Below are 54,052 nucleotides of genomic sequence, written 5' to 3' on the forward strand. Positions count from 1 at the left end.
AAGCGGATGAGGCCCGCGGGGATGTCCAGGACGGCGGAGACGGGGGTGGCGGTGGCGAACTTCTGCATCGTTCTTCTCTTTCTCCAGTGGCGGGCGCTCTGTCGGCCCGCCGTTTCTGATGAACGAAAAGCTACGTTGCATTCACAGATCTGGCAACGAGTCCGTTGCGTGCGAATGTCATTTACGCAGCTCACAGCAGGTATTTCATTGCAATGGTTTTGATTTCAATGCAACAGCCCACACGCGTCACGTTGCAATGAATGAAGAGTGAACGCTATGCTGGAGCGACGCCGCACCACGAAGGAGACCGCGATGCCGGGAGGCAGACTCACCCAGCAGGAACGCCAGCAGATCGCGCTGGGACTGGCCGACGACCTCGCCTACGCGGAGATCGCCAGACGCCTCGACCGCCCCACCTCGACGGTCACCCGCGAGGTGATGCGCAACGGCGGCCCCGCCGCCTACCGCGCGGAGCTGGCCCACCGCGCCACCGAACGCCGCGCCCACCGGCGCAGGCAGCCCGCCCCCCGGGGGGCGCAGGCGCCCGAGCAGGCACACGGACGCGACGCGGAGGCCGTGCGCGCGTACGAGGAGACGTTCACCACCCTCTTCACCGCGCAGGGCCTGCCCACGATGACGGCCCGGGTGCTGGCGTCCCTCTACACGACCGACGCGGGCAGCCTCACCGCGTCCGAACTCGTCCAGCGCCTCGAGGTCAGCCCGGCGTCCATCTCCAAGGCGATCGCGTTCCTCGAAAGCCAGGGCCTCATCCGCCGGGAACGCGACGAACGCCGCCGCGAGCGCTACGTCGTCGACGACGACGTCATGTACCAGTCGACGATCGCAGGCGCCCGCGCCAACGCCCTGCTCGCCGAGACCGCGCGCCAGGGCGTCGGCGTCCTCGGCCCCGGCACCCCGGCCGCCGCCCGCCTGGAGAACATCGCCCGCTTCGTCGACTTCATCGCCGAGAGCATCGCCCGCGCCGCGGACCAGGCCCGCGAGATCCTCCACACGAAACCCGAACCGCCCTCGACCGGCACCGGCTGAGCCGGGTCCCGGGCCCGGAACCCGTCCGCCGATCCCGCGCCCCCCGGGTACTGACAGACGGCGTTCCGGCAGGTAGCGTCGGGCGGAGTCCGGTGCTACTGGACTAGACCCATTCTTCCTTCCACTCGGATCGTCCGGCACGTTCCTGCCGGTAGAAGGGATTCATCACCATGGCTTCTGTCACTTTCGACAAGGCGACCCGGCTGTACCCCGGCGGCGACAAGCCCGCCGTCGACCAGCTGGAGCTGGAGATCGAGGACGGCGAGTTCCTCGTCCTCGTCGGTCCTTCCGGCTGCGGCAAGTCCACCTCGCTGCGCATGCTCGCCGGCCTGGAGGACGTCAACGGCGGCTCCATCCGCATCGGTGACCGCGACGTCACGCACCTGCCGCCCAAGGACCGGGACATCGCGATGGTGTTCCAGAACTACGCGCTCTACCCGCACATGTCCGTCGCCGACAACATGGGCTTCGCGCTCAAGATCGCCGGCGTGGACAAGGCCACCATCCGCAAGAAGGTGGAGGAGGCGGCCGACATCCTCGACCTGCGCCCCTACCTCGACCGCAAGCCCAAGGCGCTCTCCGGCGGCCAGCGCCAGCGCGTCGCGATGGGCCGTGCGATCGTGCGCCAGCCGCAGGTGTTCCTGATGGACGAGCCGCTGTCGAACCTCGACGCCAAGCTCCGCGTGTCCACCCGTACGCAGATCGCGGGCCTGCAGCGCCGCCTCGGCATCACCACCGTCTACGTCACCCACGACCAGGTCGAGGCCATGACGATGGGCGACCGCGTGGCCGTCCTGAAGGACGGGCTGCTCCAGCAGGTCGACACCCCGCGCAACATGTACGACCGCCCCGCGAACCTCTTCGTGGCCGGCTTCATCGGCTCCCCGGCCATGAACCTGGTCGAGGTCCCGATCACCGACGGCGGCGTGAAGTTCGGCGACAGCGTCGTCCCGGTGTCGCGCGAGGCGCTGTCCGCCGCGGCCGACGCGGGCGACCGCACCGTCACGGTCGGCGTGCGCCCCGAGCACTTCGACCTCGCCGAGACCGGCGGCCTGACCATCGACGTGAACGTCGTCGAGGAACTCGGCGCCGACGGCTACGTCTACGGCTCCACCCCGGGCGAGAAGGGTGCGCAGGACCTCGTGGTCCGCGTCAACGGCCGCCAGGTGCCCGAGAAGGGCTCCAGCCTGCACGTGGTGCCGCGGGCCGACGAGATCCACGTGTTCTCGACCTCCTCCGGCGAGCGGCTCTCCGGCTGACTCCGCAACACGGCTAGAGCGAGGGGCGTTCCGTCAAGGGGCGCCCCTCCGCCGTGCGTTGCCCAACTCCGGCAGACCGGGCCATTCAGCCCTCTCCGTCAACCCGCAATTCGAAAAGCCACGTCGAACCGTCCCTCGACAGGGTGACTAAATGTCGCCAAATCTTCACCGAGCGCTACTCTCGCCCTCGTGACCCACACTGCCCGCCGTATCGGCCGATCCCTCGCCCTGGTCCTGCCCGTCGTCCTCGTCCTGTCCGGGACCCTCGCGGTCACCATGGTCCCCTGGGCGGACACGTCCTCCTCCCAGATCCTGACCGCCTCCGCCGAGGGCGTCTCCGCCCCGGCGAAGCCGCGCGCCGCGCACGAGGTGCTGCGCGAGCAGCTCGTCGGCGATCTGCAGCAGGGCCAGGCGCCGGACGACGTCCTCACGCACCTCCAGCAGGAGGTGAACCGGCGGCCGTCGCTCGCCGAGCACTGCGTGGGGATCGCCCGGGCACTGGGACGGGCCGCCGTGGACGCGTACGGCCCCACGAAGGCCCAGTCCTACGCCCGACCCGTGTGCGACACCTCGTACGCCACCGGCGTCGCCTCCATGGGCTGACGCACCTCTCGTCCCTACGCTGGCCGGCATGACCGACGACCACCGATCCGCTCCATCCGCTTCCTCCGCAGCCGCGTTCCCCGCCGCCCCCACCCAGGCAGTCGTCCTGGCGGGCGGCCAGGGTTCGCGGCTGCGTCCGTACACGGACGACCGCCCCAAGCCGATGGTCGAGATCCCGGGGACGGGGGTGCCGATCATCGGGCACCAGCTGGCCTGGCTGGCCGCCGAGGGCGTCACGGACGCGGTGATCTCCTGCGGGCACCTCGCAGGGGTGCTCCAGGAGTGGCTGGCCGGGGCGCGGTTGCCGCTGCGCGTGACCACGGTGGTCGAGGAGGAGCCGCTGGGCCGGGGCGGTGGCCTCAAGTACGCCGCACGCCACCTCCCGCACCCGGACCGGGCCTGGTACGCGACGAACGGCGACATCTGGACCCGGTTCTCGCTGCGCGAGATGGCGGCCTTCCACGCCGAACGCGGCGCCGTGGCGACGCTGGCCCTGGCCCGGCCGCGGATCCCGTGGGGGGTGGTGGAGACCAACGAGTTCGGGCACGTACTGGACTTCATCGAGGCACCGTTGTCGCCGTATCCGGTCAATGCCGGCGTGTACGTCTTCGGACCCGAATTCGCCGCGCTGCTCCCGGACTTCGGGGACCACGAGCGGACCACCTTCCCGCGCCTGGCGCGCGAGCGGCGGCTGGCGGGCTTCCCGCTGCCCCAGGGGGCCTACTGGCGGGCCATCGACACCGCGAAGGACCTGACCGAGGCCGCAAGGGAGTTGGCGGCTCAGGCACGCTCCTGAGCCCGCTCAGGAGCCCGCGGCCCCCACCCCCGACCCCGACCCGCCTCCGCCTCCGTACGGGGCTTCGCGCCTCGCCCGGCGCACGCGAAGGGCCCGGCACGCTCGCGCGCGCCGGGCCCCGTACCGGTCCCCGTCGGTGGGGCTCAGCCGATGAGACCGCCGATCAGGCCGGGCTGCTTCGTCGGAGTCCCGCCCCCGCCGTTCGAGCTGCCCGAGGAGGACGGCTGCCTGGGCGAGGTGGACTGGCGGGGGGTGCTGCGCGGGGTCTGCTGCTTGCCGGTGGTGCCCCGCGTCGCGGTGGGCGACTGGGATCCCGTTCCGGCGGTCTCCCGGCTGGGGGCGCCCGAGGCGCTCTTGCCGGACTTCGCGGCGGGCTCGGTGGGAGTGGCGGAGGCCGAGGGGGTGGCCGCCTTGGTCGTCGGCTGCGCGGCGGGCTGCTGCCTGGCCGGGGTCTGCGGCAGCGGCCGGCCCGGCAGGTAGTTGGTCGGGGCCTGCCCGGGGCCGGGAACGGTGACGACGGTGGTGGAGCGGACGGCGCCGCCGAGGAGCGAGCCGACGAGCAGGGTGAGTCCGCAGACGACGGTGGCCATGATGGTTCCGCGGCGCAGGACCCGCCGCCGCAGCCGCCAGATCTCGGAGCGCGGCCCGAGGGTGCGCCAGGCCTCGCCGGCGAGGCGCCCGTCGAGGGAGTAGACCGGGGCGCCCGCGATGATCAGCGGGCTCCAGGCGGCGAGGTAGATGATGTCGGGCGCGTCGTAGGCGGGGACGGTCTTCCAGCTCACCGTCATCAGCAGCGCGGCGGACAGGAGCGCCCCGAAGCAGGCGGCGAACCGCTGCCACAGGCCGAACACCGTCAGCACGCCCACGATGACCTGGAGGAAGGCCACGCTCAGGCCCGCGCCGACGGGGTGCGCGAGGGCGAAGTCGCGCAGCGGCTCGGCGAGGGCCCACGGGGTGAGCGTGTGCAGCCAGGTCACCATGGAGCCGCGCTCGCCGCCGTCGAAGTAGACGGGGTCGCACAGCTTGCCCATGCCGGCGTAGATGGAGATGAAGCCGAGGAAGACGCGCAGCGGGAGCAGCACGACGCCGAGGTTCATCCGGCGGCCCGGGTAGTACGAGGCCTGTCCCCGGTTGTCGGCGGCCTGCCGCCGCGGGTCCGGCCCGGGTCCGGAGCCGGGCGGCTCCTGGTGGGGCAGGTCCCGTACGGCGGCCAGCGGGCGCGTCTCGGCGGGGTCCCCGTAGGTGCGCTGGCCGATGACGGTCGGCGTGGCGAGGGTGTCCTCGGCGAGGTCGTGGGCGAGGTCGATGCGCGGGATGACCTGGGTGGCTCCGCCGTCGTACTCGCCGCCGTCGTACCCGTCGTGGCCGCGCCCGGCCTCGCGCACGGCCTGGAGCAGTCCGCCCATGGCCGCGGCGTCGCCCGCGTCGGACTTCCCGCTCCACACCACGGGGGCGCGGCGGCGGGTGGCCCCGGCGGCCGCCACCACGGCACCGCCCAGGACGGGCGCGCGGCCGGGGGCCTTGGCGGGCTTGGAACGCGCGCTCGGGCTCGGTGCGAGCCGCACGCGGAAGCTGGCGTGGTTGACGATGACCTGTGCGGGATCGCACGGCACCTTGACCATGCTCAGCGCGGGCTGGTCGTCGAACCCTGACGTTCTGGTGTCCACACTCATCTAACCGAGTGATCAGTGTTTAGGACACTGCCTTGACGACAGGGATGTGTCCGAGACCCGTCAAGATCAAGCCACCCCGCCCGAAACGGGCGGGGTGACACGCTCACGGGTCACTTTCCGTGAGCCAAGTGGATCAAGGGATCCGCGGATCAGGCGCGGCCGGGGACCGGAAACGGCCGCGGATCGGACCCGGCTGCCGATCAGATGCGGCCGCGGTCCGCGCGGCGGCGGGCCGCCTCGTAGAGCACGACGCCCGCGGCGACACCGGCGTTGAGGGACTCGGCGCCACCCGGCATCGGGATGCGCACGAGGTAGTCGCAGTTCTCGCCGACGAGGCGGCCGAGGCCCTTGCCCTCGGAGCCGACGACGATGACGACCGGGCCGCCGAGCGCCTCCAGGTCGGTGACCGTGTGCTCGCCCTCGGCCGCGAGGCCGACGATGGTGATGCCGGCCTTCTTGTAGTCCTGGAGGGCGCGGGTCAGGTTGGTGACGCGGGAGACCGGGGTGCGGGCGGCGGTGCCGGCGGAGGTCTTCCAGGCACCGGCGGTCATGCCGGCGGCGCGGCGCTCGGGGATGACCACGCCGTGGCCGCCGAAGGCGGAGACGGAGCGGACGATCGCGCCGAGGTTGCGCGGGTCGGTGACGCCGTCGAGGGCCACGATCAGCGGGTCGTCGCCGTCGTCGTAGGCGGCCGCGGTGAGGTCCTCGGGGTGCGCGTACTCGTACGGCGGGACCTGGAGCACCATGCCCTGGTGGTTGAGCCCGTTGGTCATGCGGTCGAGCTCGGGGCGCGGGGCTTCCATCAGGTTGATGTTGCCGCGCTCGGCGGCGAGCTGGAGGGCCTCGCGGACGCGCTCGTCGTTGTCGATGAACTGCTGGACGTAGAGCGTCGTGGCGGGCACGCCGTCGCGCAGCGCCTCGAAGACCGGGTTGCGGCCGACGACCATCTCGCTGGTGCCCTTGGGGCCGCCGCGGCGGGGGGCGGGGCGGCGCTTGGCGGCCTGGCGGGCCATGGCGTTGCTGATGCGGTTGGCCTTGTGCTTCTTGCGGTCCTCGGCCTTGGGCGTGGGGCCCTTGCCTTCCAGTCCCTTGCGCCGCTGGCCACCGCTGCCGACCGTCGCGCCCTTCTTGTTGGACGTGCGGCGGTTCCTGCGCTGGCTGTTCCCGGCCATGACTTCTACCTGTTTTCGTTGGTGCTGCGGTATGTACGTATGAAGAGTGTGCCGCCCGGAGCGCCGGGCGGCACACCAAGCTCAGCCGGCCGACCGGCCTCGGGCCGGGCTCAGCGGGGGCCGAGCGTCCAGCGCGGGCCGGTGGGGCTGTCCTCGATGACCAGGCCGGACTGCTGGAGCTGGTCGCGGATGGCGTCGGCGGTCGCCCAGTCCTTGCGGGACCGGGCGGACTCGCGCTGTTCGAGGACGAGGCGCACGAGGGTGTCGACGGCGCCGTGGAGGTCTTCCCCGCGGTCGGCCTCGCCGGCCCAGTGCGGGTCGAGCGGGTCCAGACCGAGGACGGCCAGCATGGCCCGCACCTCGGACAGGCGCGCGATGGCCGCGTCCTTGTCGTCGGCGGCGAGCGCGCTGTTGCCCTGACGGACGGTGGTGTGGACGATGGCCAGCGCCTGCGGGACGCCCAGGTCGTCGTCCATGGCCTCGGCGAAGGCGGGCGGGACCTCGCCCGCGGCCTCGACGGGGCCGCCGGCCTTCTCGATGACCCGCTGGTAGAAGCCCTCGATCCGGGCGAAGGCCGACTCGGCCTCGCGCAGTGCCTCCTCGCTGTACTCGATCATCGACCGGTAGTGCGGGGTGCCGAGGTAGTAGCGCAGGACGATCGGGCGCCACTGCTTGACCATCTCGGAGACGAGGACCGAGTTCCCGAGGGACTTGGACATCTTCTCGCCGGACATGGTGACCCAGGCGTTGTGGACCCAGTAGTTCGCGAACTCGTCGCCGAAGGCCTTGGCCTGGGCGATCTCGTTCTCGTGGTGCGGGAAGATCAGGTCGAGCCCGCCGCCGTGGATGTCGAAGGCCTCGCCGAGGTACTTGTGCGCCATGGCGGAGCACTCCAGGTGCCAGCCCGGGCGGCCGCGGCCCCACGGGGTCTCCCAGGAGGGCTCGCCGGGCTTGACGGACTTCCACATGGCGAAGTCGCGGGCGTCGCGCTTGCCGGTCTCGCCGGTGCTCTCCGGCTGGCGGATGTTGTCGAGCTCCTGGCGGGAGAGCGCGAGGTAGCCGGGGTACGACTTCACGTCGAAGTAGACGTTGCCCTCGGACTCGTAGGCGTGACCGCGCTCGATGAGGCCGCGCATCATCTCGACCATCTCGGTGACGTGGCCGGTGGCGCGGGGCTCGTAGGTGGGCGGGAGGCAGCCGAGGGCGCCGTAGCCGTCGTTGAAGGCGCGCTCGTTCTCGTAGCCGATGGACCACCACGGGCGGCGCTGCTCGGCGGACTTCGCGATGATCTTGTCGTCGATGTCCGTGACGTTGCGGATGAAGGTGACCTCGTAGCCCCGGTACTCGAACCAGCGGCGCATCATGTCGAAGTTGAGGCCCGACCGGATGTGCCCGATGTGCGGGGCGGCCTGCACCGTGGCGCCACAGAGGTAGATCGAGACACAGCCCGCGGTGAGCGGGGTGAAGTCGCGGATCTGCCGGGCGCTGGTGTCGTACAGGCGAATAGTCACGGCATCCAGGGTAGTGCGCCTGTAGCAGTGCCCCGCGCCCTTTGGGGACGCGGGGCACCTTTGTTGCGGAAGAAGTGCCGTTGCTACGGGTGTTCAGGCCCGGTTCGTCCGGTACACGAGGGCGGTCGCGATGGCGGCGAGCCCTTCGGCCCGGCCGGTGAGGCCCAGTCCGTCGGTGGTGGTGCCGGATACGGAGACGGGGGCGCCGGCCGCTGCGGCGAGCGCCTTCTGCGCCTCTTCGCGCCGCTTGCCGATCTTCGGGCGCACGCCGATCACCTGGATGGCGATGTTGCCGATCTCGAAGCCCTCGGCGCGGACGATGCGGGCGGCCTCCGCCAGGAGGGTGACGCCGGCGGCGCCGGACCACTCGGGGCGGGAGGTGCCGAAGTGGGCGCCGAGGTCGCCGACACCGGCGGCGGAGAAGAGGGCGTCGCAGGCGGCGTGCGCGGCGACGTCGCCGTCGGAGTGGCCGGCGAGGCCGTCCTCGCCCTCCCAGAGCAGGCCGGCGCACCACAGCTCGCGGCCGGTCTCGAAGGCGTGCACGTCGGTGCCGATGCCGACGAGCGGGATCAGCGGGGCCTGCGGCGCTTGCGGGGCCTGCGGGCTCTGCGGACTAGAAAGCATCGGTGGCCCTCCTGCGGGCGAGTACGGCCTCTGCGAGGACCAGGTCGAGCGGGCGGGTGACCTTGAAGGCCTCCTCGTGGCCGGGGATCACCACGACGGTGACGCCGAGCCGTTCCACCATGCCGGCGTCGTCGGTGGCGCCCTCGCCGTCGACGGCGATCGCGGCGTGCGCCCGCAGGAGGGTGGCGAGGTCGAAGCCCTGCGGGGTCTGCACGGCGCGCAGCCGGGCCCGCTCGGGCGTGGCGAGCACCGGCTCGGCCTCGCCGGGCTTGCCGGGCTCGACCTCCTTGACGGTGTCGGCCAGGGGCAGCGCGGGCACCACGGCGGGGGCTCCGTCGCGTACGGCCTCGACGACGGCGTCCACGGTGTCCACGGGGACGAGCGGGCGGGCCGCGTCGTGGATGAGTACGGAGGTGACGTCCTGCGGCAGCGCGTCCAGGCCGGCGCGTACCGACTCCTGGCGGGTCTCGCCGCCGGGGACGACGAGGACCTCGGTCCTCTCGGGCAGCGCGTGCTCGTCCAGGAGGAGGCGCACCTCGGCGGCCTCGGCGGGCGGGGCGACGACCACGACCAGGGAGACCGCGCGGGAGCGGGCCATGGCGCGGACGGCGTGGACGAGCATCGGGGTGCCGCCGAGGGCCCGCAGGGCCTTGGGGGCACCGGGGCCGAGGCGTACCCCGCGGCCGGCGGCCGGGATCACCGCGGCGGTGCGGTGGGGGCGCGTTACGTCAGACATCAGTAGCTCCGAGCCAGGTTTGTGACTTCGGCCGACATGGGTATGGCCTGAAGGGTGCCGGGTGCGACGCCCCTCGCCCCTTCCGTGACGACCGGTCGAGCAGGCTGCCCGGGCCCGGCACGCCATCGAGTCGGTGGCAGTGAGGTAGTGCAGAAGAGTACGTATCCGTACGGACGCGTACGGATACAGACATGCCGCAGCGCCCGGCAACAGGTCTCTCGTGGAGGAGAGACGTTGTCATCGGGCACCGCGGCAGACTGTGCACAGAGGCTGTGCACGGGGTGCCTCGCGTCAGGACGCGAGCACCTCGTCGAGGAGGGCCTCGGCCTTGTCCTCGTTCGTGTTCTCAGCGAGCGCGAGCTCGCTCACCAGGATCTGGCGTGCCTTCGCGAGCATGCGCTTCTCACCCGCGGACAGCCCGCGCTCACGCTCACGACGCCACAGGTCACGCACCACTTCGGCGACCTTGATGACATCGCCAGAAGCGAGCTTCTCCAGATTTGCCTTGTAGCGCCGGGACCAGTTCGTCGGCTCTTCTGCATACGGTGCGCGGAGCACCTCGAAGACCCGGTCCAGCCCGTCCTGGCCGACTACGTCGCGAACGCCGACGAACTCCGCATTGTCCGCAGGCACACGAACCGTCAGGTCGCCCTGGGCGACCTTGAGCACCAAGTAGGTCTTGTCCACGCCTTTGATCTGACGAGTCTCAATGGCCTCGATCAGCGCGGCCCCGTGATGGGGATAGACCACGGTGTCGCCAACCTTGAACGTCATGTGACAGGTACCCCTTCCGTGGCTATCCAGGGTAACACGAGAACTGACTGTTATGAATGGCGTTTTCGCAGGTCAGGGCACATCTCGGGGCTTGACAACAGCGACAGGAACGTGCTGCGAAGGGCTTGCGGAAGGGGGTATTCGCAGGTCGGGGGCGCTGCGCGGACCAGGCGAAAGGGCCACGCTACACCCGTCCCACTCCCCCATCCGTGTGATGTACGTCCCGTTTTGCCGGTTTCGGAGTCGGGAAACCGAACTACTCCGTTCGACTGGCGGCCGCCCCCGCGGAGCGGGTTCCGGCCCAATCCCGAATTGATCACGAAGTGGTGTTCGGGGGAATCCCGGAAATTGATCACCGGACGCCCGGCGCACGATATGCGAGCGGCACATGATCGGCGCGGCGAAGAGCACCCGGAAGGGCGGGCGGAATGCAAGATCGCGGGGCGCCCGCAGGGTGGCGGCTGCGCTGCGGAGGGTCGGGTGCGGGGGCGGGGCGGCGGCTCGGTAACCTAAGCGCGCTGACACACCCTTAGAGCGGCTTTACCTCGGCCGTTCCGAGCGCCCACCCGCCCCTTCCGTTCGTCCAAGGAGTTGCCGCCGCCGTGAGCCGCAGCCTTCGACGCGGCGCCCTCGCCGCCACCGCCGTCGTGTTCTCGATCGCCTCGCTGGCCGCATGCGGTGCGGGCCAGGACGCGCAGACCCTCCAGATCAAGCCCGACAACGCCGCCGCCACCAAGGGTGAGATCGAGGTCCAGAACGCGCTGGTGATCACCCAGGGCCAGAAGGGCGAGAAGGGCCCGGCGGTCGTCTCGGCGACGCTCTTCAACAACGGCACCACGGCCCAGACCCTTGACGGCATCACCCTCCCGAGTGGCAAGGGCAAGGTCGTGCTGAAGCCCGCCGAAGGCTCCGGCAAGGTCACCGTGCCGGCCCTCGGCTCCGTGGTGATCGGCGGCAAGGGCAACGCCTCCGCCGTGATCGAGAACGGCGCCGCGGCCGTCCGCGACGGCGAAGTGCAGAAGGTCGTCTTCCAGCTGAGCAGCACGGGCGGCGTCGAGCTGGAGGCCTTCGTGGTCCCGGCCACCGGCATGTACGCGCCCTACGGCCCGACGGTGGCCCCGGCCGCCAGCCCGGCCGCCGGCGCCACCCCGTCCGGCACCCCCTCCGGCTCTCCGTCGGGCGCGGCCACCGGTGCCGCCTCGGGCAGCCCGTCCGGCTCCCCCTCGGGCAGCGCCGCCGGCACCCCGTCGGGTTCCCCGTCGCACAGCGCGGGCCACTGAGCCCGAGGGCGGCGTAGCGCCGTACACGTACGCATACGGGAAGGGCCCCCATCCGCACCAGCGGCTGGGGGCCCTTCCCGTACTGCTTCCCGTACTGCCTTCCCGAACTGCCGGGACGCCTTCGGTTTACGGCTCGAACTTGTAGCCCAGGCCGCGGACCGTCACCAGGTAGCGCGGCGCGCCCGGGTCCGGCTCGATCTTGGCGCGCAGGCGCTTGACGTGGACGTCGAGGGTCTTGGTGTCACCGACGTAGTCGGCGCCCCAGACCCGGTCGATCAGCTGCATGCGGGTCAGGACGCGGCCCGCGTTGCGCAGCAGCATCTCCAGCAGGTCGAACTCCTTCAGCGGGAGGTCCACCTTGCCGCCGGCGACGGTGACCACGTGGCGGTCGACGTCCATGCGTACGGGCCCGGCCTCCAGGGCCGCCGGGGTGACCTCCTCCGGCTCGCCGCGGCGGCGCAGGACCGCGCGGATGCGGGCGACCAGCTCCCGCGAGGAGAAGGGCTTGGTGACGTAGTCGTCTGCTCCTATCTCCAGCCCGACGACCTTGTCGATCTCGCTGTCCTTGGCGGTCACCATGATCACGGGAACGTTGGAGCGGCCGCGCAGCTGCCGGCAGACCTCCGTGCCGGGCAGGCCGGGAAGCATCAGGTCGAGGAGGACGAGGTCGGCGCCGTTGCGCTCGAACTCGTCCAGCCCGTCGGGCCCGGTCGCGGCGATGGCGACCTCGAAGCCCTCCTTGCGGAGCATGTACGACAGGGCGTCGCTGAAGGATTCCTCATCCTCGACGACGAGCACTCGGGTCACGGAAGGACCTCCGGGGCAGGAATGGCTGGTGCGGTTCTGGTTCAGGCAGGGGTGGAGTGGGTGTGGGGGGTCGGCGCCGGGGCCGGCGCGGCCGCTTCGGGGAGTCGCAGGGTGAACGTGGAGCCCTGGCCCTCCGAACTCCATACCGACACCTCCCCGCCGTGCGAGGCCGCCACGTGCTTCACGATCGCAAGGCCGAGGCCCGTTCCTCCCGTGGCACGGGAGCGGGCCGGGTCCACGCGGTAGAAGCGCTCGAAGATGCGCTCGCGGTCCTTTTCCGGGATGCCGATGCCCTGGTCGGTCACGGCGATCTCGATCAAGTCTCCCCCAGGTGCCGCCACCCTGCGGCCGGCTATGCCGACGCGGGTGCGGGCGGGGCTGTAGTTGACGGCGTTCTCGACCAGGTTTCCGAGGGCGGCCGCGAGCTGTCCGCGGTTGCCCCATACCCGCAGGTCGGCGGTGCCGCCCGCGGCCATGGTGATCTGCTTGGAGGACGCCGTGTGGCGGCAGCGGTCGATGGCCTCGGCCACGAGCGTGTCCACGCGTACGGGCTCGGCGTCCTCCAGCGGGTCGTCGTTCTGTACCCGGGAGAGGTCGATGAGCTCCTGCACGAGGTTGATCAGCCGGGTGGCCTCGATCTGCATGCGGCCGGCGAAGCGGCTGACCGCCTCGGGGTCGTCCGAGGCGTCCATGACGGCCTCGGACAGCAGGGAGATCGCGCCGACCGGGGTCTTCAGCTCGTGCGACACGTTGGCCACGAAGTCGCGGCGTACGGCTTCGATGCGGCGGGCCTCGGTGAGGTCCTCGACCAGGAGGAGCACCAGGCGGGAGCCGAGCGGGGCCACGCGCGCCGAGACGGCGAGGGCCTCGCCGCGGCCGGTGCCGCGCCGGGGCAGGTCCAGCTCCACCTGGCGTATCTCCCCGTCGCGCCGGGTGTCACGGGCCATGTGGAGCATGGGCTCGACGGCGAGCTTGCCGCCGCGGACCAGGCCGAGGGCGTACGCCGCCGAGCTGGCCTTGACCACCGCGTCGCCCTCGTCCAGTACGACTGCGGAGGAGCGGAGCACGGAGAGGACGGTGTCCACGCCGGGCGGGAGCACCGCATTGATGTCGGGGCGCATGGAGCTCCGGGTGGGGCGGGCCTGGTCGCGCTCGCTCCAGCGGAACGCCAGCATCGCGATCACACCGGTGCAAAGACCGGCGATCGCTGCAGCTGCGGCGACCGCCGCGTTCACGTCCATGGATCCAGGTTAAGCAGGCCCGACGACACTTCCACAGCCGTTCGGGTGGCAGCTCGAACAGTCGTCGCCCAGAGTTCACCCTGGCGACGGGGTTGATTCACTTGTGATGCCGGAGTCGGACGCGTTTGCGGCTCACCGTGTCAACGTGGGGCCAAAGGCCGCCCCGGCCCGCCCCGGGCAGTACCGCAGTAGTAGGTCGAGAGAGGGACACGAGACATGCGCGACGCGTACCACGAGGAACTGGACTCGATCGGAGAAGGCCTGGTCGAGATGGCCCGGCTCGTCGGTTCCGCGATCGGGCGGGCCACGACGTCCATGCTCGACGCCGACCTGAAGCTCGCCGAGAGCGTCATCGCCGCCGACCAGAAGGTCGACGACCTCCAGCACGACCTGGAGGCCCGCGCCATCGCCCTGCTGGCCCGCCAGCAGCCGGTCGCCACCGACCTGCGCATCGTCGTGACCTCGCTGCGCATGAGCGCCGACCTGGAGCGCAGCGGTGACCTGGCCCAGCACGTGGCGAAGCTCGCCCGGCTGCGCTTCCCGGACACGGCGGTCCCGCGGGACCTGCACGCCACCATCCTGGAGATGGGGCAGCTGGCGCAGCGCCTGATGGCGAAGGCCGCCGAGGTGATCATCACGAAGGACGTCGACCTCGCCCTCCAGCTGGAGCAGGACGACGACGAGATGGACCAGCTGCACCGCACGCTGTTCCAGCACCTGATGGACGACCGCTGGAAGCACGGCATCGAGACGGCGGTGGACGTGACGCTGCTGGGCCGCTACTACGAGCGCTTCGCGGACCACGCGGTGTCGGTGGCCAAGCGCGTCGTCTACCTGGTGACGGGTGAGCACGCGGACGACCTCCAGCAGCCCACGCAGGTCGAGGGCGTCTGACAGCGGGGGCACGGCGAGCACGGTCAGCGGGGCGCGCGGACGCGCGGCGAACGCGGTCGGCACGGCGAGCCCCAATGCGCCGTTGACGCGCCGGTGGCACTGGGCATGAATGAGGCGAAGGCCGTACGACTCCCTGTACACCGCCTGCGAGGAGGAACCATGCCCGATTCCCCCGTCCCCATCACCCCGGAGCAGGAGCAGCCGCCGAGGCCGGAGCCCCTGCGCCTCCCGCTGCTCGCAGCATGCGGCTGCGGCTCGGGCTGCGGCTGCGGCTGCCAGTCCGGCGCCCCCTGCCAGTGCGGCGGCTGACCGCCGCCGTCGCCGGCTCCACGCACGCGAAGGCCCCGTCCGAGTTCCCTCGGCCGGGGCCTTTCGCGTGGGCGCGGGCAACGGTTGCGCGCGGGGAACCGGCATGCGCACCTCCACGTCCTAGATCCTGAACACGTTCGAATCGATCTTGGGAGTGGCGCATGCCGCGGCGGACGAAATGGATGATCGCCGGGGCAGTCCTCTTCGTGGTCGCGGTGGAGCTACCCGTACTGGTCTGGTTCTGCGGCTTGCTCTACGCGCTCAAGCACGCCGGCGAGACGGAGGAGGTCCCCGCGGGCTGCGGAAAGGCGATGACGGCGATCGGCTGGAAGCTGCCGCCGCACGCGGACCGCGAGGACTGCTTCGAGCTCGACGACCCGGCCTTCGGCAGCCAGTGGACGGGGACGTTCCGCATGCCGCGCTCGGAGGTCCGGGGCTGGCTCGACTCCCACCCCGAGGAGCGGAGCCCCACCTCACGGGCCTCGCGCGGGGCGGTCGAGGGCCAGAGCGGATACCACCTCAACCTCCACTACCCGAAGGCGCCCAACTTCGGTGACGGCGGGATCGATTTCGTGGAGGTCGACGTCGCCTGGGAGGGCGAGGAGGCCGCCGTCGTCACCTTCAGGACCTACCCCGACTAGCCCGTGCCCGGACGCGGCTGACCGGACACGGCTGACCGGACGCGGCTCACCGGGCCGCGTGCTCGGGGCGCGACTACGCTCCTCGGGTGAACGACTTCCCGTGTTTCTGCCTCATCTGCGCCCCGACCGAGTTCGGCGGACCCCCGTCGGAGGAGCGGGATGCCCGCACCACGAAGAACGTCGCGGACTACGGCTGGCACGTCATGGGCGTGGCGGGCGGCGACTCCCCCGGCGACTGGGCCTACTCCATCGGCCTCTGGCACACACTGCGCAGCCCCGAGGTGAGCGTGTTCGGCCTGCCCTCCCAGACCGCCATGCGCGTGGCGAACGCGGCCGGGGCGGCGGTCCGGGGCGGCAACCCGCTCGGGCCGGACCAGCGCCGGGACGACGTTCTCGACGGCTGCGACGTGATCGTCCGGCCCGTGCACCCCAGCTGGTACTACGACTTCTTCGGTGCGGGCATCGACTTCTACCAGACCCCGCCCCTGCCCATCACCCAGCTGTTCTGGCCGGACAAGGAGGGGCTCTTCCCCTGGGAAGACGGAGCGGGCGAGCACTGCCGCACGAGCCAGCCCCTGCTCTGGATCCCGAAGGAGGAGAGCTCCGGTCCGTGGACCGAGGTCGCCTGAGACCGCCGGTGCACCCGGCCTGCGGGTGCCGATCGGCTCAGGGCCGGGGGTGGAGCGGCACGGGCAGCCGGTCGAGCACGATGCCGAACTCGGCGCGGTAGGCGGCCCGTACCTCCTCGTCGGTTGCCAGCTCCTCCTCCGTACGGTCGCCGTCCGCCGAGGTGGCGATGAGCGTGTGGTCCCGCAGGGTGATCCGGCCGCCGTCCGCGGTGAGCCGGGAGCAGACCGGGCCCTTGGTGAAGCCGGACTCCGGGCTGGTGCAGTGCCACCAGGCACCGGTCAGGAAGTCGGCGAGCGCGCGCGGGCGGGTCTCCAGCCGGTACACGGGCGCGCCGTCGTGCAGCACCTCGAGGTCCCCGTCCGGGGCCGGCCGGACCAGGAACGCCCCGGCCGGATCCTTCTGTTCGCCCGGCTCGTCCAGGTCCAGCGGGTACGCCGTGTGGTCGCCGAAACCCACGTCCGCGAGCCAGCGCCCGTCGACGCGCAGCGCCAGGTGGTCGTACGGGACGCCCAGCGCGCCGTCCTTTCCGTACACCCGGGCCTGGAGGAGCTCCACCCGGTGACCGAGGGCGCCCAGCAACGCGGCGAACCCGGCGTTCAGTTCGTAGCAGATCCCGCCCCGCCCGGCGGTCACGATCTTGTCGAAGACGGCGTCCCGGGTGAGCACGAGGTCCTCGCCGAGGTGGATCGACAGGTTCTCGAACGGCACGGCACGCAGGTGGCCCAGGTGCAGCTCGCGCAGCGAGCCGGCCGTGGCCCGAGGGGGCCGCGCCACCCCCAGGCGCCGCAGGTAGGCATCGGTACGGGCGGGGTCGAGAGTTTCCATGCCGCCACTCTCCCCACCCCGGACCCCGCGCGCCATGCGCCATTGGACCTAGGCCCCACCGGCCCCGCCCGGCCGGCCCGATACCCGGGTGATCACCCGCGCACTGCTCTGTAGGCTGTGCGAGCTCATGCTGAGCGCGTTCAAAAGCTAAAAAATGGGGGGTTCGGTGCGCGATCGCCGACTCGTAATGTCCGCTGCCGCCATCGTGGCGGCAAGCATCGGTTTCATCCCCGGCACGGCTCAGGCCGCCGATCCGGTCAAGCCCGCCGCGCAGCCGGCGGGGGCACCCGCCGTCGCCCCGGCCAAGAGCCTGGCGGCAGGGTTCGGGACCTTCACCAGCGGCCCCACCGCCGGCCCGCAGCTGGGTCTCTCCCTGAGCGCCCGGATGTCGACGGCGCACAGCTTCGAGCTGGCGATCTACCTGAACAGGTCCGCACCGCCGCTGGACACCACCATCGACTGGGGTGACGGGACCACGGAAACGGTGACGGCCGCCGGTGCCTGGGAGACGCGGGCCAATCACACGTTCAAGAAGCTCGGCGAGTACACGATCAAGGCCACGGTCGTCGATCCGGCACTCGGGACGCAGGAGACCAAGGAGGTCCGGGTCACGACGGCGGGCTCGGAGTTCACCCCGTACGGTCCCACCCGCCTGCTGGACACCCGCAGCGGCACGGGGGCCGTCAAGGGCAAGGTCAACGCGTACTCCTCGACCCGACTGAAGGTCGCGGGGAACGGCGGCATCCCCGCCGGGGTCACCGCCGTCGCGCTCAACGTGACCGCCACGAACACCACCAGCGGCGGGCACGTCAGCGTCTTCGCCTCCGGCGACACGCGGCCGACCGCATCGAACATCAACTTCGAGGCCGGTCAGACCGTCCCGAACCTGGTGATCGCGAAGGTCGGCGAGGACGGCTACGTCGAGCTGTACAACGGCGGCTGGGAGCCGGTCGATCTGATCGCGGACGTCACCGGCTACTTCGGCCGGCAGGAAGCGAGCGGGTACACCGCGCAGGCGCCGACCCGGGTCGTCGACACCCGCTCCGGGACCGGCACGCAGCTCGGCGCGGTCGCCGGCCAGGCGTCCTTCACCGTCAAGGTGGCCCAACCGGGCGCCACCGCCGTCGCGCTGAACGTGACCGCCACCAACCCGCGGGAGGCCGGCCACCTGACCGTCCACCCGGCCGGGGCGGCGGCGCCGACCACGTCCAACGTGAACTTCACCGCCGGACAGACGGTCGCCAACTCGGTGATCGTGCCGGTCAACAAGGACGGCGAGATCACCGTCCGCAACGGATCCTGGGCCCCGTCCGACGTCATCGTGGACCTGGTCGGCACGTACAGCACCGCGAGCAACGGTGCCTACGTGCCGGTCGCGCCCGTCCGGCAGATCGACACGCGCGAGAGCTGGTCCAAGGGGCCGTGGCCCACGCGCGGGTACCTCTGGCAGGCCTTCTCGGTGGAGCAGGAGGCCTGGGTGCTGAACACCACGGTCACCAACACGCGCGGCGCGGGCTTCCTCTCGGTCGCACCGGACCACAACTCCACCGGCGACTACGCCAACGGGACCGCCGGCAGCCCGGCGCGTCCGCAGTCCTCCACCCTGAACTGGACGACGGGCAAGACCGTCGCCAACCTGGTTCAGGCGGATGCCGGCGCCAACAGCATCGTCGACTTCTGGAACCAGGGCTGGGACCAGGCCGACCTGGTCGTCGACATCTTCGGCTACTACGACAACGAGTAGACGAAAGCCCCTGACCTGCACCGCACGCGCAGGTCAGGGGCTCTTTCGTGCGTCAGGGCTACTTCTTGCGCGGTCGCCTACCGGTGAGGCGAGTGCGAGCGCAGCGAGCTGCCAAGGGTCGGTGGCCGAAGGCCACTCCTTCCAGGTCACGCAATGAGAGTCCACGGTGGGCTTGGCGCGAAGGGCCGAGGCCTACGGCCGGTGACGTCCGGGATGGGCTGGTTTGTCAAGCCCCGACTTCCCGGGCCGTGACCCGGGCCCATGCGTGGGGCGCAATGGAGTGACGGATGACGCCGAAGCACAGCGGACGGGCAACCCGCCCCACCACATCCGACCCCCGAAATCCACGACCTGAGGAGCCTTTCCCCATGACCGCCACCCGGACCCGACGTGTCGTCCCCCTCCTGATCGTCACCCTCCTGGCCGGCGGTGGCGCCTCCCTCTCCTCCAACGCGTTCGCCGCTCCCACCACCACAACCGCAAACGTCACCACCGACACGGACAACACCGTGTCGAGCAGCGCAGGGGGCAACGAGGTGGCGACTTACCTCACCGACAGCCCGCGCACCATCAAGCACATCGCAAAGAAGCCCAGGCCCGTGAAGAAGCTGATCCGCACGGTCGATCAGTACGGCGTCGGGGCCCGCAAGGAGGGCGTCATACAGGGCGCGGGCGGAGACGCAGGTTCCGACGGCACCCGATTCGTGCCGAAGTACCCCACCACGCCCTGCGTGAACCTGGACTGCCTGTAGCGATCGCCAGCTCGGTCGAGTACCGCATGCCTGCTAGGTCTAGCAGCACCGCTAGCAGCCAAAATGCCGTGCGCGGGAGGCTCTCGGCCGGGCTCTGCGGCCGGACGGTCCCCCACGCTGAGGGCCCACAGTGGGCCCAGGGCAAACGAATGCCCCCGATCTGCGCTGTGTGCGCAGGTCAGGGGCATGATCGCTTCGGCTACTTCTTCTTGCCCTGGTTCTTGACGGCCTCGATGGCGGCGGCGGCCGCGTCCGGGTCGAGGTAGGTGCCGCCCGGCTTGAGGGGCTTGAAGTCGGCGTCCAGCTCGTAGACGAGCGGGATGCCGGTCGGGATGTTCAGGCCCGTGATGTCGGCGTCGGAGATGCCGTCGAGGTGCTTGACCAGACCGCGCAGGGAGTTGCCGTGCGCGGCGACCAGGACCGTGCGGCCGGCCAGCAGGTCCGGGACGATGCCGTCGTACCAGTACGGCAGCATGCGCTCGACGACGTCCTTGAGGCACTCGGTACGCGGGCGCAGCTCGTTCGGGATCGACGCGTAGCGCGGGTCCTCGGACTGCGAGAACTCCGTGCCGTCCTCGAGGACCGGCGGCGGGGTGTCGTACGAGCGGCGCCACAGCATGAACTGCTCCTCGCCGAACTCGGCGAGGGTCTGCGCCTTGTCCTTGCCCTGGAGCGCACCGTAGTGGCGCTCGTTCAGGCGCCAGGAGCGGTGCACCGGGATCCAGTGGCGGTCCGCGGCCTCGAGCGCGAGCTGCGCGGTGCGGATGGCGCGCTTCTGGAGGGAGGTGTGCAGGACATCGGGCAGCAGGCCGGCGTCCTTCAGCAGCTCACCGCCGCGGACCGCCTCCTTCTCGCCCTTCTCGGTGAGGTTGACGTCCACCCAGCCGGTGAACAGGTTCTTCGCGTTCCAGTCGCTCTCGCCGTGGCGGAGGAGGATCAGCTTGTACGGTGCGTCGGCCATGCGTACGAGCCTAATGGACGGGCGGGGGCGCTCGCGCGCGAGGCGGGGTCCTCCGATTGACCTCGCGCGTCAATCGAGTAGCGCCCGGGGCCCTGCCGATCGTAATGTTCACTCTGCTCAAGTGACACTTACGTCCCCGGGGGGAATCCTTATGTCCGCTGCCAGTCTGAGACGGGCCGCCCGGGAGAGCGTCTCGGGTCTGCCCCGCGCGTTCTGGTGGCTGTGGACGAGCACGCTCATCAACCGGCTCGGGGCCTTCGTCGCCACCTTCATGACCTTGTACCTGACCCTGGACCGGGGCTACTCGGCCTCCTTCGCGGGACTGGTGGTCGCCCTCCACGGGCTCGGCGGCGTCGTCTCCTCGCTCGTCGCGGGCGTGATGACCGACCGGCTGGGGCGGCGCCCCACCCTGCTGGCGGCCCAGGCCTCGACCGCGTTCTCGGTGGCGCTGCTCGGCTTCATGGAACACCCGGCGGCGATCGCCGCGGTGGCCCTGCTCGTCGGCATGACCTCGAACGCGTCCCGGCCGGCGGTCTCGACGATGATGGCGGACATCGTCCGCCCGGAGGACCGCGTACGGGCCTTCGCGCTCAACTACTGGGCCATCAACCTCGGCTTCGCCATCAGCGCGACGGCGGCGGGCGTGATCGCGGAGTACAGCTACCTGGCCGGCTTCCTGGGCGAGGCGGCCCTGACGCTGGTCTGCGCGGTGCTGGTCTTCGTCAAGCTCCCCGAGTCCCGGCCGGAGCGTCCCCGGGGCGCGTCGGCCACCGCCGGTGAGGAGCCCGCGATCGGGCTCGGGAGCGTGCTGCGGGACGGCCGGTTCATGGGCGTGGTCGGGCTGTCGTTCCTGATCTCGCTGATCTTCACGCAGGGCTCTGTCGGCCTGCCCGTCGCGATGGGCGGCGCCGGGTTCTCACCCGGGGACTACGGGCTGGTCATCGGCGTGAACGGGCTGCTGATCGTGCTGCTGCAGATCCCGGTCACGGCCTTCATCGAGCGGCGCGACCCGCAGAAGCTGCTGGTGATCTCGGCACTGCTGGCCGGGTACGGGTTCGCGCTGACGGCCTTCGCCGGGCCCCTGTGGGCGTACGCGCTGACGGTGTGCGTGTGGACGCTGGCGGAGATCGTGAACTCGCCGACCCAGATGAGCCTGGTCGTGCGGCTGTCGCCGGTGCACGGGCGCGGCCGCTACCAGGGGGTCTACAACCTGTCGTGGGCCGTGGCCTCGCTGGTGGCACCGCTGATGGCGGGCTTCGCGATCGACCGGTACGGGGCCGACTGGCTGTGGGGGGCCACGGGTGTGCTGGGCACGGTGGCGGCGGCGGGGTACTGGCTCCTGATGCGGGGGCTCTCCGAGGATGAGGCGGGTACGGGCGCGACCGTGGCCGTGGCCGGTGGTGGCACCGCACCGGTGTCCAAGCCGGCTCCGGCCGGGGCCGAGGCTTAGCGCGGCCGCCGCTGCTGGGGCGGAGCCCCCGTTATGACGGCTGCGTCAGGTGTTTGAAGGCGTCGAGGTTGAAGGTCGGTTCGCCGCGGGAGACGCGCCACTCGTACTCGCGGCGGATCGCGCTCGCGAAGCCCAGCTCCAGCAGGGTGTTGAAGGAGCCGTCCGCCGCCTCCAGGACCGTGCCGAGGAGGCGGTCCAGTTCCTCGGCGCTGACGACCGACAGCGGGAGCCGGGCCGTCAGGTAGACGTCGCCGAGGCGGTCCACCGCGTACGCCATCCCGAACAGCTTGAGGTTGCGCTCCAGCAGCCAGCGGTGGACGCCCGCCTCGTTCTCGTCGGGGTGGCGGATCACGAAGGCGTTCACCGAGAGGGAGTGCTTTCCGACCCGGAGCGAGCAGGTGGTGCTCAGCTTGCGGGTGCCGGGGAGCTGGACGACGTACGTGCCCGGGGAGGGGCTCTCCCAGCTCAGTTCGGCGCCGGTCAGGGTCGCTTCGATGATCCCGGCGGTGTCAGCGTCAGCCATGGTGGGAGCGTACGCGACGGCGGTGATCATGCATGGCCGCCGTGTAGACGTCGGCCGTGCCGCTCGCCGCGGTGTCCCAGCCGAAGAACTGCGCGTGCCGCGCCGCCTCGGCGCCCATCCGGTCCGCGAGCCCGGGCTCGTCCACGAAGCGCCGCAGCTCCCGCGCGTAGTCCGCCGGGTCGTGACCGGGTACGAGGATCCCCGTGACCCCGTCGTTGACGGCGACGGGCAGTCCGCCGACCTCGGCCGCGAGCACCGGCGTGCCGGCGGCCTGGGCCTCTATCGCGACGAGCCCGAACGATTCGCTGTACGAGGGCATGACCAGCACGGACGCCGCCCGGAACCAGTCGGCGAGGCCGTCCTGCGCCACCGGCGGGTGGAAGTGCACGAGGTCGGCGATGCCGAGCTTCGCGGCGAGCTTCTGCAGGCCCTCCGGCTTGGCGAGGCCGCTGCCGCTGGGGCCGCCGACGACGGGGACGAAGAGGCGGCGGCGCAGCGAGGGGTCCTGGTCGACCAGGACGGCGACGGCGCGCAGCAGGATGTCGGGGGCCTTCAGCGGCTGGATCCGCCCGGCGAAGAGCGGGATGACCGCGTCCTGCGGCAGACCGAGGCGGGCGCGGGCGGCGGCCCGGCCGTCGCCGACCGTGAAGCGGTCGAGGTTCACGCCGGGGTGGACGACGGCCACCTTGCCGGGGTCGGCCTCGTAGTGCCGGACGAGTTCGTCGGCCTCCTCGGCGGTGTTCGCGATGAGGCGGTCGGCGGCGGCCACGATCTGGGTCTCGCCGATGACGCGGGCGGCGGGTTCGGGGGTGTCGCCCTCGGCCAGCGCCGCGTTCTTGACCTTGGCCATGGTGTGCATGGCGTGGACGAGGGGCACGCCCCAGCGTTCGGCGGCGAGCCAGCCCACGTGGCCGGAGAGCCAGTAGTGGGAGTGGACCAGGTCGTAGTAGCCGGGGCGGTGACCGGCCCAGGCCTGCATCACGCCGTGGGTGAAGGCGCACAGCTGGGCCGGGAGCTCCTCCTTGGCGAGGCCTTCGTACGGGCCCGCGTCCACGTGCCGTACGAGGACCCCGGGGGCCATCTCGACCACGGGCGGCAGCCCGCCGGTGGTGGCGCGGGTGAAGATCTCGACCTCGATGTTGATCGCGGCGAGGCGCTTGGCCAGCTCCACGATGTAGACGTTCATCCCGCCGGCGTCGCCCGTGCCGGGCTGGTGCAGCGGTGAGGTGTGCACGCTGAGCATGGCCACGCGGCGCGGCTTGCGGTGGTGGCCGACGGCGGGCAGGCGCAGTCGCGGCGGCTCGTGCCGGGTGGCACGGGCGGCGGCGAGGCGGCCGCTGAGGCTGCCGCCGAGGCGGGACACGTACTGGCTCAAGGGAGCAGTTCCTCTCGGCTCGGACGGCTCGGACGGTGTGCGCGAAACGCTCGGACGGCACGACCGGCGGCATGACGGCCCGGCGGGCGCCATGACGGACGGCGTGCCGGACCGCGTGACGGCCCGGCGGGCGGCATGACTGGATGGCATGCCAGCGAGGGCGCGGGAGGCGCCCTGCAAGGAGTGCAACCCGGATGGCCGTCCCCCGCATTCCGGGGTCTCCGGTTTTCCTTGCCGTTTCCCCGTTTTTCTCGGGGCACCGCCGGATTTTCATGCGACGCGGGCGCTCCCCTTACCCTCGGCTCATGGCCTCCCGCACCACCCCGCCCACCAGCCGCGCGCCCGGTCGCGCCCCTGGCCGCCCCGTGGGCTCGGTGACGCGCGGGACGACGAATCCGAACCGGTTGCGCCGGATGGACCGCTGGATCGCGGCCACGCACGGGGCCGCGCTGCGCCGCGCGGAGGCGCCGGTCGCGGTGGACCTCGGCTACGGGGCCGCGCCGTGGACGGCGGTGGAGCTGCTGGCGCGGCTGCGGGAGGCGGCGCCGCGCGTGCGGGTGGTCGGCATCGAGATCGAGCCGGCGCGGGTGGCGGGGGCGAAGCCGTACGAGCGGGAAGGGCTGAGCTTCCGGCACGGCGGCTTCGAGGTGCCGTTGGACGGCGGGGCGCGTCCCGCGCTGATCCGCGCGGCGAACGTCCTGCGCCAGTACGACGAGGAGCAGGTCGCGCAGGTGTGGGCGCGGCTGTGCGCGCGGCTGGCTCCGGACGGGCTGCTGGTGGAGGGGACCTGCGACGAGATCGGGCGGCGGCACGTGTGGGTGGCGCTGGGGCCGGAGGGGGCGCGCACGGTGACGTTCGCGACCCGGCTGGGCTCCCTGGAGCGCCCCTCGGACCTGGCGGAGCGGCTGCCGAAGGCGCTGATCCACCGGAACGTGCCGGGCGAGCCGGTGCACGCGTTCCTGCGCGACTTCGACCGGGCGTGGGCGGCGGCGGCCCCGTACGCCTCGTACGGGGCGCGGCAGCGCTGGATCCGCACGGCGCGGGCGCTGGCCGTCGACTGGCCGCTGGCGGACGGGCCGGGGCGGTGGCGGCAGGGGGAACTGACGGTGCGCTGGGAGGCGTTGCGCCCGGTGGGGTGAAAGCGGGAACCGGGGGTGCGGGCGGGGAACCGGGGGTGCGGGCGGGCCGTTGATCCGTGAGGGGCGGGGCATGGCGTCCGTTGGGGCGGACAAGATCGGAAAGACATCCACAAGGGTGTCGGAATTCATCGACTCGTGGCACCATCCCGATGGCAGTGGGAAGTTACTGACGAATAGTCAGATCTGATACGAGGTCTGACACGGGTGCCTGGGGGGACCATGGGGACCGTAAGGCGACGACGAGGCGCAAGCCCGCTGGTGCTGTTGTGCGCGATGGCGATACTGACGGCGCCGGGTCTCGCGACGGGCATGGCGTACGCGGCGCCGAGCGCTCCCGCCACGCCTGCCGCGCCCGCCACACCCGCCGCACCGGCCTCGCCCCGGGACCCCGCCGCTCCGCTGCCCGGACCGGGCGGCAAGTCCCTCGAACAGGTCCGCAAGGACATCGACGAGCTCTACCGGCAGGCGGGCACCGCCACGGACGCCTACAACCTCGCCGAGGCCGAGACCAAGGCCCAGTCGGACAAGATCGTCGAGATCGCCAACCTCGTCGTCGCCGGCCAGGAGCGGATCACCACCCTCAAGAGCCGTGCGGGTGCGGCCGCCCGCGCCCAGTACCGCTCGGGCGGCCTGCCGCCGGGCGCGCAGCTGGCGCTGAGCGACAGCCCGAGCCAGTTCCTCGACGGGGCGGGCCGGCTGCGCCAGGGCGAGAAGGCCACCTCGGACCTCCTGTCCGAACTGAGCCGGACCCAGAGCGAGTTGCAGCGGTACGCCCAGGAGGCGAGTGACCGCTGGAAGACGCTGGAGGCCAACCGGGTCAAGCAGGAGGACTCGAAGAAGCAGATCCAGGAGAAGATCAAGGCGGCGGAGGAGCTGGAGAGCAAGCTGGAGGCCGAGGAGAAGGCCCGGCTGATCCAGCTGGAGCAGGAAGCCCAGTACAAGGCGCAGACGGCGTGGCTGTCGACGGGCGCGATGAAGGACGTCAACGGCAAGGCGACGGAGGCCGGCAAGCGGGCCGTGCAGTTCGCCACCGCGCAGATGGGCAAGCCGTACGAGTGGGGCGCCGAGGGCCCGGGCTCGTTCGACTGCTCCGGGCTGACCTCGCAGGCCTGGCTGGCGGCGGGCCGGGGCATCCCGCGCACCTCGCAGGAGCAGCTGCGGCTGCTGCCTAAGGTCGCGCTCAAGGACATGCGCCCGGGCGACCTGATCATCTACTTCGACGACGCGAGCCACGTCGGCATGTACGTCGGCGACGGCGCGATGGTCCACGCCCCGCGCCCCGGCCGCAACGTGACGATGGCGGGCGCGGGCTCCATGCCGATCAAGGCCGTGGTCCGCCCGGACGCGTGACCCCTGGCGGGGAGCCGGACCGTTCTCGCCGGCCCGGCGACGCTCGTGCGGCCGGGAGACCGGGGCTCCGCCCCGGACCCCCGTCCTCAAGGCCGGACGGGCCGGATGTGCGGGCCGAGGCAACCACACGGGCGTGCTCGACGTCTCGCTAGGCGGGACGGACTGCGGCCCCACCGTGACCTTTGTCATCAGTGAGGCCGTTTTTCCCCCGCGATAACGGCATATGCCGGAGGCCCCGACGCACAACGGCATTCCGCTCGCCGGGCCGGGACCGCTAGGGTCTGCGGACGAGCGCACCCTCGGGGGGAGGGAAGGAACCGGAGACGATGTCCGTACCCGTACCGCGGCAGAGGGACACCCCGGCCACGGAGGGCGGTCAGGCGGTTCTGCACACCGCCGCACCGCCCGCCGCCACTGCCACCGCCACCGCCGTCGCGCAAGCGACTCCGCAGGCGACCCCGCAAGCGACCGCACCTCCGCAAGCGGCCCCGCACGCGATCCCGCTGACCCTCCTGGTCATCGAGGACGACCCGGCCGGCGGTCTCACCGTCCCCGAGATCCTCGACGCCGACGGCCACCGCATCCGGCTCCGCACCGCCCGCAACCTCACCGAGGCCGAGCGGCTGCTCACGCCCGACGTGCACTGCATCCTCCTCGACCTGTCCCTCCCGGACGCCAGCGCCCGCATGGCGGGAGTACCGGCCGTTCCGGCAGTGCCGGGAGCCGCGGCCGCGGGCGCCGGCACGGCCACCGCCGTGGACCAGCTGGCCGCCCTCCGCCAGGTGCTGCGCATCGCGCCCCGGCACGCCGTCCTCGTGCTCACCGGCGAGGACGACGCCGAGCGTGCCGCCGAAGCCGTCCGCGTCGGCGCCCAGGACTTCCTCTTCCGGGACGAGCTGGACGGCCGGCTGCTGAGCCGCGCCATCCGCTACGCCGTGGAGAGAAAACGGGCCGACATCGCCCAGTACAAACTTGCAGAATCGAAACTGCGCGCCCAGGAGAACGCCCGCCTGGAACGCGGCCTGCTCCCCACCCCGCTCCTGGAGGGCTCCGACCTCCGCTTCGCCGCCCGCTACCGCCCCGGCCGCAGCCGGGCCCTCCTCGGCGGCGACTTCTACGACACCGTCCGCACCCCCGACGGCACCGTCCACGCCATGATCGGGGACGTCTGCGGCCACGGCCCCGACGAGGCCGCCCTCGGCGTCGAGCTCCGCATCGCCTGGCGCGCCCTGACGCTGGCGGGCCTGTGCGGCGACGACCTGCTGGCCACCCTCCAGGAGGTCCTGGAGGTGGAACGCCCGCACGAGGAGATCTTCGCGACCCTGTGCACCGTCGACATCGCCCCGGACGGCCGCCGCGCCGGCCTGTGCCTGGCCGGCCACCCGGCCCCGCTGATCTCCCGGCCGGGCCGCCGCGCGCGACTGCTCCCGTACGAGAACAGCGGTCCGGCCCTCGGCCTGCTGCCCAAGGCGCGCTGGCCGCGCCGCCAGGTCGAGCTGGGCGGCACCTGGAGCCTGATGCTCTACACCGACGGCCTCATCGAGGGCAGGATCGGCGAGGGCAAGGAGCGGCTGGGCCAGGACGGCATGGTCGACATGATCAACCGCCACCTGGACCGCGGGCTGAGCGGCGAGGGTCTGCTGGAGGCCTCCGTCACCGAGGCCCGGCGCCTCAACGGCGGCGAGCTCACCGACGACGTGGCCGTGGTCCTGCTCTCCCGCGCCGAAGGCTGACCGCCGGCGGTACGGGAAACGGGAGCGCGGCTACGGGAGCACGGCCGGGGCGCTAGCGCCCGCCGTTGTAGGGCCCGTACGGCCCGTCACTGCTGCTGCCGCCGCGCCGGCCGCCGCGACCGCCGCCCGAGACCTGCTTGAGGGCGGGGCGTACGTCGACGAAGAACACGATGGTCGCGACCAGACCGGCGATCTGCAGGAAGAGCATCTGCGGGAGGAACGCGTCCACCAGGACGGTGATGCCGAGGATGACCAGCCAGAAGGTCTTGGTCTGCTTGTCGGCCGCCCGGTACGCGTCCTCGCGCGCCAGCAGCGCGACCACGAAGGCCGCGACGGCGAGCAGCAGCATGGCGTACCCGAACAGCGGGAGCACGCCCCGATCGAACCCGTCCATCAACATCGCTTCGACCGCCTTCTCATGCCTGCGCTTCGCACTTTCGATGCCGCCCGACTCCACGCTACCGGCACGGGCGCCCTCATGAACTGCAACGGGCCGGGCCCCTGAAGGGTGCCCGGCCCGTCGTCGCTCATGCGGTTCCGGTTCAGCTGGCGTCGTCCGCCGTGACGGCTGCCTTCTTGGCCGAGGTCCTGCGCGCGGCGGGCTTCTTCGCGGCCGGCTTCTCCTCGTCGGAGGCCGCGGCCACCGGCTCGGACCCGGACTCGGACGCGGTGGCCGGCTCGGCCGCCGCCTGCGGCTGGGGCTCGACGGCCACGGCGATGTCGACGATCTCCTCGGAGAACTCGCCCCGCCAGGTCCGCACGGCCTGCTCACCGTGCTCGGCGACCTTGTCGTACGTCTCCTTGGCGCGCACCGCGTACTCCGCGGCCACGCCCACACCGCGCAGCGCCAGGTCCTGGGCGGTCTCCCCGAGCTTCTTCGGGTCGATCGCGCCGAACACCTCGGCGACCTTGGCGGTGAGCGCCTCCTGCACGGCCTTCGGGTCCGTGTTCTTCACGGCCTCGATGCGCGCGGGGGCCTCGGCGCGCAGCTGCTCGATCAGCTCGGGCACCTTCTTGGCCTGCTGCACGGCGAGGTCGGCCGTGCCGGCGGCGAAGTAGAGGGGGGTGGGGTCGGTGAGGGTCTTCTTCAGGTCATCGGCGATGGCCATGTGCTGGTCCTCCCGGATCAACTTCAGTTCGTCTTCGACGGCATCTCGTCGGCGGGTTCGGCGGGTGCGGCAGGCACGTCGAGCGCGTTCTCCTTGCGGAACGACTCGTAGATCTGGAGCAGCACCTGCTTCTGCCGCTCGTTGATGCTCGGGTCGGCGAGGATGACGGCTCGCGTCTCCACCTCGTCCGGGTCCCGCTCATCCAGGATCCCGGCCTGCACGTACAGCGTCTCCGCGGAGATCCGCAGCGCCTTGGCCAGCTGCTGGAGGATGTCCGCGCTCGGCTTGCGCAGCCCGCGCTCGATCTGGCTCAGGTACGGATTCGACACCCCCGCCGCCTCGGCCAGCTGCCGCAGCGAAAGCTGGGCCTGCCGACGCTGCTCACGGAGGTACTCGCCGAGGTTTCCGACGTTGAGCGATGCCATGCTGCGATCCTGCCCCATTCCGCTAACTATTGCAAGCACACCGCTTGCAACATCTCCCACCCGCCTCCTCTCCGATGTCATAGCCGTCGGGAAGGATCTCTCGCATGGCTACGACGGCTGCTGACTACATGTGGTTCGAGGAAGACTTCCCGGACCTCGCCGAGTCCTATTGCGTCACCCTCGTGCACGACGTGACTCCGCACGAGCTGATGCGCAGGTTGGGCGGCCAAGCCGAACCCGAGGTCACCGGGATCACCGCACTCGTCGACACCGCATACGACCGCTGGGGCCCCAGCACCACGCGGACGTACTTCGGAATGACGACGCTCGGCCCCTGGACCCTCATGATCGAGCCCAACGGCTGGCACGGAGTGAACGAGGCGAAGGCCCTGCCCGCATCGGCGGGCACCCGCTGGATCTCCCACTACGACAACGCGAACGCCAACAACGACGGCTCGTTCCTCTGGGCCGAGGACACCGAACTCCAACTCCACTTCGAACTCCGTGATGCCGACTACCGATCCGGCGCCCACTCCGACGACCTCCTCGACGTGATCCGCCGCCTCGGCTTCGCCTTCCCCGAAGAACCCACCGAGACGGACGACGACCTGGCCGTGCCGGCCGCCTTCGCGCTCGGCGAGCACCTCGCCGGCATCCGCGTCACCCCGGCCCTCCTCCGGGACACCACCTTCATCTGCGGCACCGCCGAGTTCCGCTGAAGCCAACCCACCGGAGCTCGCGGCGAACATGCCGGGGCGGATGCCGGTCCTAGCGCATCGCTGACCATTCGGCGCTGACCTGGTCGGCCACCGAGAAGTCCCTTTCGCAGTCCGGGCAGGTCGCATCGCCGAAGACGAAGGTCAGCGCCTCGGCGATCTCTCGCTGCCCATCGGCGACGGCGACCGCGTGAAGCCGTCGTGCAATGCCTTCGAGGCCGGCGGGATCGGCAGGTCGCAAGGGGGCCGTCGCCAGGTCGTCGTCCGAGACCGCGTAGTCACCACTGGTGGAGAAGAATCCGCGCTCACCGACAACGATGAACAGCATCGCTTCGCAGCCTGGGCAAGGGATCTCGTATTCCTCCATCGCAAGCCCCCATGTCAGGGGCTCACTCCAGTCCAATACGCCTTCGAGGCTCAGCACGGCCTCTAGGAGTTCGATGTACTTTTTGCGTTCCGAGGCATTCCGAAGGTGCTCGTTCGCAAGTGACAAAAGTTTCGAGATCTCGCCCGCATATTCCGTACGGACGTCGCCGGCACCATGGGGTTGATGGGCTCCCCCCGTGATCGCGCCGGCCAGGGTCAGAGCGTTCACTGCCTGCTCAGCGTCGTCCCCCGCAGCCACACCAGCCAGCCAGGGCAAAGCCGCGAAGCTCGCCGAATACACACTGCCCTGGTGGCAGAGCGCCGACCACAGACCGCTCCAGAGTTCGCCGTCCGGCTCCGAGGCAATCCGGTCCAGCAGCGTGGGTATCTTTTCCGCTGATCCGTACGCGTGGCTGAGTTGCGCCCAATCCGTCATGCGGAGATTCAATCACCATGATCCATACGCCGACGTGTCAGCGGGCTCCGAAGCCCCGCTGTCCCGTTGTCCCGTTGTCCCGTTGTCCGCTCAATCGTCAAAGCGGAGCTCAGGTCGGGTCCAGAGGGTGAGGTCGCTGCTGGTGGCGACCGCCAGGGTCAGGCCGGAGGGAGAGAAGCCGGCTGCGCGGAGTTCCGAGTACTCGGAGTGGAAGACGTGCCACCACGTCCCTCCCGCCGGGCCTCTGTGGGGCCTGCCCTCGGTGGAGAGGATGACGCGGTCGTGGGGCCACTCGGGGCTGACGAGGTCCAGGGTCCAGCCATCTGGAGTGGTGCTGTGCAGGCCGCCGCCGAAGAGCCCGGCGATGCGCACCGGCGTGCCCTCGATCGGGCCGAGCCCGGGGCAGGTGAGCTCCGGCGACGCGTCCGGAGTGCTGGTGTCGGGGTCCGGGTCGCGGTCGCGGGCGACCTTCTCGCCGGTGACCGCGTCGAAAAGGCCATGGCCGGCGCTGGACACGACCATCACGAGGTCGTGCCCGCTGTCGGGATGGACGGCGAAGCCGATGCCGAGCAGACCCCCGATGGGGGTCCTGCGGTCCAGCACCGGCAGCCACGGCTCCGGGGCCGGCATGACGCTGGCGGCGATGTAGCGCTCGCGCAGCTTCTGCTGGTACTCCGTGATCAACTCGTCTCCTCGGGGCTGCCTGTGTCGAGCGTCAAGACCACGAACCATCTCAAGCTGACGAGAACCATGCACCTTCGGTGACCACGGTCAGGTGACACGACCCGGCCTGCTCCGCCGCCTCGGCCGCGCTGCCCCTTCGTCCTGCGCCTGGCCGCGGCACCGCAGGTGCCGAGCCGGTGCGCGCTGCTGGAGCTGGTGGCGATGCCGGCAGCGGAAGCCGGCCCGGTAGAAGCCCGGTTCCTCGATCCCGGCTGGGCGTCTGCGTGGGCGCAGGCCCTGCCCGGGCTGCTGGACCTGCTGGACCTGCTGGACCTGCTGGACGATCCCGAGCCGCCGATCCGGCGGGCCACCGCCGACGTGCTCGGCGCCTGCGCCGACCCCGGTGAGTCGGTGCTGCCCGGGCTGCTGCGGCGCTGGGAGGCGGAAGAGGATCCGGCGACCCGCCTCGAGCTCGTCCTCTCCCTCGGCCGGGCGGCCCTGCGCGCGCCGACCGGCCGGCACGGCGCCGAGGCCTTCGACCTGCTCAGCCGTTGAAGCCGAGCACCAGGGTGACGACCGCGGGGGCCGCGTAGATCACCGGGAAGGCGACGTGGGCGTACGACTTCGCCCGCAGCACCGTGATCACGGCCCCGGTGAAGTACAGGGCGATGCCGATCGCGGCGGCGATGCCGATGGCCGGTACGAACAGCCCGGCCACCAGGCCCGCCGCCCCGGCCGCCTTGGCGGCGCCGAGCAGGTTCCACCACGAGCGCGGAACGCCGTACTCCACCATCGGCTCCACGACCCACTTGGCCTTGAAGAAGACCGAGCCGGCCGAGAAGGCGGCCATGAACGCGCCGACCAGGGCGAAAACAACGGCGGTGGTGGACATCTGACGCTCCCCTCAGACGGGCGCCGGTGCGGACTCGCTCCGGTCGGTTTCCCGCCTGCTTCACTCCTCTGACCCGCCGCACCGCACGGATGTGACAGGCCCGCGAAAATTCTTTTCGACGGGCCCGGGCCACCCCTCAGGCCGTGCCGATCACCACCGTGGCGTACAGCTCCTCCGAGGTGACCGCGCGGACCGCGAGCCCCGCGGACGCCAGGGCCGAGGCCGTCGACGGGGACTGCCGGGCGCTCGTCTCGATCAGCAGGTGACCCCCCGGGGCCAGCCACGGCACCGCGCCCGCCGCGACCCGGCGGTGCACGTCCAGGCCGTCGGCCCCGCCGTCCAGGGAGACCAGCGGCTCGTGCTCCCGCGCCTCCGCCGGCATCAGGCCGATCTCCTGCGTCGGCACGTACGGGGCGTTGACCACCAGCACGTCCACCCGCCCCTTCAGCGACTCCGGGAGCGCGGCGTACAGGTCGCCCTCCCACACCCGGCCGCCGTACGGGGCCACGTTGCGCCGCGCGTACGCCAGCGCCGCCGGGTCGATGTCCGCCGCGTGCAGCTCCGCGCCGCCCGGCAGCTGCGCGGCAACCGCCGCGCCCAGGGCGCCCACCCCGCAGCACAGGTCGAGCACCACCGCACCGGGCCGGGCCAGCGCCACCGCCTCCCGCACGAGGAACTCGGTGCGCCGGCGGGGTACGAACGCCCCCGCGCCCACCTCCACGCGCAGACCGCAGAACTCCGCCCAGCCCACCACGTGTTCCAGCGGTTCACCGCCCACCCGGCGGGCCAGCAGCTCCGCCAGGTGCCCGTCGTCCCGGGCGGCCCCGGTCAGCAGCTCCGCCTCCTCCTCGGCGAAGACGCAGCCGGCCGCGCGCAGGGATTCCACAAGTGACGTCACGTACCTCAGTCCTCAGCTTTCCTACACGGGCAACGGTACGGGGCAGGTACGGGTCAGAAGATGTCCGGGCACCACGGCCGGCGGGCCGTCCGGAACACCGCGTCCGCGAGCGCGACCGCCCCCGGCCGCTCCTCCGTGACCCGCCCGAGCGCCGCCAGCCGCACCGCGGACTCGTCCCCGAGGTACAGCGAGCCCAGTACGGACACGTCCAGCCGCAGGTCCGCCGCCGCCTCGGTCCGCTCGCACGCGCCGGTGCCCGCGTCCAGCCGGTAGCGGCCGGCCGCCGGCCCCGACGCGTCGGTGACCTCCAGTACGAGCACCCCGGGCGCCTCGTACGTCCGCGCGCCCAGCGCCCGTACGACGTCCAGCACCCGCACCCACAGGAAGTCCGCGGCGGTGACGATCCGGGCCGAACGCGGGTCGGGCAGCAGCTGCGGGACGAGGTCGTCGGGGGCCCGGTAGCCGGTGCGGACCTTCACCACCCAGTCGATCGAGCACAGGAAGTGCCACAGCGCCCGCTCCGCCTGCGGGGTGAGCGCCAGCAGGTCGTGGACCTGCACGGTGTTCTGCGGGACCTTCGCGTCCGTCCAGTGGTCGTCGGCCCGGTAGCTGACCAGCCCGGCCGGCTCGCCCGCCGCCGTGCGGTAGACCGCGAAGAACTTCTCCTTGTACGGCCGGTACGAGATCTCCTCCAGGCCGGTCGTCATGTTCCACCAGCGCTCGTTCCGGTTCACTGCGCCGGGGGTGCGCGCCCGCAGCCGCTCGTGCAGCTCCGGGCCGATCCGCCGGACCTCGGCCTCGTCCACGAGGTCGATCCGCCCGCCGTCCGCGGGCGCCGACAGCCGCCGGTCCAGACCGGTGCGCGGTACGTCGATCTCCCATTCGGCGATGGAGGCGGCGGGCCCGAACCCGTACCGCCCGTAGATCGGGTACTCGGCGGCGATCAGCGTCGCCAGCACGTCGCCGCGCGCCCCGGCCGCGGCGAACTCGGCGGCCATCATCCGGGTGAGCAGGCCCTGACGGCGGTGGGTGGGCAGCACGCCCACGTTGGAGATCGCGGTGGAGGCGACGGCGGCCCCGCCCGGCACCGTCAGCTCCTGCGCGAAGGAGCGGAAGGCCGCCACGCAACGGCCGGTGTCGGGGTCGAACGCGCCCTGGGTGCGGGCGAAATCGTTGTGCTTGGCCCGCATGGCCACGTCCGAGTCGCTCACTCGGGCCGTGTTCAGGAACCCGGTGTTCACGGTTCGCAGCCAGTCGGGGAGTTCGGATTCGGCGATCGGCCGGACGTCAGCACTCATAGCGGGCCACGCTAATCGCCCGACCGGCGCCAGTCGCCCGAATTTCCTACGCCAGCAGGTCGTCCACCTGCGCCTCTCCCTCCCGGTAGCGCCGGGTGATCTCCGCACTGCAGTCGTCGGCCGTGCGCTGGAGCTGCTGCCGGCGCCGCGAGACCTGCTGCTCGTACCGCACCAGCTTCCCCATCCCGTCGTGCAGCTCGTCGTCGGTGCGGGCGCCCAGGTCCGAGAGCTCCACGTCGGCCAGCATCTCCGCCGCCAGCAGCCGGTACTCCTCGCTGTGCGGGGTGCCGAGCGTGACGTGCCGGGCGGAGGCGCTGCGGCTGGAGGGGGCGTCGGCGAGGATCACCGAGAGCCGGTCCACCACCGGCGCCTCGGGGTCGGTCCGGCGGGCGAGCTCGGGATCGCTGCGGCGGGCGAGCTCGGCGCGCAGGATGTCGATGCGGCCCTGGAGGAGTCTGCGCACATAGCTCAGATCGGCCTCGTCGCGCTGCGCGTCACGGCGCAGCGCGCGCAGTTCCCGCAGCCCGAGCGCGGTGGTCGGGGTCGGCGTCCCCTGCGTCTCGGCCGTGCGCTGCGCGGGCGGTCGTACCGCGGCAGCTGCGATGGAAGCGGGTGATGCAGGTACGGAGGTACCAGAAGTATTCATACGAACGAGTCCGTCCCCTCGACCGGTGCGGCGCACCCGCACCGCCTGCGTGCATGGTGCCACTCTCCGTGGCCCCGATGCAGTCCCACTCCACCCGATCGGCCCCGGACGGGTGCACTGCTGGTACACAGGTGGTATGCGAGCAGTGGTGCAGAGGGTGGACGGCGCGAGCGTCGTCGTGGGTGGCGAGACCGTCGGCGAGATCGTCGGCGAAGGACTGTGCGTGCTGGTGGGGGTGACCCACGACGACACGCCGGAGAAGGCGGCCGTACTGGCCCGCAAGCTGTGGTCGGTGCGGATCCTGGAGGCGGAGAAGTCCTGCAGCGACGTGAACGCGCCGCTGCTGGTGATCTCCCAGTTCACGCTCTACGGCGACGCCCGCAAGGGACGGCGCCCCACGTGGAACGCGGCGGCGCCGGGCCCGGTGGCCGAGCCGCTGGTCGACGAGGTCGTGGCACAGCTGCGCGCGCTGGGCGCGACGGTGGAGACGGGCCGGTTCGGCGCGGACATGCGGGTCTCGCTGACCAACCACGGCCCGTTCACCATCGTCATCGACGTCTAGGCCCTGCCCGGGCGGACAGGACCCGGCGCCCGGCGGTCACGGCGCTACGACGACCTCCTGCGCGGCGGCGGTCTTCCCGACCAGCAGCGGGGCGTCGACGGGCACGTTCCGCTTGACCAGCGCGAGGGCGATCGGGCCCAGCTCGTGGTGGCGGACGGCGGTGGTCACGAAGCCCAGCTGGCGGCCCTCCTCCCCGTCGGCGGCGAGCCGGACCGGTGCGCCGTGGGCCGGGAGGACCACCTCGGAGCCGTCCAGGTGCAGGAAGACCAGGCGGCGCGGGGGCTTGCCCAGGTTGTGGACGCGGGCCACCGTCTCCTGGCCGCGGTAGCAGCCCTTCTGCAGGTGCACGGCGGTGCCGATCCAGCCCAGCTCGTGCGGGATGGTCCGGTGGTCGGTCTCCTGGCCGAGCCGCGGCCGGTGCGCCTCGACGCGCAGGGCCTCGTAGGCGAGGAGGCCGGCGGCCGGGCCGTGCGAGGCGGCGAAGGACTCCAGCTCGGCGCGGGGCAGGAAGACGTCACGGCCGTGCGCGGTCTCGCGTACGACGTGCTCCTTGGCGACCTCGGCGATGGAGCCGGCCGGCAGGTGCACGACCGCGAACTCCGCGGTGCGGTCGGCCACTTCGACGCGGTAGAAGAACTTCATGGACTCCAGGTAGGCGATCAGCTCGCCCTCGGTGCCCGGCTCCACGTGCACCCACGTGGTCTCGCCGTCGTCGACGAGGTAGAGCGCGTGCTCGATGTGGCCGTTCGCGGAGAGGATCAGCGCCTCGGTGGCCTGCCCGGCCGGCAGCTCGGTCACGTGCTGGGTGATCAGCAGGTGCAGCCAGCTCAGCCGCTCCGGTCCGGTGACGGTGAGGACCCCGCGGTGCGAGAGGTCGACGAAGCCGCGCCCGTCCGCGAGGGCGCGCTGTTCGCCGTACAGCTCGCCGTAGTGGGCGGCGACGCCCTCGTCGCGGCCTTCGGCCTGCACGGCGCCGGGGAGATGGAGCAAGGGGCTGCTGGTCATGGGACCAAGCGTACGACCCTGCTACGCCTGGGCGGCACGCTGTTCGGCCGCGCACTTCTTGCACAGGCCGAAGATCGCGAAGTGCTTCATGTCGGTCTCGAAACCGAAGGTGGTGCGGAGCTTCGCCGTGAACTCGGCGGCGACGTCCACGTCCGCCTCGATGACGTCGCCGCAGTCGCGGCAGACCAGGTGGATGTGGTGGTGCCGGTCGGCGAGGTGATAGGTGGGGGCCCCGTGCCCGAGGTGGGCGTGCGAGACCAGCTTGAGCTCCTCCAGGAGCTCCAGGGTGCGGTAGACCGTGGAGATGTTGACCCCGGAGGCGGTCTTGCGCACCTCGACGAGGATCTCGTCCGGAGTCGCGTGCTCCAGTGCGTCGACCGCTTCCAGCACGAGCTGGCGCTGCGGTGTCAGCCGGTATCCGCGCTGCCGCAGGTCGCTCTTCCAGTCGGTGCCGGGTGTTCCTTCGGTGCTCTCGGTGCTCACCACTCCGCCAGTGTATGTGTGCGAAGGGGACCGCGGTCGAGCCCGCGGTCCCCTTTCGTGCACAGCCTGTGGACGCTGCCTCGGCGCTCGGCGCTCAGCGGAAGAAGGCGATGCCGTCGTCCGGCATGTCCGGGAGGTTGCGCGCCATCTCGGCGACCTCCTCGGGCGTGACGACCTTCTTGAGCTGGGCCGACATGTACGGACGCAGCTCGACGTCCGGGGTGGCCTTCTCGCCGACCCACATGAGGTCGCTCTTCACGTAGCCGTAGAGCCGCTTGCCGCCGCTGTACGGGCCGGAGGCCGCGGTGCGGGCGACCGCGTCGGTGGCCAGGTCGATCTGGGGCTTCTGGTCGGCGAGCTCGCCGTACCAGACCTCGACGACGCCCTGGTCGCGGACCATGACGATCTCGACCTTGCGGTCCTTGTCGATGCGCCAGTAACCGGACTCGGACTCCAGCGGCCGGACCTTGTTGCCCTCGGCGTCGAGGACCCAGCTGTGGGAGGTGTACTCCAGGAAGTCCCGGCCGTCGTGGCTGAAGACGACCTCCTGGCCGAAGTTGCACTTCTCCTCACCCGGGAAGTCGAAGACGCCCGCGCCCTCCCAGGTACCGAGGAGGAAGGCGAGGGGGACGAGGCCCGGGTTCAGGTCGGACGGGATCTGGATCATGAATGGCTGCTCAGGCGATCTGTGGGAGGGGTTCCGGGGCGGTCTGCCGAGCCGATGCTCAGCGCTGACCCTGGTACAGCTTCTTGACGGCCAGGCCGGTGAAGGCCATGACGCCGACGCAGACCAGGACCAGCAGGGAGGTGAAGACTGCCTCAAGCACGGGGTGCTCCTCGGAATCGTTTCGGGGCTGTACGGGGCCGGTCCCCAAGCCTACTGGCCCGGGGACCGGCGCACGGTGTGAGGTGGGCCGTACCGGTCTGCCCCGGCGGCCGGCCCGGCCGTCAGCTCAGCAGCTGGCTCTGCAGGATCACGCTCTGGTGGAAGGGGACGGGGGCCACCTCGCCCTTGCGGGTCTGGATGACCATGCCCAGGACATCACCCGACTGGAGGCACCCGACCTTGGTCTGCTCGTCCCCGAGAACGGGCTTCACCTCCTGGTACACGCTGACCTCGCTCTGGCCGGCCATGCCCGAACCCGGGAAGCGCAAGGGGACGATGGCGCTCTGCGTGGTCTTGACCCCGGTCCAGACGTCGTCCAGCTCCAGGGCCGAGACGCCGTTCAGCCGTGCGTTGGTGTCACAGCCCTTGAAGGCGTCCACGAAACCCGACGCGTGGAAGCGCAGCAGGTAGACATGCGTACGAGTGCCGTCCGGCATCGTCCAGCCCCGGCCGGTGATCTGGCGCAGCCCGTCCCATTCGAGGGACTGCTTCAGCTTCTCGCGCACGTCGGGCGCGTACTCCTCCAGGAAGACGTCGGCCGACACCGCCCCGTCCTTGTCCGCCTTGACCGCGTCGTCGGCCTTGGCGTCCTCGGGAGCGGGCAGGAGCAGGCCGGTGAGCTGCGCGTAGTGCGTCTCGTCCTTGTTGTCCGGGCCCTGGGCCAGGGGGGCGCCCGCGGGCAGCGCCGGCTGCGACAGCGCCGGGAACGTCCAGCGGCCGTCGTCCGCCGTGGAGAGGCCCGGGATGCGGGTGCGCTCGGGCTGGGTGATCCCGTACGCGACCCCCGCGCCGACGACGGCGAAGACGGCGACGGCGGCGGTCCAGCGCAGTGCGGCGAACAGGCGTCGCCGGTCCTTGGGCGCGATCGGCGCGGCCTCCGGGGCGGGGGCGTCCGAGGCCGCGGCGGCCTCGGGACCCTCCGGGGCCGCGGCGGCCTCGGGGCTCTCCGGGACCGCGGCGGCCTCGGGGCTCTCCGGCGTCTGCGGGGCCGGCCCGGCAGTGGGCCCGGGCACGGGCTCGGCCTCGGGCCCGTTCTCACGGCCGGGCTCGTTGCCGGTGGTGGTCTGCTCGCTCACACGGACTCCCCGGGGGACTTGAGGTGGTTCAGCTGCTCCTTGAACAGGCCCGCGGCATCGCTCGCGTGGAAACCCGGGGACCACCCGTAGGTCCGGTAGGTCACCAGCACGTCTCCCTCGAGGGCCACACATTCGAGGGTGGCGATCTCCTGCTTCTTGCCGTCGACTGCGGAGCCGCGCGCGCACTTGGCGTCGGGGAAACCGTCCACCTTGGGCGCCTGACCGTCGACCGCGGTGAGTTCGAGGATCTTCTTGGCGAACTCGGCGAACTTCCCCAGTTCCTTGGGGTCCGCCTGCATGAGCTGGATCTCGGAGACCATCGCTCCGCCGCCGTTGCCCCGGGCGTAGCTGCGCCCGGCCAGGCCCTTGAGCTTCAGATCCGCCAGTGCCCTGTCCCGCGCCTCGCGGTCACCGGTGGACAGTCCCGAGTGGTCGTCCTTGAAGGCCTGCACCGCCCGCTCGCCCGAAACGAAGTAGTCGTTGCCCTCGGCGTCGATGTCGGGGCCGGGCCAGTAGCCCGTGGACAGCGGCAGCAGCTTGGCCTTGAGCTCGGCCGCCGGCACGGGCGGGACCGGGGCGGGAGAGCCGGTGGGCGCACCCTCCGCCATCCAGTACCGCGTCGGCGCGGTCCGCTCGGCATCGTCGAGCACGGCGGAGCCCCACAGGCCACCGCCCACGAGGACGACGACGCCCACGGCCGCCGCCACCAGCCTGACCGCCCTGGTCTTCACCCTGCGCGAGGGCCCGGTGGCGTCCCGGGCGGCCTCGGCGGCCACCCCGACGACGTCCGGCACGGCGTCCGCGACGGCTCCGGTCTCGTTCTCCCGCTCGCTCACAGCCGCTCCATCTGCCGCTTGGCCAGGTCGGCGACGACCTTCTCGTCGACCTCGCCGCGGTTGTTCACGTAGGTGATGTGCATGACGATGTCGCCGCGGCGAACCAACGCGGTGCCCCGCCGGACCGGGAGGTAACCGGCCTTCTCACTCGCCTCGGAATTGATCCACAGGTGGCCGAAGTCCGCGGGAACACCCGGAACCTCACTGCCCGCGTTGCCCGCGTGCTTCGTGGTCGGCATGTAGTCCTGCACCCCCGACTGGAACCTCCCGGCCCCGTCCCGGTTCTGGAACTGGAGCAGCCGGATCTCGACGAAGTTCGTGAGGTCCTCGGACCACCGCACGGTGGCGATCCTGCGCACGTTCTGCCGGATGACGGAGCCGACCCCCGCGGGAGGGTTCGCGAAGAAGTCCGCGGCGAACGCGTCCGGGGACTGGGCGCCCGAGAAAGCGACGGTCGCGCCCGCGGGGGCCTCCAGCAGCTTCGCGACGAGGTCCTCGTCCGCCTTGTGCCAGCGGTTGGCGTTGATCGAGCGCGTGCTCGTCGCGTCGTTCACCGCCAGCGGCTTCGGGGCGGCGATGTCCTGCTGGGCCAGGGGCGGCAGCGGGGTGGGCTCGCGGTGGTACTGGACCGCGTAGCCGGTGATCGTCCCGGCGAGGACGCCGAGTACGGCCGCGCCCGCGATCAGGAGGGTGGTGCGACCCATCCGGCGGCGCGGGGTCGAAGTGTCCGGCTCCGGTGCGCTCTCCTCCCCTTTCGGCTGCTCAGGGATGGTCTGTTCGTGTTCCAAAGGAGTCCCCCACAAAACCGGCGGCGCAGGCTGGATACCCGCGCGTACCCCTTGACGCGCACCGGAGGGGAGCAGTTGTACGAACGTAGATCACGTTCTCGTCTCGTGAGGTTTCAATCCTCGTGACGCCGCTTTCCGTCCAGTTCGTCCCACCACTCGTCGGACTTCGGATCGCCCGAGGGGTCGTCCCACCAGCGGTCGTCCGGGCCGCGCCGGTTCGCGATCATCGCGGCCACCGGCGGGATGACCATGGCGACCACGCACAGCGCGACCGCGGCCTCGACCGACAGCAGGCGCACGAAGGTCCAGGCGGAGACGAAGAGGACCAGGCATCCGCCCATCAGCAGGAAATAGGCGCGCCGGCGCCGGGCGTACATGACTCCAGCGTAGAGCGGGCGGGCGCGAACACAAGGCGGACGGCGCGAAGGGCCGCACCCCGTTCCAGTGGCGTCCAACCCCCTGGGGTGCGGCCCTCCGGCCGATCTGTCGAGCGATCACACGTGCGGTGCTCAGACCGCGATCGCCACGTCCGTCACACCGCCGGCCTCGGCGACCACGACGGCACGGTCCGCCTGGGCACCCGGGACGAGCGCCCGCAGCGTCCAGGTGCCGGGCGCGGCGTAGAAGCGGAACTGTCCTGTCGCCGAGGTCGGGACCTCGGCGGTGAACTCGCCGCCGCCGTCCAGCAGCCGCACGTAACCGCTGATGGGCTCGCCGCCCTTGGTCACCTGGCCCTGGATCGCGGTCTCACCGGGCTTGAGCGTCGCGAGGTCGGGCCCGCCGATCTGTGCTCCACACATGTTCTCTGTCCTGTCCTAGAGAGGTCGTACTACGGGGCGTCGCGTGCCCGGGATTACTTGTTGGCGCCGAGCTCGATCGGCACGCCGACGAGCGAGCCGTACTCGGTCCAGGAGCCGTCGTAGTTCTTGACGTTCGTCTGGCCCAGGATCTGGTGCAGCACGAGCCACGTGAGCGCGGAGCGCTCACCGATGCGGCAGTAGGCGATGGTGTCCTTCGACAGGTCGACGCCCTCGGCCTCGTAGAGGGCCTTGAGCTCCTCGTCGGACTTGAAGGTGCCGTCGTCGTTGGCGTTCTTCGACCACGGGATGTTGCGGGCGCTCGGCACGTGGCCGGGGCGCTGCGACTGCTCCTGCGGGAGGTGCGCCGGGGCGAGCAGCTTGCCCGAGAACTCGTCGGGCGAGCGGACGTCGACCAGGTTCAGGTTGCCGATCGCGGCCACGACGTCGTCGCGGAAGGCGCGGATGGAGGTGTCCTGGGCCTTGGCCTTGTACTCGGTGGCCGGGCGGCTCGGGACGTCCTTGCCGTCGACCAGGTCGCGCGAGTCGAGCTCCCACTTCTTGCGGCCGCCGTCGAGGAGCTTCACGTCCTGGTGGCCGTAGAGCTTGAAGTACCAGAAGGCGTAGGACGCGAACCAGTTGTTGTTGCCGCCGTAGAGGACGACGGTGTCGTCGTTGGAGATGCCCTTGGCGGAGAGCAGCTTCTCGAAGCCCTCCTGGTCCACGAAGTCACGGCGGACCGGGTCCTGGAGGTCCTGCTTCCAGTCGATCCGGACGGCGTTCTTGATGTGGTTCTTGTCGTAGGCGGACGTGTCCTCGTCCACCTCGACGACGACGACGTTCGCGTCGTTCAGGTGGGCCTCGACCCAGTCGGCGTCTACGAGGACGTCGCTGCGGCTCATGATGTTCTCCTCCGGGGCAGTGTGCGGCGGGGTGGTGCGGGTGACGCGTGCTGCGTGCCGACGGGTGCGCTCCGGACCCTGCGCGGGGAGGCGTCAGGTGATCAGGAGGCGGGTGCGGTCACGCGGGAAGGGCCTTGGGGCCGTCGTCCGGCTGATGGAGCGGATGCGCTCACAGGTCACATGGATCGACAGAGCATGGCGGCGACGCGACACAGGTCTACTGCCCGTCGCTTCGTGAGGTCCGCCTGCTGATGCTTCATAGCCATGGATCGTAGGGACGAATCAGCCGCCCTGTCACCGGTGTGTCATATTCCGAGACAGGATCGTCCGGATAGTGGGATAAGAACTCCCCGGGCGGCCGCCGCGCCGCCCCCGGGAGCCGCCGTGCGGCCCGCCCATCTGCGGATCGGACCGCACTGTCTCACGATCCGGCCACCACCACGTTCGAACCGCCCAGCGTGAGGTGCACACCGGACTCGTCCGAGGTCAGGGCCGAGAGGTGGAGCCCGGCCGGCATGCCCACCTCCAGGTTGCGCTCGAAGTCGGTCTTCTTGCGGATCAGCTTCTCGACGCCGGGTATGCCCGAGCCCGGCACCTCGTCGGCGTGCACCCGGACGAGCTTGGAGCCCTTTCCGTCCGGCGCGTCCACGAGGGAGATCGTCGACACCACGCTGTGCGTCACGGTCTTGCCGAGCACGTCCACGGCCGCGGTGACCTTCACCTTGCCGGGCGCCCCGCCGTAGGTGAGGGTCGCACCGGTCTGCGAGGCCGCGGTCAGGTCCTCGTACGTGATGCGCCCGGTGCCCTCGGCCCGCTCGGCGGTGCCGCCGCTGTAGTCGCCGTTCAGCTTCACGCTGCGGAAGCTCGCGTCGAGCTCCGAGAGCCGCGTCTTGCGGCCCTCGGCGACCACCTCGACGCCTCTGAGCTTCAGGTCGACCTGGTCCAGCTCGTGACTGAACGCCTGGGTCAGGAAGGGGAATCCGCGGATCTCCACTTCCGAGCTGCCGGCCAGGCCCTGGCGGGCCTGGATCTTGTCGGCCAGCTGGTTCTCGACGTAGCCGGCGGCCCATCGGTCCACGCCGGCGAAGATCGCCCCCAGCACCACTCCGATGATCACAACGATCCGCAGAGCACGCACGTGCCCTCCCCCTACTAGTCGGTACGAGCGATCTAGTGGACCATGTGCGCCCGTCAGCGGAACGTCAGCCCACCACCCGGCCGATCAGGTACACGGCGGGAGCGGCCGCCGCGAGCGGCAGCGCGACACCGGCCGTCATGTGCACGAACTTCGACGGGTAGTCGTACGCCGCCACGCGCAGCCCGATCAGCGCGCACGCCCCGCAGACCAGGCCGATCAGCGCCCCGCCCACCCCGACGGAGGTCAGTCCGCCGACCGCGATGCCCGCGCCGGCGGCCGCGGCCAGCGAGACGCCGACCGAGGGAGCGGTGGGCAGCGGCAGCGCACGGGCGAAGACGGCGACCGCCACGGCGGCCGCGCCGACGCTGACGGCGGCGGAACCGGCCGCCAGGTAGCCGGCGCAGATGATGGCGAGGGCGGCCGAGGCCACCGAGGCCATCAGCCCGTACATCCGCTCGTCGGGATCCGCGTGGCTGCGCAGCTGGAGGACCAGGGTGAGCAGCACCCAGGCGCCGAGGGTGCCGACGATCGCGCCGGGGCCGTACGTACGGTCCACCGCGAGCACGGCCACGTCGGCGACCACGGCTCCGGCGAAGGCGAGCGCGATGCCCTGGCGGGCCGGCCACATCCCGTTGAGGCGGAACCAGCCGGCCGCGGTGAGCGCCTGCAGGGCGATCAGCGGCACGAGCAGGGCGTACTGCCCGAGGGCGGCGGCCACGGCGAGCAGCAGGCCCAGGGCGGCGGTCAGTATGGCCGACTGCGGACCGGGGTCGATGATCGGCGACCGGCCTTCGGCGCGGGCCTGGGCCGGGTCGACGGCGCGCAGGGTGTTCCCGGCGAGGGTGGGCGGGGACCAGGCGGTGACCTCCACCGCTTCGGCGCCGTCCTCGGCCGGGTCCGGGGTCGGGTCCGGAGCCGCGGCTGACTGGGGCGGCAGGTAGGCGGTCTGCTCGGCGGCGACCTCGGCCCCGGCCTCGTCCATGCGCTCCGGGCCGGGCACCGGCGCCAGGTACGCGGTCTCCTCGACGGAGGCCTGGGACTGCGCGGGACCGGGGTACGGCGGGAGATAGGCGGTCTGCTCGGCGGCCGCGGCGGGCATCCCCGCGCCCTGGCCGTCCTGGGACCAGTCCTGGGCGGCCGGTGCCGGGGCCTGCGCCTCGTCCCGGAACCAGCCCTCCGGAGCCACGGGCTGCTGCGCCTGGCCGGTGTACGGCGGCAGGTAGGCCGTCTGCTCGGCGGCCTCCTGCGCGGGACCGGGGTACGGCGGCAGGTAGGCGGTCTGCTCGGCGGCCGCGGCGGGCATCCCCGCGCCCTGACCGACCTGACCGACCTGACCGCCATGGCCGCCCTGGGACCAGTCCTGGACGGGAGCCGGAGCGGGCGTCTGGGCCTGGGCCGGGGCCTCGTCCCGGAACCAGCCCTCCGGAGCCACGGGCTGCTGCGCGGGCCCGCCGGCCGCCGGGTACTCGTACGACGCCGCGTAGGGATCGGCGGACCCGGCCACGGAAGCGTCCGGCCAGCCCCCGGCACCGGCACCGCCGGCCGGGGCCGGGGGCTGCGCCTGCTGCTGCGGCTGGGCGGCCGGCGCCTCGTCGCGGAACCAGCCCTCGGGCGCCACCGGCTGCCCCGGCACCGCGCCCGGCGCCGGGTACACCGGCTGGTGGCTGGTGTCCCAGGTGTCGGACTGCCAGGTCTGGGTCCCGTACGGGTCCTGCTGCTGCGCGTACTGGCGCCGCAGCTCCTCCTGCTCCTGCTGCTCGCGCTGTTCCCGCTGCTGCTGGTGTTCCTCAGGCGTGCTCATCGGCTCCCGCTCACCCACCCGCGAACGGGGGGAGCACCTCGACGGTGCCCCCCTCGGTCAGCAGGACGGCATCGTGCGGGCGCTTGCCCACAGGCTCGTCGTTCACGAGGAAGGAGCAGCGCAGCAGGACCCGGGTCAGCTCCCCGGGGTGGCGCTCCCGCACGGCGTCGAGCGCCTCGGCCAGTGTGCGCGCCGAGTACGGCTCCTCCGCCGTCTTGGCCGCGGCCTTGGCCGCCGCCCAGTAGCGGATGGTTCCGGTTGCCACTGCAGCTCCTATCGTCGGCTCTCTACCGTCGGCCTCCATGATGGCCCCTCCGGCCGTCCGCCCCGGCGTGCGCCGACGCGGCGCGTGTGCGCCGGGGCGGCCCCGCGTCACCGCCCGGCGGGCCGCCGATCCGGTGAAAACGGGGCATACGCAGGGCGCGGGCGTGGCAGAACCCACAAGAGGGGATGTCGAAGAGTGCTCGGCCGCGCACGGGCCGGTGGGCTATTCTGCTTGGCGAGAGGATCCGGGCAACGTTGCCCCCGGGTCCTTTTGTGCTTTCAGCGCGTTGAACGAACCGAGAACAGTGGTATCCATGCGGACCCCAGGGCGCGGGGACCGCAGGGGCGCCAGGCAAGACGTACGAAGCAGTACCGCGCACGTCCTCGACGGGACCGAGGAGGAACCGACGTGATGGACCAGCGAACCGTGCACCGTCCGACCCGGGCAGGCGGTCGGTCATGAGCTCTCTCCTGCTGCTCACCAACGCACTGCAGCCTTCCACCGAGGTGCTGCCCGCCCTCGGCCTGCTGCTGCACAACGTCCGGGTGGCCCCGGCCGAGGGCCCGGCCCTCGTGGACACCCCGGGTGCCGACGTCATCCTCGTGGACGGCCGCCGCGACCTGCCGCAGGTGCGGTCGCTGTGCCAGCTGCTCCGCTCCACGGGACCCGGCTGTCCGCTGATCCTCGTCGTCACCGAGGGCGGCCTCGCGGCCGTCACCGCCGACTGGGGCATCGACGACGTCCTCCTCGACACCGCCGGCCCGGCCGAGGTGGAGGCGCGGCTGCGGCTGGCCACGGGCCGTCAGCAGCTGGGCTCGGACGACTCCCCGATGGAGATCCGCAACGGCGACCTCTCGGTGGACGAGGCGACGTACTCCGCCAAGCTCAAGGGGCGGGTGCTGGACCTCACCTTCAAGGAGTTCGAGCTGCTCAAGTACCTCGCGCAGCACCCGGGCCGGGTCTTCACCCGCGCCCAGCTGCTGCAGGAGGTCTGGGGCTACGACTACTTCGGCGGCACCCGGACCGTGGACGTCCACGTACGGCGGCTGCGCGCCAAGCTCGGCCCCGAGCACGAGTCGCTGATCGGCACGGTCCGCAACGTCGGCTACCGCTTCGTCACGCCGGAGAAGGTCGAGCGGGCGGCGGCGGAGGCCGCGGCCCAGGCGGCGGCCAAGGCCGCGGCACAGGCCACCGCGCAGACGTCCGGGCAGCCGTCCGCGCAGTCGGCCCCGGCCGTCACCCGATCGGCGGAGGAGTCGGCGATCGTCCACTCGGCAGGACGGCCTGCCCAGAGGTAGGTCACCCCGCGTAGACTGCCGCGCGTGGCCAAGGTGACGCGGGATGACGTGGCACGACTTGCGGGTACGTCTACCGCCGTCGTGAGCTACGTCATCAACAACGGACCCCGGCCGGTCGCCCCGGCCACGCGCGAGCGTGTCCTCGCCGCGATCAAGGATCTGGGCTACCGCCCGGACCGGGTCGCCCAGGCGATGGCGTCGCGGCGCACCGACCTCATAGGCATGATCGTCCCCGATGCGCGCCAGCCGTTCTTCGCGGAGATGGCGCACGCGGTCGAGCAGGCCGCCGCCGAGCGCGGGAAGATGGTGCTCGTCGGCAACTCCGACTACCGCACCGAGCGCGAGGTCCACTACCTGCGGGCCTTCCTCGGCATGCGGGTCTCCGGCCTGATCCTGGTCAGCCAGGGCATGAGCGAGCAGGCCGCCAGCGAGATCGAGGCCTGGGACGCACGGGTGGTGCTGCTGCACGAGCGCCCGGAGGCGATCGACGACGTCGCCGTCGTCACGGACGACATCGGCGGCGCCCAGCTCGCCACCCGCCACCTGCTCGAACACGGGCACGAGTACGTCGCCTGCATCGGCGGCGTCGAGAACACCCCGTCCGTCGGCGACCCGGTCGCCGACCACGTCGAGGGCTGGCGGCGGGCCATGCAGGAGTCCGGCCGCTCGGTGGAGGGCCGGCTCATCGAGGCCCCGTACAACCGCTACGACGCGTACACGGTCGCCCTGGAGGTCCTGGCCCGGCCCGACCGCCCGACCGCCATCTTCTGCGCCACGGACGACCAGGCGATCGGTGTGCTGCGCGCGGCGCGCGAGCTGCGCATCGACGTGCCCGGGGAACTGGCCGTGGCCGGCTTCGACGACGTGAAGGAGGCGGCCCTCACGGACCCGCCGCTCACCACGATCGCCTCGGACCGCCCGGCGATGGCCCGCGCGGCGGTGGACCTCGTCCTGGACGACGGCCTGCGCGTGGCCGGCTCCCGCCGCGAACGCCTGAAGCAGTTCCCGTCGGCCCTGGTGATCCGCCGCTCCTGCGGCTGCCGCTAGCGGCGGGCGCCGGGCGGCGGAAGTCCCGGGCCTTATAAGGGGCATACAAGGTTCTGTCGGGCTTCTCAGGCCAGACTCAGGAAGCTCTCATCATCGGCGACCAGAGTCAGAGCCATGACCGACAGCTTCCGCCGCGAAGGCGAGTACCCCCAGGACCGCCCCACTCCGCACGCCCCGTTCGGCGAGGACTGGCAGCGCGGACGTGACCGGCTGGCGCAGGACACCTCGGCCGGGGCGTACCCGCCGCCGCCCTCGTACCCGCCCGCCGCACCCGGCTGGCACGAGGCGCACCAGCCGCCGGTCATCCGCGGCGAGACCGTCCCCGACGCCCGCCACGACGGCCCCGCCCACGCCGCCGCCCCCGCGCCCCGCGCGAAGCGGCCCGTGGCCCTGCTGGCGGCCGTCGCGCTCGCCGCGGCCCTGGTCGGCGGCGGCACCGCGGCCGCCGTCCAGCAGCTGATGGTCCACCAGGGCGGCGGCTCCGGCGGCGTCAACGGCACCAACGTCTCGCAGAGCACCGGCACGGGCACCGTCTCCGGCGTCGCCGAACAGGTCAGCCCCTCGGTCGTCCGCATCGACACCCGCACCGCGTCCGGCCAGGGCACCGGCTCCGGGATCGTCATCACCGCCGACGGTGAGATCGTCACCAACAACCACGTCGTGGACGGCGCCGCCGAGATCCAGGTGACGATGAGCGACGGCAAGAAGTACAAGGCCAAGATCGTCGGCACCGACCCCGACAAGGACCTGGCCCTCATCAAGCTCCAGGGGGCGAGCAGCCTCAAGCCCGCCAAGCTCGGCGACTCCGGCAACGTCAAGGTCGGCGACGAGGTCGTCGCCATCGGCTCCCCCGACGGCCTGACCGGCACCGTCACCAGCGGCATCGTCTCGGCGCTGAACCGCGAGGTGAAGGTGCCGAAGTCCGAGCAGCAGGCCCCGCAGGGCCGCCGGCAGGACGGCGGCAGCTGGCCCTTCTCCTTCGGCGGCCGCGAGTTCAACGGGGACACCGGCTCGGACACCACCTCGTACAAGGCCCTCCAGACCGACGCCTCCCTCAACCCCGGCAACTCCGGCGGCGCCCTGGTCAACATGAACGGCGAGATCGTGGGGATGCCCTCCGCGATCTACTCCCCCTCCTCCGGCGGCTCCGCCGCGGGCAGCGTCGGCCTCGGCTTCGCCATCCCGGTCAACACCGTCAAGGCCGACCTGGACTCCCTCCGCAAGGGCGGCCCCGGCGGCTCGGGCTCCTCCGGCACCGACGGCAACGGCAACGGCTCCACCGCCAACGGCTTCGGCACTTCCTTCTGACCGTCCGTGCGAGGCTGGAGACGCCGTCACCCGTCGGACTCCACGGCCGACCACCACCTCTGGGAGACCCATCCATGAATCCCGCCGAAGGCGAAGCGCGGATCCTCGTCGTCGACGACGAACCGGCCGTACGCGAGGCCCTGCGCCGCAGCCTCGCCTTCGAGGGGTACGCCGTGCAGACCGCCGTCGACGGGCTCGACGCCCTCGACCGGGCGGCCTCGTACTCCCCCGACCTGATCGTCCTGGACATCCAGATGCCCCGGATGGACGGGCTGACCGCGGCCCGCCGGCTGCGCGCCGCCGGCAGCGTCACGCCGGTGCTGATGCTCACCGCCCGCGACACCGTCGGCGACCGCGTCACCGGCCTCGACGCGGGCGCCGACGACTACCTCGTCAAGCCCTTCGAGCTCGACGAGCTCTTCGCCCGCGTCCGCGCCCTGCTGCGCCGCAGCTCCTACGCGGCCCCGCAGGCCGGCGGCGAGAGCCACGAGGACGCCCTGACCTTCGGCGACCTGCGCATGGACCTCGCGACCCGCGAGGTCACCCGGGGCGGGCGCCCGGTGGAGCTGACCCGTACGGAGTTCACGCTGCTGGAGATGTTCCTCGCGCACCCGCGCCAGGTCCTGACCCGCGAGCAGATCCTCAAGACCGTCTGGGGCTTCGACTTCGAGCCCAGCTCCAATTCCCTGGACGTGTACGTGATGTACCTGCGCCGCAAGACCGAGGCGGGCGGCGAGCCCCGCCTCGTCCACACCGTGCGCGGGGTGGGCTACGTCCTGCGCGCCGGCGAGAGCGGGCCGGAGTGAGCCCGACCGCCAGGTTCCGCGCGCTCCCGCTGCGCTCCCGGCTGGCCCTGCTCGTCACGGTGGCGGTGGCCCTGGCCGTCGCCGCCGTGGCCGCCGTGTCGTGGGTGATGGTGCGTGCCCAGCTGCGCGACCAGCTGGACAGCTCGCTGCGCGCCACCAACGCGGAGGCCCAGGCCAACCAGGTGTTCCGGGCGCTCGGCTGCGTCTCCGGCAACGCCCTGCCGGAGCGGCCCGCGAACAACCTCAGCGCCCAGGTGCAGATCGTGCTGCCCGACGGCGGCCACTGCTGGGTCGACGGCAAGGGCACCCTGCCGGTCAGCTCCACCGACCTCGAAGTCGCCCAGCGGCGGCGCGGAGCCGCCCTCTACGACGCGACCACCTCCGACGGGGTGAGCGTCCGCGTCTACACCCAGCCCGCCCTCCTCGACGGGCGGGCCGCCGCGCTGTCCGTCGCCAAGCCGCTCGCCGACATCGACAAGCCCCTGTCCACCCTGGCCTGGATCCTGCTGTTCGTCTGCGGCGTCGGGGTCGTCGGCGCGGGTGCGGCCGGCCTGTGGGTGGCCCGTACGGGACTGCGGCCCGTCGACGAACTGACCGACGCCGTCGAGCACATCGCCCGCACCGAGGACCTCACCGTACGGATCCCCGACGAGGGCGACGACGAGATCGCCCGCCTGTCGCGGTCCTTCAACTCGATGACGGCGGCCCTCGCCTCCTCCCAGGACCGGCAGGCCCAGCTGATCGCCGACGCCGGACACGAGCTGCGCACCCCGCTGACCTCGCTGCGCACCAACATCGAGCTGCTCGCCCGCAGTGAGGAGACCGGCCGGGCCATCCCGCCCGACGACCGGCGGGAGCTGCTGGCCTCGGTCAAGGCGCAGATGACGGAACTGGCCTCGCTGATCGGCGACCTCCAGGAGCTGTCCCGGCCGGACGCGGCCTCGCCCGGCCCGCTCCAGGTGGTCGCCCTGCACGAGATCACCGGGGCCGCGCTGTCCCGGGCCCGGCTGCGCGGTCCGGAGCTCCGCTTCGACTCGGACCTGGCGCCCTGGTACGTACGGGGCGAGGCGGCCGCGCTGGAGCGGGCGGTGGTCAACGTCCTCGACAACGCGGTGAAGTTCAGCCCGCCGGGCGGCGCGGTCGAGGTGACGCTGCGGGCCGGCGAGCTGACCGTACGGGACCACGGGCCGGGCATCCCGGCCGAGGACCTGCCGCACGTCTTCGAGCGCTTCTGGCGGTCCCCGTCGGCCCGCGCCCTGCCCGGCAGCGGGCTGGGCCTGTCGATCGTGGCCCGTACGGCGGCACGCGCGGGCGGCAGCGCCGAGCTGCGGGCGGCGGCCGACGGCGGCCCGGGCACGGAGGCGGTGCTCCGCATCCCGGGGGCGCCGACCCCGCCGCCCTCCGAGCCGTCAGTTGTGCCGGATCAGTGAGGTGACCAGGCCGGAGCGGGTGTTCGGGAAGTCCATCGGGACGACGCCGAGCCCGGTCCGGCCGGCGAGTTCACCGCCGTCGACGAACGAGTGCACCTGCGGGTTGAGGCGGTCGGAGTTCCAGCGCGGCGGCATGTAGGCCGCGGTGCTGACGTAGTTCACGAAGAGCTTGCCGGGCTGCTGGACGGCCTTGCGGAAGTGGTTCTCGATGCGGCCCCGCTTCGCGAAGGGCTCGGTGTTGTAGTCGTCCTGGATGTCGAAGACGTTGCCGTCGCCGTAGCGCAGGCCGGGCAGGCCGCCGTTGTCGGCGAGGAGCACGACCTTCCCGCGGGCCTGGCCGAGGGCGGGCAGGGTGTCGGCGATCCGGAACAGGGGCCGCCAGCCGCGGTTGTCCAGGTAGTCGTCGAAGACGGCGCGGAAGGTGGCGTCGCTGTCGGTGGAGTACTCCTGCTTCAGGCGCATCAGGACGGTCTCGGAGGGGTGCGCCGCGAGGAAGTTCCAGCAGGCCACGAGGACGTCCCCGAACATCAGGTCCTGGAAGAAGGCCGCGTGGTGGATCGCGAAGGACCCGCCCGTGACCCGGCAGCGGACGTCGAGGAAGCGGATGCCGGAGTCGAGCTGCTGGGCGATCGAGGTGTTCTGGCAGGCGACGTAGAGGCCGCCCTTGGTGGCGCCGGAGTCGTGGGTGCCGGGGATGGTCATCCGCTGCAGGGCGGTGGAGTCCCCGAGTCCGGCCATCCAGTCCTGGGTGCCGAGGGCCGCGGCCGAGGCCGGAGCCGTCCCCGCTGCGCCCAGTCCCAGCGCCGTGCCCGCGGCCAGCGCTCCGGCCAGGAAGGCCCGTCTGCCCACGCCCGCGCCGCTGCCCAGCCCGATGTCCACGCCCATGCCCGCCCCTTTGCCGACCCGGTGATGGCAACGGATTATGGCGTGGACACCTCAAAATAGGTACCCGTCGGTAGGGATCGGTCTGCGGCCCGCACCCGACCTCGACCAGGGGTGGACCCCCCGGCCTCAGCCTTCGAGCAACTCCACCATCGTCCGCAGCCCCTGGACGATCTCCCGGCCGTTCGGCGCACCCTCCGGATCGGTCAGACACTGGACCATCACCCCGGTCAGCAGCGCGAGGTGCACCGACCCGAGGGCCCGTACGTCCCCCTCGGCGACCGCCTCCTGAGGCACCCCGCGCAGCTGGGCGGCCACCATGGGCCGGGACTTTCGCTGCTCCTCGGCCAGGATCGCGAGCAGCTCGGGCGAGGACTGCGCGTGCACGAAGGCCTCGACGTTGGCGGTCCAGAGCCAGCGCATGTCGGCGAAGTCCTGGATCTTGCGGTCCCAGGTGTCGGCGTACCGCTCCGCGGCGGTGTCCCCCTGCCCGGTGAGCCGGCCGGACCCGGCGGCCCATTCGTCCATGGCGGCGAAGAGCGCCTGGTTGAGCAGCGCCTCCCGGGATCCGAAGTGGTAGCCGATCGCGGCCATGCTCACCTGCGCCGCCGAGGCGATGTCGCGCACGGTCGTGCGCAGGTACCCCTTCTCCTCCAGGCAGCGGCGCGCTCCGGCCAGCAGGTCCTCGCGATTTCCCATGCCGGGATCGTATCCGCGCAGGCTTTTGGGCAAGCGCGCTACACAATCGTATTGCGCGCTTGCCCAAATCCTGGCAGGGTGAAGCCATTGGAAGATCCACGGGCCCACGGGAGGCACGAGCCATGCGCCACGAGCTGAAGATCGACGACCGGACCCTCTCCTACCTGGACTTCGGCGGCCCCGGCCGCCCGCTCCTCGCCCTGCACGGGGGCATGGCCGAAGCCCTCGCCTTCACGGGACTCGCCGCCGCCCTCGGCGACGGCTGGCGGGTCATCGCCCCCGACCAGCGCGGCCACGGCGAGTCCGGCCGGGCGCCCGACTACCGCCGCGAGGGCTACGTCTCCGACGCCGTCGCCCTCCTCGACCACCTGGGCCTCGACGCCCCCGTGGCGCTCCTCGGCCACTCCCTCGGCGGGCTCAACGCCTACCACCTGGCCGCCGCCCACCCCGACCGGATCTCCGTGCTCATCGGCGTGGACGCCACCGTCGAGATCCGCATCCCCACGGGACCGAACTGGTGGGACTTCCTCAACGGCCTCCCGTACACCGCCCCCACCCGCGAGGAACTCCTCGCCGCCGCCGGACCGGCCGCCCCCTTCATCGCCGACGGACTGCGCCCCCTCCCGGACGGCAGCGGCTGGCGCCTGGCCTACCACCCGCAGGACATGCTCGACTCCATCCGGGCGTGCGGCGGCGACCACTGGGACACCTGGCTCGCGAGCACCTGCCCGGCGCTGCTCATCCA

At 71.8% G+C, this 54,052-nt stretch carries 59 protein-coding genes and 2 pseudogenes (1 of these 61 cut by a window edge); 25 read left to right on the top strand and 36 right to left on the bottom strand.

Features of this window, described 5'->3' with window-relative positions; translation table 11 throughout:
- Positions 1 to 312: 312 nt before the first annotated feature.
- The 5 genes and pseudogenes from AB0D29_RS31655 to AB0D29_RS31675 all read left to right on the top strand — a co-directional run.
- A pseudogene (locus AB0D29_RS31655) lies at positions 313 to 510 on the top strand (helix-turn-helix domain-containing protein); the annotation flags it as partial.
- Positions 511 to 633: 123 nt separating this feature from the next.
- A pseudogene (locus AB0D29_RS31660) lies at positions 634 to 1,047 on the top strand (MarR family transcriptional regulator); the annotation flags it as partial.
- 170 nt (positions 1,048 to 1,217) lie between these two features.
- Complete coding sequence (ugpC, locus tag AB0D29_RS31665) at positions 1,218 to 2,306, top strand: sn-glycerol-3-phosphate ABC transporter ATP-binding protein UgpC (RefSeq protein ID WP_362858944.1); 1,089 nt, start codon at positions 1,218 to 1,220, stop codon at positions 2,304 to 2,306.
- Between the two features lie 189 nt (positions 2,307 to 2,495).
- Complete coding sequence (locus AB0D29_RS31670; protein ID WP_362858946.1) at positions 2,496 to 2,909, top strand: hypothetical protein; 414 nt, start codon at positions 2,496 to 2,498, stop codon at positions 2,907 to 2,909.
- 28 nt (positions 2,910 to 2,937) lie between these two features.
- Positions 2,938 to 3,705 carry a nucleotidyltransferase family protein gene (locus tag AB0D29_RS31675; protein ID WP_362858947.1) on the top strand — a complete coding sequence of 256 codons (768 nt, stop codon included), beginning with the start codon at positions 2,938 to 2,940 and terminating at the stop codon, positions 3,703 to 3,705.
- A 143-nt stretch (positions 3,706 to 3,848) separates the two neighbouring features.
- Here AB0D29_RS31675 and AB0D29_RS31680 read toward each other — a convergent pair whose 3' ends face one another.
- The 6 genes from AB0D29_RS31680 to AB0D29_RS31705 all read right to left on the bottom strand — a co-directional run bounded on the left by AB0D29_RS31680 (position 3,849) and on the right by AB0D29_RS31705 (position 10,195).
- The gene (locus tag AB0D29_RS31680; RefSeq protein WP_362858949.1) at positions 3,849 to 5,378 is read right to left on the bottom strand and encodes a DoxX family membrane protein; all 1,530 of its coding nucleotides are present in this window, start codon (positions 5,376 to 5,378) and stop codon (positions 3,849 to 3,851) included.
- A gap of 200 nt (positions 5,379 to 5,578) precedes the next feature.
- Positions 5,579 to 6,550, bottom strand: coding sequence for a 23S rRNA (guanosine(2251)-2'-O)-methyltransferase RlmB (gene rlmB, locus AB0D29_RS31685; RefSeq protein WP_362858950.1), 972 nt, complete (start codon positions 6,548 to 6,550; stop codon positions 5,579 to 5,581).
- Between the two features lie 110 nt (positions 6,551 to 6,660).
- Positions 6,661 to 8,061 (bottom strand): cysteine--tRNA ligase, encoded by a 1,401-nt coding sequence (gene cysS, locus AB0D29_RS31690; protein ID WP_362858951.1) that lies wholly within the window; start codon positions 8,059 to 8,061, stop codon positions 6,661 to 6,663.
- A gap of 93 nt (positions 8,062 to 8,154) precedes the next feature.
- Entirely contained in the window at positions 8,155 to 8,685 is a 531-nt protein-coding gene (gene ispF / locus AB0D29_RS31695) for a 2-C-methyl-D-erythritol 2,4-cyclodiphosphate synthase (protein WP_362858952.1), read from the bottom strand.
- Positions 8,675 to 9,421, bottom strand: a complete 747-nt coding sequence (gene ispD / locus AB0D29_RS31700) for a 2-C-methyl-D-erythritol 4-phosphate cytidylyltransferase (protein WP_362858954.1) — start codon at positions 9,419 to 9,421, stop codon at positions 8,675 to 8,677. Before ispD ends, ispF begins: the two co-directional genes overlap by 11 nt.
- A gap of 291 nt (positions 9,422 to 9,712) precedes the next feature.
- Positions 9,713 to 10,195 carry a CarD family transcriptional regulator gene (locus tag AB0D29_RS31705; RefSeq protein WP_003953493.1) on the bottom strand — a complete coding sequence of 161 codons (483 nt, stop codon included), beginning with the start codon at positions 10,193 to 10,195 and terminating at the stop codon, positions 9,713 to 9,715.
- 602 nt (positions 10,196 to 10,797) lie between these two features.
- Between AB0D29_RS31705 and AB0D29_RS31710 the strand changes: the two genes are divergently transcribed.
- Positions 10,798 to 11,475 carry a DUF461 domain-containing protein gene (locus AB0D29_RS31710; RefSeq protein WP_362858955.1) on the top strand — a complete coding sequence of 226 codons (678 nt, stop codon included), beginning with the start codon at positions 10,798 to 10,800 and terminating at the stop codon, positions 11,473 to 11,475.
- A 126-nt stretch (positions 11,476 to 11,601) separates the two neighbouring features.
- Here AB0D29_RS31710 and AB0D29_RS31715 read toward each other — a convergent pair whose 3' ends face one another.
- Together AB0D29_RS31715 and AB0D29_RS31720 are read right to left on the bottom strand one after the other, a co-directional pair.
- Positions 11,602 to 12,282 carry a response regulator transcription factor gene (locus AB0D29_RS31715; protein WP_030387286.1) on the bottom strand — a complete coding sequence of 227 codons (681 nt, stop codon included), beginning with the start codon at positions 12,280 to 12,282 and terminating at the stop codon, positions 11,602 to 11,604.
- Between the two features lie 41 nt (positions 12,283 to 12,323).
- Positions 12,324 to 13,523, bottom strand: a complete 1,200-nt coding sequence (locus AB0D29_RS31720; protein WP_351587199.1) for an ATP-binding protein — start codon at positions 13,521 to 13,523, stop codon at positions 12,324 to 12,326.
- Positions 13,524 to 13,739: 216 nt separating this feature from the next.
- On the opposite strand from AB0D29_RS31720, the gene phoU reads away from it, so the two are divergent.
- The 4 genes from phoU (at position 13,740) to AB0D29_RS31740 (ending at position 15,996) form a co-directional block, all read left to right on the top strand.
- Positions 13,740 to 14,417, top strand: coding sequence for a phosphate signaling complex protein PhoU (phoU, locus tag AB0D29_RS31725; protein ID WP_351587195.1), 678 nt, complete (start codon positions 13,740 to 13,742; stop codon positions 14,415 to 14,417).
- Between the two features lie 159 nt (positions 14,418 to 14,576).
- Positions 14,577 to 14,726: a hypothetical protein gene (locus AB0D29_RS31730; protein ID WP_167344738.1), complete on the top strand. Its 150-nt coding sequence runs from the start codon at positions 14,577 to 14,579 to the stop codon at positions 14,724 to 14,726.
- Positions 14,727 to 14,887: 161 nt separating this feature from the next.
- Positions 14,888 to 15,367, top strand: a complete 480-nt coding sequence (locus AB0D29_RS31735; RefSeq protein ID WP_362858957.1) for a hypothetical protein — start codon at positions 14,888 to 14,890, stop codon at positions 15,365 to 15,367.
- Positions 15,368 to 15,453: 86 nt separating this feature from the next.
- Positions 15,454 to 15,996 carry a DUF4262 domain-containing protein gene (locus AB0D29_RS31740; RefSeq protein ID WP_362858958.1) on the top strand — a complete coding sequence of 181 codons (543 nt, stop codon included), beginning with the start codon at positions 15,454 to 15,456 and terminating at the stop codon, positions 15,994 to 15,996.
- A gap of 37 nt (positions 15,997 to 16,033) precedes the next feature.
- Here the strand turns inward: AB0D29_RS31740 and AB0D29_RS31745 are convergent, their stop codons facing one another.
- Positions 16,034 to 16,822 carry an arylamine N-acetyltransferase gene (locus tag AB0D29_RS31745; protein WP_362858959.1) on the bottom strand — a complete coding sequence of 263 codons (789 nt, stop codon included), beginning with the start codon at positions 16,820 to 16,822 and terminating at the stop codon, positions 16,034 to 16,036.
- 187 nt (positions 16,823 to 17,009) lie between these two features.
- On the opposite strand from AB0D29_RS31745, the gene AB0D29_RS31750 reads away from it, so the two are divergent.
- A complete protein-coding gene (locus tag AB0D29_RS31750) occupies positions 17,010 to 18,566 on the top strand; it encodes a hypothetical protein (RefSeq protein WP_362858961.1) in 1,557 nt (518 codons plus the stop codon).
- A gap of 368 nt (positions 18,567 to 18,934) precedes the next feature.
- A complete protein-coding gene (locus AB0D29_RS31755; RefSeq protein ID WP_362858962.1) occupies positions 18,935 to 19,318 on the top strand; it encodes a hypothetical protein in 384 nt (127 codons plus the stop codon).
- A 199-nt stretch (positions 19,319 to 19,517) separates the two neighbouring features.
- On the opposite strand, the gene AB0D29_RS31760 is transcribed toward AB0D29_RS31755, so the two are convergent.
- Entirely contained in the window at positions 19,518 to 20,279 is a 762-nt protein-coding gene (locus tag AB0D29_RS31760; RefSeq protein ID WP_319724882.1) for a phosphoglyceromutase, read from the bottom strand.
- A 151-nt stretch (positions 20,280 to 20,430) separates the two neighbouring features.
- On the opposite strand from AB0D29_RS31760, the gene AB0D29_RS31765 reads away from it, so the two are divergent.
- Positions 20,431 to 21,729 (top strand): MFS transporter, encoded by a 1,299-nt coding sequence (locus AB0D29_RS31765; RefSeq protein WP_362858963.1) that lies wholly within the window; start codon positions 20,431 to 20,433, stop codon positions 21,727 to 21,729.
- 31 nt (positions 21,730 to 21,760) lie between these two features.
- Here the strand turns inward: AB0D29_RS31765 and AB0D29_RS31770 are convergent, their stop codons facing one another.
- Entirely contained in the window at positions 21,761 to 22,252 is a 492-nt protein-coding gene (locus AB0D29_RS31770) for a YbjN domain-containing protein (protein WP_362858965.1), read from the bottom strand.
- Positions 22,245 to 23,543 (bottom strand): D-inositol-3-phosphate glycosyltransferase, encoded by a 1,299-nt coding sequence (gene mshA, locus AB0D29_RS31775; RefSeq protein ID WP_362859044.1) that lies wholly within the window; start codon positions 23,541 to 23,543, stop codon positions 22,245 to 22,247. The genes AB0D29_RS31770 and mshA overlap by 8 nt, the downstream gene beginning before the upstream one ends.
- Positions 23,544 to 23,932: 389 nt before the next feature.
- Here mshA and AB0D29_RS31780 point away from each other — a divergent pair, with 389 nt between their 5' ends.
- From AB0D29_RS31780 to AB0D29_RS31790, 3 genes are all read left to right on the top strand, one after another.
- Positions 23,933 to 24,766, top strand: a complete 834-nt coding sequence (locus tag AB0D29_RS31780; protein WP_362858967.1) for a class I SAM-dependent methyltransferase — start codon at positions 23,933 to 23,935, stop codon at positions 24,764 to 24,766.
- A gap of 219 nt (positions 24,767 to 24,985) precedes the next feature.
- Positions 24,986 to 26,116: an NlpC/P60 family protein gene (locus AB0D29_RS31785; protein ID WP_362858969.1), complete on the top strand. Its 1,131-nt coding sequence runs from the start codon at positions 24,986 to 24,988 to the stop codon at positions 26,114 to 26,116.
- A gap of 326 nt (positions 26,117 to 26,442) precedes the next feature.
- Positions 26,443 to 27,849: a SpoIIE family protein phosphatase gene (locus AB0D29_RS31790; protein WP_362858970.1), complete on the top strand. Its 1,407-nt coding sequence runs from the start codon at positions 26,443 to 26,445 to the stop codon at positions 27,847 to 27,849.
- 52 nt (positions 27,850 to 27,901) lie between these two features.
- On the opposite strand, the gene AB0D29_RS31795 is transcribed toward AB0D29_RS31790, so the two are convergent.
- The 3 genes from AB0D29_RS31795 to AB0D29_RS31805 all read right to left on the bottom strand — a co-directional run bounded on the left by AB0D29_RS31795 (position 27,902) and on the right by AB0D29_RS31805 (position 29,383).
- On the bottom strand, positions 27,902 to 28,249 hold the full coding sequence (locus tag AB0D29_RS31795; protein ID WP_362858972.1) for a DUF2516 family protein: 348 nt from the start codon (positions 28,247 to 28,249) through the stop codon (positions 27,902 to 27,904).
- Positions 28,250 to 28,391: 142 nt separating this feature from the next.
- Positions 28,392 to 28,958, bottom strand: coding sequence for a hypothetical protein (locus AB0D29_RS31800; RefSeq protein WP_362858973.1), 567 nt, complete (start codon positions 28,956 to 28,958; stop codon positions 28,392 to 28,394).
- A gap of 23 nt (positions 28,959 to 28,981) precedes the next feature.
- Positions 28,982 to 29,383, bottom strand: coding sequence for a helix-turn-helix transcriptional regulator (locus AB0D29_RS31805; protein ID WP_362858975.1), 402 nt, complete (start codon positions 29,381 to 29,383; stop codon positions 28,982 to 28,984).
- A gap of 104 nt (positions 29,384 to 29,487) precedes the next feature.
- On the opposite strand from AB0D29_RS31805, the gene AB0D29_RS31810 reads away from it, so the two are divergent.
- On the top strand, positions 29,488 to 30,102 hold the full coding sequence (locus AB0D29_RS31810) for a DUF6461 domain-containing protein (RefSeq protein ID WP_362858977.1): 615 nt from the start codon (positions 29,488 to 29,490) through the stop codon (positions 30,100 to 30,102).
- Positions 30,103 to 30,151: 49 nt separating this feature from the next.
- Here the strand turns inward: AB0D29_RS31810 and AB0D29_RS31815 are convergent, their stop codons facing one another.
- On the bottom strand, positions 30,152 to 30,901 hold the full coding sequence (locus AB0D29_RS31815; protein ID WP_362858979.1) for a hypothetical protein: 750 nt from the start codon (positions 30,899 to 30,901) through the stop codon (positions 30,152 to 30,154).
- 90 nt (positions 30,902 to 30,991) lie between these two features.
- Entirely contained in the window at positions 30,992 to 31,585 is a 594-nt protein-coding gene (locus AB0D29_RS31820; RefSeq protein ID WP_362858980.1) for a hypothetical protein, read from the bottom strand.
- 201 nt (positions 31,586 to 31,786) lie between these two features.
- On the opposite strand from AB0D29_RS31820, the gene AB0D29_RS31825 reads away from it, so the two are divergent.
- The gene (locus tag AB0D29_RS31825; RefSeq protein ID WP_362858981.1) at positions 31,787 to 32,119 is read left to right on the top strand and encodes a HEAT repeat domain-containing protein; all 333 of its coding nucleotides are present in this window, start codon (positions 31,787 to 31,789) and stop codon (positions 32,117 to 32,119) included.
- On the opposite strand, the gene AB0D29_RS31830 is transcribed toward AB0D29_RS31825, so the two are convergent.
- From AB0D29_RS31830 to AB0D29_RS31845, 4 genes are all read right to left on the bottom strand, one after another.
- Positions 32,109 to 32,456, bottom strand: a complete 348-nt coding sequence (locus AB0D29_RS31830; protein ID WP_362858982.1) for a DoxX family protein — start codon at positions 32,454 to 32,456, stop codon at positions 32,109 to 32,111. The two genes, AB0D29_RS31825 and AB0D29_RS31830, sit on opposite strands and share 11 nt — an antisense overlap.
- A 136-nt stretch (positions 32,457 to 32,592) precedes the next feature.
- Positions 32,593 to 33,363 (bottom strand): putative protein N(5)-glutamine methyltransferase, encoded by a 771-nt coding sequence (locus AB0D29_RS31835; RefSeq protein ID WP_362859045.1) that lies wholly within the window; start codon positions 33,361 to 33,363, stop codon positions 32,593 to 32,595.
- Positions 33,364 to 33,407: 44 nt separating this feature from the next.
- Complete coding sequence (locus tag AB0D29_RS31840; RefSeq protein WP_362858984.1) at positions 33,408 to 34,652, bottom strand: GNAT family N-acetyltransferase; 1,245 nt, start codon at positions 34,650 to 34,652, stop codon at positions 33,408 to 33,410.
- Between the two features lie 46 nt (positions 34,653 to 34,698).
- Positions 34,699 to 35,298 (bottom strand): AmfC protein, encoded by a 600-nt coding sequence (locus AB0D29_RS31845; protein WP_362858985.1) that lies wholly within the window; start codon positions 35,296 to 35,298, stop codon positions 34,699 to 34,701.
- A gap of 136 nt (positions 35,299 to 35,434) precedes the next feature.
- Between AB0D29_RS31845 and dtd the strand changes: the two genes are divergently transcribed.
- Positions 35,435 to 35,860: a D-aminoacyl-tRNA deacylase gene (gene dtd / locus AB0D29_RS31850; RefSeq protein WP_319724899.1), complete on the top strand. Its 426-nt coding sequence runs from the start codon at positions 35,435 to 35,437 to the stop codon at positions 35,858 to 35,860.
- A gap of 36 nt (positions 35,861 to 35,896) precedes the next feature.
- Here the strand turns inward: dtd and AB0D29_RS31855 are convergent, their stop codons facing one another.
- The 13 genes from AB0D29_RS31855 to AB0D29_RS31915 all read right to left on the bottom strand — a co-directional run bounded on the left by AB0D29_RS31855 (position 35,897) and on the right by AB0D29_RS31915 (position 45,837).
- On the bottom strand, positions 35,897 to 36,865 hold the full coding sequence (locus tag AB0D29_RS31855; protein WP_362858986.1) for a folate-binding protein: 969 nt from the start codon (positions 36,863 to 36,865) through the stop codon (positions 35,897 to 35,899).
- Between the two features lie 21 nt (positions 36,866 to 36,886).
- Positions 36,887 to 37,348: a Fur family transcriptional regulator gene (locus AB0D29_RS31860; protein WP_362858987.1), complete on the bottom strand. Its 462-nt coding sequence runs from the start codon at positions 37,346 to 37,348 to the stop codon at positions 36,887 to 36,889.
- A 94-nt stretch (positions 37,349 to 37,442) separates the two neighbouring features.
- The gene (locus AB0D29_RS31865; RefSeq protein ID WP_030718398.1) at positions 37,443 to 38,015 is read right to left on the bottom strand and encodes an FABP family protein; all 573 of its coding nucleotides are present in this window, start codon (positions 38,013 to 38,015) and stop codon (positions 37,443 to 37,445) included.
- A gap of 281 nt (positions 38,016 to 38,296) precedes the next feature.
- Entirely contained in the window at positions 38,297 to 39,310 is a 1,014-nt protein-coding gene (locus AB0D29_RS31870) for a hypothetical protein (protein ID WP_362858988.1), read from the bottom strand.
- The gene (locus AB0D29_RS31875) at positions 39,307 to 40,146 is read right to left on the bottom strand and encodes a hypothetical protein (protein ID WP_362858989.1); all 840 of its coding nucleotides are present in this window, start codon (positions 40,144 to 40,146) and stop codon (positions 39,307 to 39,309) included. Before AB0D29_RS31875 ends, AB0D29_RS31870 begins: the two co-directional genes overlap by 4 nt.
- The gene (locus tag AB0D29_RS31880) at positions 40,143 to 40,850 is read right to left on the bottom strand and encodes a hypothetical protein (protein ID WP_362858990.1); all 708 of its coding nucleotides are present in this window, start codon (positions 40,848 to 40,850) and stop codon (positions 40,143 to 40,145) included. The genes AB0D29_RS31875 and AB0D29_RS31880 overlap by 4 nt, the downstream gene beginning before the upstream one ends.
- Before the next feature lie 197 nt (positions 40,851 to 41,047).
- Positions 41,048 to 41,311, bottom strand: coding sequence for a DUF3099 domain-containing protein (locus tag AB0D29_RS31885; RefSeq protein ID WP_327736129.1), 264 nt, complete (start codon positions 41,309 to 41,311; stop codon positions 41,048 to 41,050).
- 132 nt (positions 41,312 to 41,443) lie between these two features.
- Positions 41,444 to 41,734: a DUF1416 domain-containing protein gene (locus AB0D29_RS31890; RefSeq protein ID WP_030718391.1), complete on the bottom strand. Its 291-nt coding sequence runs from the start codon at positions 41,732 to 41,734 to the stop codon at positions 41,444 to 41,446.
- Positions 41,735 to 41,787: 53 nt separating this feature from the next.
- Complete coding sequence (locus tag AB0D29_RS31895) at positions 41,788 to 42,633, bottom strand: sulfurtransferase (RefSeq protein ID WP_362858992.1); 846 nt, start codon at positions 42,631 to 42,633, stop codon at positions 41,788 to 41,790.
- Positions 42,634 to 42,809: 176 nt separating this feature from the next.
- Positions 42,810 to 42,899, bottom strand: a complete 90-nt coding sequence (locus tag AB0D29_RS31900; RefSeq protein ID WP_350875872.1) for an Ms5788A family Cys-rich leader peptide — start codon at positions 42,897 to 42,899, stop codon at positions 42,810 to 42,812.
- Between the two features lie 155 nt (positions 42,900 to 43,054).
- Complete coding sequence (locus AB0D29_RS31905; RefSeq protein ID WP_362858993.1) at positions 43,055 to 43,771, bottom strand: DUF2993 domain-containing protein; 717 nt, start codon at positions 43,769 to 43,771, stop codon at positions 43,055 to 43,057.
- Between the two features lie 64 nt (positions 43,772 to 43,835).
- Complete coding sequence (locus AB0D29_RS31910; protein ID WP_362859046.1) at positions 43,836 to 45,074, bottom strand: hypothetical protein; 1,239 nt, start codon at positions 45,072 to 45,074, stop codon at positions 43,836 to 43,838.
- A gap of 508 nt (positions 45,075 to 45,582) precedes the next feature.
- A complete protein-coding gene (locus AB0D29_RS31915; protein WP_030718384.1) occupies positions 45,583 to 45,837 on the bottom strand; it encodes a MoaD/ThiS family protein in 255 nt (84 codons plus the stop codon).
- A gap of 458 nt (positions 45,838 to 46,295) precedes the next feature.
- On the opposite strand from AB0D29_RS31915, the gene AB0D29_RS31920 reads away from it, so the two are divergent.
- From AB0D29_RS31920 to AB0D29_RS31940, 5 genes are all read left to right on the top strand, one after another.
- The gene (locus AB0D29_RS31920; RefSeq protein WP_362858995.1) at positions 46,296 to 47,135 is read left to right on the top strand and encodes a response regulator transcription factor; all 840 of its coding nucleotides are present in this window, start codon (positions 46,296 to 46,298) and stop codon (positions 47,133 to 47,135) included.
- A 24-nt stretch (positions 47,136 to 47,159) separates the two neighbouring features.
- A complete protein-coding gene (locus tag AB0D29_RS31925; protein ID WP_327263186.1) occupies positions 47,160 to 48,182 on the top strand; it encodes a LacI family DNA-binding transcriptional regulator in 1,023 nt (340 codons plus the stop codon).
- 114 nt (positions 48,183 to 48,296) lie between these two features.
- A complete protein-coding gene (locus tag AB0D29_RS31930) occupies positions 48,297 to 49,490 on the top strand; it encodes a trypsin-like peptidase domain-containing protein (RefSeq protein WP_362858997.1) in 1,194 nt (397 codons plus the stop codon).
- 74 nt (positions 49,491 to 49,564) lie between these two features.
- Complete coding sequence (locus AB0D29_RS31935; protein ID WP_362858999.1) at positions 49,565 to 50,296, top strand: response regulator transcription factor; 732 nt, start codon at positions 49,565 to 49,567, stop codon at positions 50,294 to 50,296.
- Positions 50,293 to 51,726: a HAMP domain-containing sensor histidine kinase gene (locus AB0D29_RS31940; RefSeq protein WP_362859001.1), complete on the top strand. Its 1,434-nt coding sequence runs from the start codon at positions 50,293 to 50,295 to the stop codon at positions 51,724 to 51,726. Before AB0D29_RS31935 ends, AB0D29_RS31940 begins: the two co-directional genes overlap by 4 nt.
- On the opposite strand, the gene AB0D29_RS31945 is transcribed toward AB0D29_RS31940, so the two are convergent.
- Together AB0D29_RS31945 and AB0D29_RS31950 are read right to left on the bottom strand one after the other, a co-directional pair.
- Positions 51,706 to 52,611: a phosphatidylinositol-specific phospholipase C gene (locus AB0D29_RS31945; protein ID WP_362859002.1), complete on the bottom strand. Its 906-nt coding sequence runs from the start codon at positions 52,609 to 52,611 to the stop codon at positions 51,706 to 51,708. The two genes, AB0D29_RS31940 and AB0D29_RS31945, sit on opposite strands and share 21 nt — an antisense overlap.
- 126 nt (positions 52,612 to 52,737) lie before the next feature.
- Positions 52,738 to 53,307 carry a helix-turn-helix domain-containing protein gene (locus tag AB0D29_RS31950; RefSeq protein ID WP_362859004.1) on the bottom strand — a complete coding sequence of 190 codons (570 nt, stop codon included), beginning with the start codon at positions 53,305 to 53,307 and terminating at the stop codon, positions 52,738 to 52,740.
- 122 nt (positions 53,308 to 53,429) lie between these two features.
- Here AB0D29_RS31950 and AB0D29_RS31955 point away from each other — a divergent pair, with 122 nt between their 5' ends.
- Positions 53,430 to 54,052: the 5' portion of an alpha/beta hydrolase gene (locus AB0D29_RS31955; protein ID WP_362859006.1), read on the top strand. The gene runs 160 nt beyond the window's last position; 623 of the gene's 783 nt are visible here — the first part of the coding sequence; the start codon lies at positions 53,430 to 53,432; its stop codon lies off the right edge, out of view.

Origin of the sequence: Streptomyces sp. NPDC048424 (genome assembly GCF_040651555.1) — a bacterium.
Lineage (GTDB): Bacteria > Actinomycetota > Actinomycetes > Streptomycetales > Streptomycetaceae > Streptomyces.

Bases quoted from the DNA above. Each gene is read 5' to 3' on its own strand.
- ugpC (WP_362858944.1), top strand. From the start codon at position 1,218: ATGGCTTCTGTCACTTTCGACAAGGCGACCCGGCTGTACCCCGGCGGC.
- AB0D29_RS31675 (WP_362858947.1), top strand. From the start codon at position 2,938: ATGACCGACGACCACCGATCCGCTCCATCCGCTTCCTCCGCAGCCGCG.
- AB0D29_RS31680 (WP_362858949.1), bottom strand. From the start codon at position 5,378: ATGAGTGTGGACACCAGAACGTCAGGGTTCGACGACCAGCCCGCGCTG.
- rlmB (WP_362858950.1), bottom strand. From the start codon at position 6,550: ATGGCCGGGAACAGCCAGCGCAGGAACCGCCGCACGTCCAACAAGAAG.
- ispF (WP_362858952.1), bottom strand. From the start codon at position 8,685: ATGCTTTCTAGTCCGCAGAGCCCGCAGGCCCCGCAAGCGCCGCAGGCC.
- ispD (WP_362858954.1), bottom strand. From the start codon at position 9,421: ATGTCTGACGTAACGCGCCCCCACCGCACCGCCGCGGTGATCCCGGCC.
- AB0D29_RS31705 (WP_003953493.1), bottom strand. From the start codon at position 10,195: ATGACGTTCAAGGTTGGCGACACCGTGGTCTATCCCCATCACGGGGCC.
- AB0D29_RS31720 (WP_351587199.1), bottom strand. From the start codon at position 13,523: ATGGACGTGAACGCGGCGGTCGCCGCAGCTGCAGCGATCGCCGGTCTT.
- phoU (WP_351587195.1), top strand. From the start codon at position 13,740: ATGCGCGACGCGTACCACGAGGAACTGGACTCGATCGGAGAAGGCCTG.
- AB0D29_RS31730 (WP_167344738.1), top strand. From the start codon at position 14,577: ATGCCCGATTCCCCCGTCCCCATCACCCCGGAGCAGGAGCAGCCGCCG.
- AB0D29_RS31735 (WP_362858957.1), top strand. From the start codon at position 14,888: ATGCCGCGGCGGACGAAATGGATGATCGCCGGGGCAGTCCTCTTCGTG.
- AB0D29_RS31745 (WP_362858959.1), bottom strand. From the start codon at position 16,822: ATGGAAACTCTCGACCCCGCCCGTACCGATGCCTACCTGCGGCGCCTG.
- AB0D29_RS31750 (WP_362858961.1), top strand. From the start codon at position 17,010: ATGTCCGCTGCCGCCATCGTGGCGGCAAGCATCGGTTTCATCCCCGGC.
- AB0D29_RS31755 (WP_362858962.1), top strand. From the start codon at position 18,935: ATGACCGCCACCCGGACCCGACGTGTCGTCCCCCTCCTGATCGTCACC.
- AB0D29_RS31760 (WP_319724882.1), bottom strand. From the start codon at position 20,279: ATGGCCGACGCACCGTACAAGCTGATCCTCCTCCGCCACGGCGAGAGC.
- AB0D29_RS31765 (WP_362858963.1), top strand. From the start codon at position 20,431: ATGTCCGCTGCCAGTCTGAGACGGGCCGCCCGGGAGAGCGTCTCGGGT.
- AB0D29_RS31770 (WP_362858965.1), bottom strand. From the start codon at position 22,252: ATGGCTGACGCTGACACCGCCGGGATCATCGAAGCGACCCTGACCGGC.
- AB0D29_RS31780 (WP_362858967.1), top strand. From the start codon at position 23,933: ATGGCCTCCCGCACCACCCCGCCCACCAGCCGCGCGCCCGGTCGCGCC.
- AB0D29_RS31785 (WP_362858969.1), top strand. From the start codon at position 24,986: ATGGGGACCGTAAGGCGACGACGAGGCGCAAGCCCGCTGGTGCTGTTG.
- AB0D29_RS31790 (WP_362858970.1), top strand. From the start codon at position 26,443: ATGTCCGTACCCGTACCGCGGCAGAGGGACACCCCGGCCACGGAGGGC.
- AB0D29_RS31795 (WP_362858972.1), bottom strand. From the start codon at position 28,249: ATGTTGATGGACGGGTTCGATCGGGGCGTGCTCCCGCTGTTCGGGTAC.
- AB0D29_RS31800 (WP_362858973.1), bottom strand. From the start codon at position 28,958: ATGGCCATCGCCGATGACCTGAAGAAGACCCTCACCGACCCCACCCCC.
- AB0D29_RS31805 (WP_362858975.1), bottom strand. From the start codon at position 29,383: ATGGCATCGCTCAACGTCGGAAACCTCGGCGAGTACCTCCGTGAGCAG.
- AB0D29_RS31810 (WP_362858977.1), top strand. From the start codon at position 29,488: ATGGCTACGACGGCTGCTGACTACATGTGGTTCGAGGAAGACTTCCCG.
- AB0D29_RS31815 (WP_362858979.1), bottom strand. From the start codon at position 30,901: ATGACGGATTGGGCGCAACTCAGCCACGCGTACGGATCAGCGGAAAAG.
- AB0D29_RS31825 (WP_362858981.1), top strand. From the start codon at position 31,787: ATGCCGGCAGCGGAAGCCGGCCCGGTAGAAGCCCGGTTCCTCGATCCC.
- AB0D29_RS31830 (WP_362858982.1), bottom strand. From the start codon at position 32,456: ATGTCCACCACCGCCGTTGTTTTCGCCCTGGTCGGCGCGTTCATGGCC.
- AB0D29_RS31840 (WP_362858984.1), bottom strand. From the start codon at position 34,652: ATGAGTGCTGACGTCCGGCCGATCGCCGAATCCGAACTCCCCGACTGG.
- AB0D29_RS31845 (WP_362858985.1), bottom strand. From the start codon at position 35,298: ATGAATACTTCTGGTACCTCCGTACCTGCATCACCCGCTTCCATCGCA.
- dtd (WP_319724899.1), top strand. From the start codon at position 35,435: ATGCGAGCAGTGGTGCAGAGGGTGGACGGCGCGAGCGTCGTCGTGGGT.
- AB0D29_RS31855 (WP_362858986.1), bottom strand. From the start codon at position 36,865: ATGACCAGCAGCCCCTTGCTCCATCTCCCCGGCGCCGTGCAGGCCGAA.
- AB0D29_RS31865 (WP_030718398.1), bottom strand. From the start codon at position 38,015: ATGATCCAGATCCCGTCCGACCTGAACCCGGGCCTCGTCCCCCTCGCC.
- AB0D29_RS31880 (WP_362858990.1), bottom strand. From the start codon at position 40,850: ATGGGTCGCACCACCCTCCTGATCGCGGGCGCGGCCGTACTCGGCGTC.
- AB0D29_RS31885 (WP_327736129.1), bottom strand. From the start codon at position 41,311: ATGTACGCCCGGCGCCGGCGCGCCTATTTCCTGCTGATGGGCGGATGC.
- AB0D29_RS31890 (WP_030718391.1), bottom strand. From the start codon at position 41,734: ATGTGTGGAGCACAGATCGGCGGGCCCGACCTCGCGACGCTCAAGCCC.
- AB0D29_RS31895 (WP_362858992.1), bottom strand. From the start codon at position 42,633: ATGAGCCGCAGCGACGTCCTCGTAGACGCCGACTGGGTCGAGGCCCAC.
- AB0D29_RS31900 (WP_350875872.1), bottom strand. From the start codon at position 42,899: ATGGCTATGAAGCATCAGCAGGCGGACCTCACGAAGCGACGGGCAGTA.
- AB0D29_RS31910 (WP_362859046.1), bottom strand. From the start codon at position 45,074: ATGCCCGCCGCGGCCGCCGAGCAGACCGCCTACCTGCCGCCGTACCCC.
- AB0D29_RS31920 (WP_362858995.1), top strand. From the start codon at position 46,296: ATGAGCTCTCTCCTGCTGCTCACCAACGCACTGCAGCCTTCCACCGAG.
- AB0D29_RS31930 (WP_362858997.1), top strand. From the start codon at position 48,297: ATGACCGACAGCTTCCGCCGCGAAGGCGAGTACCCCCAGGACCGCCCC.
- AB0D29_RS31935 (WP_362858999.1), top strand. From the start codon at position 49,565: ATGAATCCCGCCGAAGGCGAAGCGCGGATCCTCGTCGTCGACGACGAA.
- AB0D29_RS31945 (WP_362859002.1), bottom strand. From the start codon at position 52,611: ATGGGCGTGGACATCGGGCTGGGCAGCGGCGCGGGCGTGGGCAGACGG.
- AB0D29_RS31950 (WP_362859004.1), bottom strand. From the start codon at position 53,307: ATGGGAAATCGCGAGGACCTGCTGGCCGGAGCGCGCCGCTGCCTGGAG.